Below are 56,509 nucleotides of genomic sequence, written 5' to 3' on the forward strand. Positions count from 1 at the left end.
GACGGCCGAGGACGGCGACACGTTCAGTGTCGGAGAAGCGACGGTCGAGACCGTGGCCACGCCGGGGCACACGACGGGCATGACGTCGTACCTACTCGACGAGAGCCTGCTGGCGACGGGCGACGGGTTGTTCATCGAGAGCGTCGCCCGCCCGGACCTCGAAGAGGGCGACGAGGGCGCGCCCGACGCCGCGCGACTGCTCTACGAGTCCCTCCAAGAGCGCGTGCTCTCCCTGCCCGACGACACGCTCGTCGGCGGCGCGCACTTCAGTGATGCCGCGGAACCAGCGGAAGACGGCACGTACACGGCCCCGATCGGCGACCTGAAAGCGGAGATGGACGCGCTGACGATGGAGGAATCGGAGTTCGTGGAGGTGATCCTCTCGGATATGCCGCCGCGGCCGGCGAACTACGAGGAGATCATCGCGACGAACCTCGGACAGAACGCCGTCGACGACGAGGAGGCGTTCACCCTGGAACTCGGCCCGAACAACTGCGCGGCCAGCCAGGAATCTCTCGCCGGAGACTGAGGCGAACGACTCTAAAATACACGACCCAATAACACACGAATGGTAACAGATCCACTTCCGCTGCAGATATTCGCCGAACTGTTCCCGAACGGGATCAGTCGCTACGCCGTCGGGGGGCTCCTCGTCGGTCTCGGCGTGATCGTTATTTACATCGGCACAGGCATCCCGGCCGGAGCGAGTACGTTCCTCGAGTCGACGCTGTCGTACGTTTCCGACCAGTCGCGGTTCCAGAAGTACGTCTCCTCGCGGGACTGGCGAGTCGTCTTCACGCTCGGCATCGTCCTCGGCGGTCTGGCGTTCGCTGCGACGGTACAGTCCGGCGTTGTCACGACGTCGCTCTACGAACCCGGAACGACGGGCGAACTGTACGAGGTCGCCGGCGTTACGCTCTGGACGACCGCCGTCCAGCCCTGGCGGCTGTTCTTCGGCGGCATCCTTGTCGGGATCGGAACCCGGATCGGTAAGGGATGTACCTCCGGCCACGGCGTCTGCGGCGTCGGCTCGGCGTCGAAGACCTCGCTCGTCGGCGTGGCGACGTTCCTACTCGTCGCTATCGTGACCGCGCAGGTCGTCGCCGCGCTGGGGGTGAGCCCATGAGCGAGGACCGCCATCCCCTGTTCATCCCGCTGATCCTCGTCGGCGGCGTGATCTTCGGGTTCGGACTGGGATTCAGTCATATGGCGCGGCCGGAGGTCGTGCTGGACTTCCTTCAGTTCGAAGACCTCGGACTGCCGTTCGTCATGTTCGGCGCGGCGATCGTCTCCGGGATCGCCTTCGCGGTACTGCCGCGGATCCGGGATCGTGCACCGCTGACCGGAAGCCGGTACGAACGCCGGCTGAAACCGTTCGATAGGAACGTCCTGATCGGCGGCGCGATCTTCGGCGTCGGCTGGGGGCTGTCGGGGATCTGTCCCGGCGCGGCCTACGCCAGCCTCGGTATCGGTAACGTCACCATCCTGTGGGCGCTCGCCGGGATGTTCGTCGGCGCGTACCTGCAGGGGTACTGGCGGAGTTGATCCCTTTTCGCTCCCGAGTCGTGCGGGGGCTGACACGGACGCAGTCTGCCGGTCGTCTGACGCGGTTTTAAGTGTGACACGGAAGAGCAAACGATCGGGCGCGCACTCCCAGGGACGGTCATTCCGTCCCGCTGCCGAGGGCTGTCGTACCCTCTCTCGGCGGTCGCTTCCCCATTCGACGCGACCGCCGGTGAGGGACCACAACAGCCTTTGACGGCCTCAGTTCCCATCCTCCCACCGCGCGCCCAACACGCGGACGTTGCACCCCGGTTCGACGGCGCGTCGTCGTCCCCCGCGACGACGCATCGGACGATTTCCGTTCGCTCTCGTAATCCCTCGATCGTATTGCGCTCCCCGACTACTCGCCGAGGAGCGTCGAACGCGCCCGTTCGAGTCCGTCGTCCTCGTCGTCGACCACCAGCGCGAGCTGGTCGCCGGCCTCGACGATCGTCCCGGGCAGGGGGATCGTCATCGCCTCGCGCTTTCGACCGTGGGCGTAGACCCGGCCGAAATCGTCGAGGTCGATGTCGTTGACCTTCCGTCCGATCACCGGTGCGCCCTCCGGAATCGTCACCGTCGTGAGCCGTAGCTGTTCGGTCAGCTCGCCGAGCGCGTTGAAACTCCCCCCGAGCAGCGCCGTCTTCGCCCCCGCCGCGCCGAGCCGCTCGGGGTAGATGACCTCGTCGACGTCCTCCTCGTAGCGGTCGTAGATCTCCTCTCGGAAGTCCTCGCTGATCCGCATCGCCACCCGACAGCCGAAGTCCTTGCCGATCATACAGGCAGCGAAATTTATGTTGGGATCACCGGTGAGTCCGCCGAGCGCGACGGCGTTCTCGACGCCCGCGCGCTTCAGGACCGACTCGTTGCTCCCGTCTCCTTCGACGACCTCGAAGCCGGCCTCGCGGGCGCGGTCGGCCCTGTCGGGGTCGTTGTCGACGACAACGACCGGGTACCCCTCTTCGTGGAGAATCCGGGCAGTCCGCCTGCCGACTCGTCCGTACCCGACGATGATGAACGACATATGCCAACGTAACACACTCCGGGTACAAAAGCGTAGACCCGTTGATTCGGGTGCGGCGGGCTGGTCGGGTGCTGGAACACCCGCCCGTCGAGTACATCGATCGCGGCTACTCGTCCAGTCGCTCCTGCCACTTCTGGACGGTCGCCATCAGTTCGATCGGCGAGGTCTCGTTCAGGTCCAGGTCGTCGAGTTGGGTTGCGATGTCCTCCAGTTCCGGCCGATGCTCGGTCGCCGCGGACTCGTCACCGGACGCCGTGCCCGTCGCCGACGCGCCCTCCGCTCGACCGCCGTCGGCCGCGCTCGCTTCGGCGGCCGCGCCGGTGCCGTCTCTCGTCTCCCCGCCGCCGGCGAACTCCCCCGCTGAGAGGTCGAACACGGCCTGCGTGGGTTCACTGCTGCCCGTTCCGCCGCCGCTCCCGCGAGCTTCGATCGCCTCGTCGGCGCGGAGGCGCGCGAGCACCTCGTCGGCGCGGGAGACGACCGGGTCGGGAACGCCCGCCAACTCCGCGACGTGGACGCCGTAGGAGCGGTCCGTCGGTCCGTCCTCGATCGTCCGGAGGAACGTCACGCTCTCCCCGCTGTCATCGACTGAGACGTGGACGTTCACGACGCGCTCTAAATGCTCCGCCAGCGACGTCAGCTCGTGGTAGTGCGTCGCGAACAGCGTCTTCGCGCGCACCTCGTTGTGCAGGTACTCCGTGGCGGCCCACGCGATCGAGATGCCGTCGTAGGTCGCCGTTCCCCTCCCCACCTCGTCGAGGATCACGAGCGAGTCCTCGGAGGCCGAGTGGAGGATGTTCGAGAGCTCCTGCATCTCGACCATGAAGGTCGATCGACCCTGCGCGAGTTCGTCGAGCGCGCCGACGCGGGTGTAGATGCCGTCGACGACGCCGACCGTCGCCGCCCGTGCCGGCACGAAACTCCCCATCTGGGCGAGCAGCGTGATGAGCGCGACCTGGCGCATATACGTCGACTTGCCGCTCATGTTCGGCCCGGTGACGAGCAGGAACCCCCGCTTTTCGTCCATTCGCAGTCCGTTCGGGACGAACTCGGTCGTCTGCTCGACGACGGGGTGTCGACCGGCGTCGATGTCGAGCGGCCCCGGCTCCGTCAGTTCGGGACGGACCCAGTCGTTGCCGGCGGCGTGGGTCGCCAGCGACGCCAGGGCGTCGACCTCGGCGAGCGCGCGGCCGACGTCCTGCAGCAGCGCCGCGTGGTCGGCGATCCGATCGCGGAGGTCACAGAACAACTCGTACTCCAGGTCGCCGCGGGCCTCCTCGAGTCTGAGGATGTCCCGCTCGCGCTCCTCCAGTTCGTCGGTGACGAACCGCTTTGAGTTCTTCAGCGTCTTGATTTCTTTATAATGCTCGGGCACCTCGTCGGCGACTGACTTCCCGACCTGGATGTAGTGGCCGTCGGTCTTGTTACGGTCGACGGTGACGTGGCTCAGGCCGTGCTGTCGCTTCTCGCGCTCGGCGAGGGTGTCGATCCACTCGCTGGCCTCCTCGTGGCGCGTCAGCAACTCGTCGAGTTCGTCGTCGTAGCCGCGGCGGAACAGGCCGCCCTGCGTGACCGTCTTCGGCGGGTCGTCGGCGAGCGCCGATTCGAGTTCCCCGCGTATCTCCCGGGCGGCGTCCCGGTCCGGACGGTCGACGATATCGGCGAGCGGCGAGGCGGCGAGCGGCGAGCCCTCGACGGCGTCGGCGAAGGCGGGGAGGACCGCGAGCGTGTCCCGGACGGCGAGGAGGTCCGTGGCGTCGGCGCTGCCGGACGTCGCGCGCGCTGCTAGGCGCTCCAGGTCGTAGCCGCCGTCGAGCGCGTCGCGGACGCGTTCGCGGGCGAGCGCGGCAGACGCGAGCGCGTCGACGCAGTCGAGCCGCCGGTCCAACTCTTTGCGGTCGCGTCGGGGGCGGGTCACCCACTCCCGGAGGAGCCGTCCCCCGGGGCTCGTCACGGTGTGATCGATCGTGTCCACGAGCGTTCCCGTCCGCTCGCCCTGCATCGTCTCGGTGAGTTCGAGGTTGCGCTGGGTCGTCGCGTCGAGTTCGAGGTGCTCGCTCGTCTCGAACGTCCGCAGCCGCGTCATCGACGGCAACACCCCCGCACCGGTCTCCTCGACGTAGCGGAGCACCGCTCCGGCGGCCCGGACCGCGGGCGCGTCGTCGAGGCCGACGCTCGAAAGCGTCTCCCGGCCGAACTGCTCGCCGAGCGCGTGTTTCGCCCGCCCGGGGGCGAACGCGTCGGCCTCGAACAGCGACACCGACGCGTCGGTCTCCTCGCGGAGGCGTCGCGTGAACTCGTCGTCGGCGCGGACGTCCGGTCCCGGGAGGATCTCGACCGGCGAGAAGCGATACAGCTCCGAGAGCGCGTCGTCGGCGTCGGCGGCGACGGTCACGAGGAACTGCCCGGTCGTCGCGTCCGCGAACGCCAGGCCGACCCCGGCGGAGCCGTCCGACCCGTCCGAACCGCCCGATCCGCTCCCGTCGCCCACGACGGCGGCGATGTAGCGCGCGTCGGCGTCGTCGGTTTCGAGGAGGGTCCCCGGCGTGACGACGCGCGTCACCTCCCGGTAGTGGTCGCCGCTCTCGTCCTCGAACTGGTCTGCGACGGCGACCCGGTAACCGCGCTCGACCAGCGCCTTCAGATACGGCGTGAGGTCGTCGACCGGGACGCCGGCCATCGGGTACGACGAGCCGTGGGAGGACTTCTGTGAGACCTTCAGATCCAACTCGTCGGCGACCAGTTCCGCGTCGTCGGCGAAGAACTCGTAAAAGTCGCCGCATTGCATCGTCAGCACGTCCGCGTCCGTCTCGGACTTCAGAGCGAGAAACTGCTCGACGATCCCCTGCGAGGTCATACCCGCACGTGGGCGTCTGGGTGATAAAACGCTACGGTCTGGGGGCTCTTCGGTCGTCTTCCACGTCGGTCGCCTCCGACGGAGATTTATATACGAACGGGCGGCCAGCACCGACGTGACGTAAGCGAGACCCCGCGTCGGGCCGCGGTTGCTCGGCACGTCGGCGCGGGATCCGGGAACGGTCGCCAGTCGGGGAGGACTGGTGAGTGTCCCGAGCGGGTGCCGACTGTTCGCCCCATCTCAGCCGAGCGCGCCGCGTCGTGACGGGTTCGGTGGTCGAGTAGGGCTGCCGGTGTCGTCCTCGGTGGCGTGAGAGAGCCGTCGGTGACGATTCGGCGGTCGAGGCGGGCCGTCGATGACGACAGCGATCGGCGATACCGCCCTCAACGATCCACCTCGCCCATAATCGTATCGAGGCTGCCGAGCGTCGCGATCAGGTCCGGGATGTACTCCCCGCGGGCCATCTCGGGGAGCGCCTGCAGGTGCGAGAACGAGGGGCCACGGATCTTGAACCGCGACGGCGAGTCGGTTCCGTCGGCGCGGATGTAGATACCGAGTTCGCCCTTCGCGGCCTCGACGGCGCGGTACACTTCCGTGTCGGGATCCGGCTTGATCGTCCGCGGGACGTTCGACTGGATCGTCCGCTCGTCGTCGGGCCACTCGGCCAGCAGATCCGCGCACTGCTCGACGATGCGCGCGGACTGTTCGATCTCCCGCAACCGGACCAGCAACCGCGCGAAGTTGTCGCCGTCGGGTTCGGTGACGACGTCCCATTCCAACTGGTCGTAGTAGCCGTAGGGATCGTCCCGGCGGAGGTCGTAGTCGACGCCGGAGCCGCGTGCGACCGGTCCCGTACAGCCGTAGGCTTTCGCCGTCTCCGCCGGGAGCACGCCGGTGTCGACGGTCCGCAGCTGGATGACCTCGTTTCCGGTGAGCAGGTCGTGGTACTCGGCCAGTCGCTCGGGCAGGTCGTCCACGAGGTCGTATATTTCCCCGAGGAACTCCTCGCGGGGTTCGGGGAGGTCCCAGACGACGCCGCCGAGCCGGAAGTAGTTGAACATCAGCCGCTGGCCGGTGAGGTCTTCCAGAACGTTCTGCACCCGTTCGCGGTCCTTGATCGCGTACATAAACGTGGCCGTGAAGTCGCCGATCACGTCGAGCGCGTACGCGCCGACCGCCAGGAAGTGCGAGAGCATCCGCGAGAGCTCCGCGGCCATCGTCCGGATCACCTGGGCGTACGTCGGCACGTCGATGCCAGCGAGTCGCTCTGCGGTCCGCGCGTAGGCCCACTCGTTCAACAGCCCCGCACCGCCCCAGTCCCAGCGGTCGGGGTACGGCATAATCTGGTGACGGTACGTCTTCGACTGGCACATCTGCTCCTCGCAGCGGTGGATGTAGCCGATGTCGGGGTCGACGTCGACCACCTGCTCGCCGTCGAGGACCACCTGCAGGTGGAGGACGCCGTGGGTCGCCGGATGATGCGGTCCGATGTTCAAAAGCAGCGTGTCGCCCGCGCGCTCGTCCTCCTCGATCGGGTTCACGTTCTCCGTGTACGGGACGATCTGCGGTCGATCCTCGTCGTACTCCAGCGAGAGCGGATGCCCCTGCCACGTCTCCGGAAGGAGGAGCCGACGCAGGTCCGGGTGGTCGGCGTACTCGATGCCGACGAGGTCGTAGGCCTCGCGTTCGTGCCACCCGGCGGTCGGAAAGACGGGCGCGGCCGACTCGCTGACAGGATCGTCACCCGGCGTCGGGACGACGACGCTCAGCTCCGTCCTCGGATCGTCGTACCGCTTCAGGTGATAGATCGTCTCGTAGCGGTCCGGATACTCCTGGGCGGTGGCACACGAGAGGTGGTCGAACCCCGCCTCGTCGCGGAGGTCCCGGAGGACCGCCTGTACCCCGTCGGGACGGACGACGACCGCGGGCGCGTGCTCGTGCGTCTCCCGACGGACTCGGAACTGCGCTTCGAGGGACTCGATTGCAGCGTCGACGGCCGATAGCTCTTGATCGCCAACCTCGGGCGTCGATGACTGCTCGGGCGGCGTCTGCATACGCGGATACTCGCGGGTGAGACCTCTGGAACTACTGCCTCACAGCTGAGGTGAATTTTTATTTCTCCGTCTACCACTCGATCTCGATGCGATCGGTCCAGCTCAGACTCGATCTGCCGTCGCCCTATGTCCACCCGATGCACGCGTTCGTCGCGGAGACGCCGGGGTTCCGAGCGACGCGGCTGCGCCACTGGAACCCCGCCGTCGGCCAGCGGAACACCCTCGTGTTCTTCGTCGACGGCGACGATATCGACGCGTACACCGCGGCCTTGGAGGACCAGGAGTCGATCCTGGAGTACGAGGTGGCACACGAGGAATCGCGTCGCGGCTTCCATCTCGTCGTCACCGAAGATCAGCGCAGCGCCGACGCCAGACTGACCGCGGCGTTTCTGGACACGGGCGTCGTCGTCGTGCCCCCGATCGTCTACCGCGACGACCGGTGTATCGACGTCTCGATCGTCGGCGCTCCCGACGAGGTCGAGACCGCGATCGACGGTCTCCCCTCAGACGTCGGGGTGACTGTCCGGAAGATCCGATCGTACGACGGTCGGTTCACGGACCCGACGGCGGCGCTCACGCCCCGGCAACGAGAGGCGCTTCGCGTCGCGGTCCGGCACGGTTACTACAACGAGACCCGCGAGGCGACGCTCGACGCCGTCGCCGCCGAACTCGGCTGTTCGACCGGCACCGCAGCCGAACACCTCAGGAAGGCGGAGGCGACGGTGTTGCGACGGGTCGTCGACGCGGTCCCCGGCGGTCGGGCGTGACGGTCCCGGAGACGGGTCCGGCGGCGATTCTTCCCCTTCACTCCGCGCCGATCGTACACGCGTCCGTGTACTCGACGTCGTCGATCGAGTCGATCGGACCGTCGCCGCAGACCGGGCACTCGGGGTTCTGCTGGTAGGGGACGGTCTCGAAGCTCATCTCCATCGCGTCGTAGAACAGCAGCCGACCGGTCAGCGTCTCGCCGGCGTCTAAGACGAGTTTCACCGCCTCCGTCGCCTGGATGCAGCCGACCGTCCCGGGGAGGACGCCGAGCACGCCCGTCGTCGCGCAGTCGGGAACCGTCCCCGGTTCGGGGGCTTCGGGGAACAGACACCGATAGCACGGGCCCTCGGGAGTGAGCGTCGTGATCTGGCCCTCGAACTTGTAGATCGCGCCGTGAGCGATGGGGATCTCCCGGAGGCGACAGAAGTCGTTCAGCAGATAGCGCGTGGGGAAGTTGTCGGAGGCGTCGACGACGACGTCGTGGCCCGGAACGACCGAGTCGACGTTCTCCTTCGTCAACCGCGTCTCGTAGGTCTCGACGTCGACGTCGGGGTTCAAGTTCTCGACGAACGCGGCGGCGCTGTCGACCTTCGGCCGCCCGACGTCGTCGTCGCCGTGGATGACCTGCCGTTGGAGGTTGCTCCGCTCGACGACGTCGTCGTCGACGACGCCGAGCGTGCCGACCCCCGCGGCGGCGAGGTACTGAATCACTGGCGCGCCGAGGCCGCCCGCGCCGACGACGAGGACCCGCGAATCGAGCAGGCTCGCCTGCCCCTCGGGGCCGACCTCGTCCATAATGATGTGTCTGGAGTACCGGTCCAACTGCGTCGAGTCGAGTGAGAGTGACATAGGTGTCCTCGGTCGGCGAGCGGGATAACTTCTCGTGGAACGATCGGCGAACCGTCTCTGTCGGTCACGGGTCGGACCCGGACGCGACTGTACCGCCGACCGCGCGACGTCCCGTTCGGAACGTCACTCCGCGCAGCAGGCTTCGGCCTCGTCGGCGTCGCCCTCGGCGGGGTGGGTCTCCGGCGCGTCGTCGGTGAGTTGATAGAGATTCTGCCGCGCGTCCGCGAAGTAGACGTCCTCGTCGACGACGTCGATGCCTTCGAGCCGTTCGAGCGCGTATCGGACCGTCCGAGCCGACAGCATCGACTCCTGGACGATCCCCTTCTGGGTCAGCGGTCCGTTGTATTCGAGTACCTTGAAGACCAGTTTCGCGCTCGGCGGGAGGTCGTCGAGACTCTCCTGTTCTGCCTCTGCCATTAGGTCGTATTCAGCGGCCGAACCGTCATAAACCTTCGCGAGTCCGGGCGGCGAGGAAGGCCGAATAACGGTCTGATAGCGGGTTACAGACGGGTAACCACCCCGGACGTCACGCTTTTGCGACAGCCGTGGCTATCTGCAGTCGATGCCGGAGGGCACGAAGATCGCGGACGTCGACGACGTCCCCGAATCGGGATCGTACCGCTTCACGGCGACGGACGCGTTCACCAACGAGACCGAAGTCATTCTGGTCCGATGCGAGGAGAATCCGGGAATCGAGGCGTGGCGCAACACCTGTACCCACGAGAGCCAGCGGTTCGACCGGGGCGACGGTGCGGCGATCCGCGACGGCGAGATCGTCTGCCCGCGGCACGGCTCGATGTTCGACGCCTGTTCGGGCGCGTGCGACAACGGACCCGCCGCCGGGACCGAACTCCCCGGCGTGGCGGTCGCCGTCGAGTCCGGTTCGGTGTTCCTGACCGACGACAACTACGCTTTCTTGCACGCGGGCGGGGCCGACGACGGGCCGGGGTCGACGTCGCACATCTCGCTCTGATCGGGCCCGAGCGTGTCACGGCGGACCCGGAGAGGAACCGCGTTACTCCGCTTCGAGTTCGATCGCCGGACGGAACGGTACGGCCCCCTTGCGCGCCTCGACGTCGTCGCCCTCTCGCTGGACGACGATCTCGGCCTCGAACTCCGACGCGAGGAAGTCCGCAGCACCGTCGTAGGCGTCGCTCTCGTCGATCTCGGCGAGCGTCGAGAGTTCGTCGTCGTCGCGACCGCGGGCGAACTCGATCAGTTCGCCCACGAGGTCGTTGACTGCGTTCCCGCGCTCGCGGAGGTCGGGATCCTGCATCACCTCGCCCATCACCGCGCCCTGGTCCGCGCCCAGATCCGCGACCGTCGCGAAGACGTCGTGCTTCCAGTCGGCGGCGACGGTGATCCGGATCCGGTCGGGATCGGCCTCGGGAACGTCCTCCTCGGCGTTCTGCAGCGACTGCTGGATCCCCTGGATGTCCTCGACGAGCCGTTCGACCTGCGTCTCCGCGGCCTCGATCCCGCGGTCCAGCAGGTCCTCGTCGACCTCGGGCCACGGGGCGTCCTCCGCGGGCGTGCCCGTCAGCCGCTCGTGGAGCTCGTTCGTGAGGAACGGGACGAACGGCGCGAGCAGGCGGAGGCGGGTCTCCAAGACCTCCCGCAGCGTCCACCGCGCGGCGGGCCGCGAGCCGTTCGTCCGGCGGCGGTACCACCGCAGGTCCTCCTCGAAGTCGTAGAAGGCGGCCTGACTCGCCGTTCGCGTCTCGGAGCCCTCCATCGCCTCGGTGACGGTCTCGACGGTGCGCTGCAGCCGCGACAGCAGCCATCGGTCCGCCGTCGCGAGTTCGGGACGTTCCTCGGGGCCCGGATCGTCGATGACGTCCTGCGCGCGGTTCCAGAAGCGTTCGAGCTGATTTCGCACCGAGGCGACCTGCTCGGCGCGCCAGTCGTAGTCCTGCCACGGCTCCGCCGAGTTCAGGAGGAAGAACCGAACCGTGTCCGCGCCGTACTCCTCGATGGCCTTGCCCGGGAGGACGACGTGACCTTTCGAGGAGGACATCTTCTCGCCTTCGAGCAGGCCCATTCCCATGATGACGATCCCCTCGGGCCACTGCGACTGGTCGAACAGTTCGGCGTGGTGGAACAGGTAGAACGTCAGGTGATTCGAGATGAGGTCGTTCGCGGAGAACCGGTAGGTGACCGGGTACCAGTAGAGCCACTCCGAGCGCAGTTCCAGCGCGCGCTCGTCGGGGTCGTCGACGGCGTCGGATCCATAAAAGAGCGCGTCGAAGAACTCTCTGTCGAGGTCCGCCGCGGGGATCTCATCGAGCCGGTGGGCGATCGTGTAGTACGCCATGTAGATCGTCGAGTCCGACAGCGGCTCGATGACGAACTCGTCGTCCCACGGCAGGCGGGTGCCCAGCCCGTAGTTCCGGATGCAGGGCCACTCGTTCAGCCAGTCGATCGTGTGATCGTACTCGCCGCGGGTGTTCTCCGGGATCGCCTCCATCCGCGAGACGACGTCGTGAGCCTTCTGCTTCCAGGCCTCGTCGTTGTAGCGGAGGAACCACGTGTCCTGCTCGGCGACGACGACGTCGCCGCCGCAGCGGCAGACGACCTCCTCGGAGAACTCCCGCATCGTCCCGAACGCGCCCTCGTCGCGGTAGGCGTCGCGGAATCTGCCTCTCACGTCCTCGACGACCTCGCCGGCGAACTCGCCGTACTCGTCGTTCAGTTCTCCTCGGTGGAACTCGCTGTTGTACAGTTCCTTGGTGGCCGCTTCGAGCGCGGGATCGGTGCTGGATTCGATCCCGGCCTCCTCGACCGCCGTCTTCGCGGGGATCTCGCCGTAGCCCTCGATCGAGAGGATCGGAATCGGTTCGATCGCCTCGACCTCGGCGGGATCGATCCCGTACTCGGCCATCCGCTCGTCGTCGGCCTTCGCTTCCTGGAGGGCGACGTAGTCGTCCGGCGAGTGCGCCGGCACCGACATCACGACGCCGGTGGCGTTCTCGGCGTCGACGAAGTCGGCGGGAAGAACGAGGACTTCGTCGCCGGTGATCGGGTTGGTGACGCGCTCGCCGACGAGGTGCTCGCCCGAGACCGTGCGCTTGGAGACGACCTCGTGGCCCTGCAACTGGAGCTTCTCGACCGCCGCGGCGGAGACGAACCACTCCTCGCCGTCGACGTCGGCGATCACGTAGTCGGCGTCGGGGTCGATGTAGGCGTTCGTGACGCCGCGGACGGTCTCCGGCCGGAGCGTCGCCATCGGCACGACCGTGTCGCCGTGACCGAAGCGGATCAGGGTGTACTCCTGGAACTCCGCCTCCTCGCCTTCGAGTAAGTCGTGGGTCGTGACCGGCTGTTTCTCGTTGGTGCAGTACTTGACGGGGTGGAGGCCCTTCTCCAGGAGGCCGCGGTCGCGCAGCGTCTCGTACTGCCAGGTGATGAACTTCGAGTACCGGTCGTCGTTGGTGGTGAACTCCCGCCGCCAGTCGACCGAGAGCCCGAGGTCCTTCATCCCCTTCTTGTAGTGCTCCTCGATGAAGTGCCGGGCGTAGCCCATCGGCGTCTCCAGGTCTTCGAGGGTGTCCTCGGCGACGTTGTAGGTGTCCCGGAGGACCGAGAGCTGTTCCTCCTCGCCCTTCTTCAGCCGCTCGACCGCGCCGATGATCGGCGTGCCGGTGACGTGCCAGGCGATCGGGAAGAGCACGTTGTCGCCCTGCTGCCGTCGGTAGCGGGCGTAGACGTCGGGGACGGTGTAGGTCCGAGCGTGCCCGATGTGCATCCCGCCGCTGGGGTACGGATAGGGGACCGTGATGAACGTGGGATCGTCGCTGTCGGCGTCAGTGGCGTCCGAGACGTCGGGGGCGTCATCGGAGGCATCAGCATCGACCGCGGCCGCCGCTTCGGCCTCGGCCGGATCGGCCTCGTAGCGACCCTCCTCGGCCCACCGCTCGCGCCAGCGCGCTTCGAGTTCCTGCGGGTCGTAGTCCATACCTACCCTCACTGAACGGGACGGTAAAATAGCTCCTAACTCGGACGGGCGGCGTCTTCTCGTGGAGGGACCCCGCGCGGAAGGGACAACGCTAAGGCCGCCGGCCGGCCGCGTTCTGGTATGCACGCAGACGCGGTCGTCCTCGACATCGACGGCGTCCTCCTCGACGTCGCCGACTCCTACCGGCGCGCCATCGTGGAGTCCGTCGAGCGACTGTGCGGCCGGACGATCGACCGCGAGGACGTCCAGCTGTTCAAGGACGCCGGCGGCTTCAACAACGACTGGGACGTGACGTACGCGGCGGCGCTGTACGTCCTCGTCGACGAGCGCGAAGCGATCGACCTCGCGACGTTCGCCGACGGGATCGAGGCGGCGGGCGGCGGTCTCGACGCCGCCGAGTCGGTCGCGGCCGACCACCTCGGCGACGACGCCTTCGCCGCAGTACGCGACGACTGGGACCGCGAGGGGCTTCGCGACGCGTTCCAGGCGCTGTACCTCGGCGCGGACCTGTACCGCGACCTCGAAGGCGGCGACCCGCCGTTCGAGACCGCCGGCTACATCCACGACGAACCGGTCCTCGTCGATCCCGAAACGCTCGACGCGCTCGCATCGAACGCCGCGGTGGGCGTCCTCACCGGTCGACCGGCCGCGGAGGCCGACATCGCGCTCGAACGCGTCGGCCTCGACCTCCCCGACGAGCACCGCTTCACGATGGACGACTGGGCGGAGGGCAAGCCGCACCCGAGCGCGCTCACGACGCTCGCAGAGCGCTTCGACGCCGACAGCGTGGCCTTCGCCGGCGATACCCTCGACGACGTGAAGACTGCCGTCAACGCCGCCGAGGTCGACCCCCATCGGACCTACCACGGCATCGGCGTCCTCACCGGCGGGCTGACCGGCGAGTCGGGACGAGTGGCTTACGAGTCAGTCGGCGCGGCGGCGGTCGTCGACTCCGTGAACGACCTCCCGGGGCTGCTGTTCGGGGAGTGATTGCCGGATGAACGCGCTCCGGATCGAACGACTGATCTGGGCCGTCGTGTTCGCCGCCCTCGTCGCGCTCGTCGTCGCGTTCGTGCTCGTCCCCGCGTTCGTGCCCGTCCCCGACCTGACCGGCGTCGTGCCGCTCGTCGTCGCGCTCGTCACGTTCGCCGCCGTGGCACCGATCGCCGCGCGCCTCTCGCTGGGGGCGATCTCGGCCGACGAGAAGCCCGGCGATCAGACCGTCCAGTACGTCGTCTTCTTTGTGGTCGCCGTCGTCGGGCAAGTCGCGCTCGGCTCGCTCGGCTACGAGGGAACCGGCCCGAGTCTGTTCGCCTTCGCCGCCGGTTGGCTCGCCGCGACGAAGGCCCGGCGGCTGAACCCGCGGCGCTGGAACCGGGAGGCGGCGGCGTGAGCGGACGCGGCCGCCGTGCCGGCGTCGAGGGGCCGATCGGCGATGAGTGACGACTCCCCACTCGGCGACGTGAAATCGAACCTCCTCCGGTTCGTCGCCGTGGTCCTGGTGGTCGACGTCCTCGGCCTCGGACTGTGGAGCCTGCTCCCGCCGGAGACGACGGTCCGAACGGGGATACTCTTCGGAACGCTTCTGGTCGCGCCCCTGCTGGGGTTCCTCGTCGTATACGCCCCCGCGGTCTCCGCGTCGAAGTAACGGAACGGCGGGCGCGCGGTCGTCTCACCGCTCGCGCACCGACTCGCCATTCTCCCCCTCGAACTCCGGCTCGCCATTCCCCTTCGAACTCCGGCTCGCCGCTTCTCACAATCCTTTACCCCCTCGGTTCCGCACGGACTCCTATGCGAATCGCACTGCTCGGCGGAACCGGGGACCTTGGCGAAGGGCTCGCGCTCCGCTGGGCGTTCCACACGAACCACGACGTCGTGATCGGTTCCTGCGACCCCGACGACGCGCACGCGGCGGCCGACGAGTACGCCGAAACCGTCGCGGCGCACGGTCGCGACGTCAAGATCACGGGCTTCGAGAACGGGATGGCGGCCGACCGCGCCGACGTCGTCGTCCTCGCGGTCCCGCCGTACAACGTCGCCGACACCGTCGAATCCGTTTCAGACGGTCTCGGGGCAGACGACGTCCTCGTCACGCCCGCGGCGGGGATGCAGCGCGACGAGGACGGCTTCCACGCGCACCCGCCGGGCGCGGGCAGCGTCGCGGCGCTCGTCGCCGACGCCGCCCCCGACGACGTCCCGGTCGTCGGCGCGCTTCACACTCTCCCCGCCGGCCGCCTCGCCGACCTGGACGCCGACCTCGGGATCGACGCGCTGCTCGTCGGCGACGACGATCGGGCGAAGGGCGCCGTCGCCGGACTGATCGAAGACATCGACGGCCTCCGGGCGCTCGACGCGGGCGGCCTCGCGAACGCCGCCGAAGTCGAGTCGTTGCCGCCGCTCCTGATCAACGTCGCGCGGGAGAACGACGGGCTGGCGGACCTCGGGGTGCGGTTCGAGTAGTTCGGTCCTTCCGTCGTCGCGTGTCGCGGGCGCGCTCTGCGCGTCTCTCACCGAGCGTCGTCCGACGCTCGCTCGCGCTCCTGATCCGACCGTCTCCGACTGCAGGACGACGCGGGAGGTGACCGATCGGCCGTGGCTGTCCGCGGGGGGAAGAGGCCGTCCCGGAGCGGCCGAGGAGACTGATCGATGCAGCGACCCGCTGATGCGACAGTCAACTATATCCGACGCACCCGAGAGCGTAGCAGTACGATGGATCCGTCAGGGGCGGCGAGAAACGAGCACACCTCGGTCCTCCCGGCGTCGTCGGTGCCGCTGCTCGTGCTCGCCGCGGGCGTCCTCGTCCTCGCCGTCGGCGTCTCCCAGGCCGTTTTGGCCCTTTTCAGCGACGGCCCGCTCGCCGTCGCGCTCTTCGACCTGCTGTTCGTCGGCGTCCCCGGAAGCATCCTGCTGTACACCGGGCGCTGGATGCCCCGATCGGACATCGTCCCTCGGTACTACCCGCGACTCATCGCCTGGGTCGTCGGGGCTATCGTCGTGATGTTCGGGTTCATCCTGCTACGCGACCTCCACCCGGGCGTCACCGCCGAGTGGTCGGTCGGGACGCAGGCCATCGCGCTGATGATCGGTTCGGTCGGCGGACTGGCTATCGGCATTCAGGAGACGCGCGCGACGGTGCGGACGGCACAACTCGAAGAGCGAACGCGCGAACTCGAGGCCCGAGAGCGGCAACTCACGCGGCAGAACGAGCGGCTCGAGGAGTTCGCAAACGTCGTCTCCCACGACCTTCGGAACCCGCTGAACGTGGCCGACGGACGGCTGGAACTGGCCCGCGAGGAGTGCGACAGCGAGCACCTCGATCGCGTCGCGCAGGCGCACGACCGGATGGAAGTTCTCATCGACGACCTGCTCACGCTGGCCCGGGAGGGTGCGGTCGTGACTGACCCCGAACCGGTCGACCTCGACGCGGTTCTGGAGGCGTGCTGGGCGAACGTCGCGACGAGCGAGGCGACGCTCCGAGCCGACCTCGACCGAACCGTCCGCGCCGACGAGAGCCGACTGAAACAGCTCTTCGAGAACCTCGTCCGCAACGCCGTCGAGCACGGTGGTACGGGCGTGACCGTCACCGTCGGCGAACTTCCGAACGGCTTCTACGTCGAGGACACCGGTCCGGGAATCCCCGCGGACGAACGTGAGGACGTCTTCGACACCGGGTATTCGACGAGTCAGGACGGGACCGGATTCGGGCTGAGCATCGTCGAGCAGGTGGCGAAGGCACACGGGTGGGACGTCCGCGCGACCGACGGGGCCGACGGCGGCGCGCGGTTCGAGATCTTCGGCGTCGAGTGCGTCGACGAATAGCGCCTCGGACGCATCGCTCGATGTCGACGCGCCGACGCCGGTCGCACACGGCGTTCAGAACCGGTCGCGAAGTTCCGTCCGCAGGTCCTCCAGCGTGACGTCCTCCATCGCGAGCAGAACCAGCAGGTGATACACGAGGTCGGCGCTCTCGGCCAGCAGTTCCTCCTCGTCGTCGTCCTTCGCGGCCAGGATCGTCTCGGTCGTCTCCTCGCCGAGTTTCTCCAGGACGGCGTTCTCTCCCTTCTCGTGGGTGAAGAGCGACGCGGTGTACGAGCCCTCCGGGAGCGTCTCCTTCCGGTCCTCGATCGTCGCGAACAGTTCGTCGAGGACCTCCGCCGGCGGCGTGTCCGACTCCATACGCCTAGGTGTCGCGGTCGGAAAAAGAATCGTCCGGTTCGCCGCTTCGCCGTTAGCTCTCGTCATCGCGCCGCGTCCCCGACTCCGAACCGGATTCGCCCTCCGCCTCCGAGGCGCGCTGCAACTGTATCGTCACGACGCTGCCGCGCGGTTCGTTCTCCTCGAAGGAGAGGTGTCCGTCGGCGCGGGTGACCAGCCAGTGGACCAGCCACAGCCCCAGCCCCGTCCCGTGCGACAGCGGGTTGATCTCGTGTTCGCCGGTCAGGATCTTCCACTCGGTCGGCGGGATCCCCGGGCCGGTGTCCGCGACGCGAATCCGCACGTCATCGGCGGTCGATTCGATGTTCAGGTCGACGTCCGGCGGCTCGCGGTCCGAGTGGATCACGGCGTTTTCGAGCAGTTCGCCGACGGCGCGTTCGACGCCCGGGATCGCGACGACGGCGACGTCTTCGGGGCAGTCGAACTCGACCTCGATCTCCGCGTCCGGATGAGCCTCTCGGAGTTCTCCCACTTCGTTTCGGACCCGATCCAAGAGCGGAATCCGGTGGTTCGACCCCGACGTCTCGATGATATCGAGGATCTCGCGGTACGTCTCGGCGAGATCCAACAGCCGTTCTCCGACCCGCCCGATCTGTGCCGCATCGGATGCGACCTCCCCCTCCGTCGACTCCTCGATGGCCTGTGCCTTCCCGAGTATCACGTTCATATCGTTTCGGAGGTTGTGTCGTAACACTCGAGAGAGCACGTTGAGTTGGCGTTCCCGCTCTTTCAGCGGCGTGATGTCCGTCTGGATCGCGACGAACTCTCGTACCGCCCCCGACTCGTCGATGACGGGTGCGACCGTCTGCTGTGCGTAATACAGCGAGCCGTCGCGACGCTCGTTGAGGATCTCCTCTTCCCACACGTCTCCCGACTGGACCGTCGCCCACAAGTCCGTGAAGTAATCGTCGGGCATCTGTCCGGAGTTGAGTAGCTCCGGGGTGCGGCCGACGGCGTCGTCGCGTGAGTAGCCCGTGATCTCCTCGAAGGCGGGATTGACGTACGTTATCGTGCCGCTGTCGCCGGTGATGTAGATGGCGTGACCGGCGGTCTCGATGGCGCGACGGAACCGCCGTAGCTTCTGTTCCCGTTCCTTCCGCTCGGTCACGTCGCGCGCGGTGAGAAGCACGTGTCGCACCTCCTCGTCGGGGTACTGAACGCACGCTGTCCGCGCCTCGTACCACTCCACTCCGTCGTCTCGCGCCATCGGGTATTCGGTCCGCTGGATCTCGCCGGTCTCGGCGGTCCGCTCGACCGCCGCCCGGACCGCCGCGGCAGTCTCGTCGGGCAGGACCTCCTCGACCGTCCTGCCGGGGAGGTCTTCCGGCGGGTGGATCGTGATCCCGTCCTCTCCGGAGAGGACTTCCCGGTAGCGACCCGATTCGTCGAAGAGAAAGATGTACTCCGGCGAGGCGTTCATCGCCGCCCGAAGCCGATTCCGACTCGCCTGCAGTTCTCGGTTCATCTCTCGTAACTGTGCCTTGGTCTCGCTCTCCTCTCGAACGTACTGCACCAAGTAGAACGCGAGACCCACCGTGAGGACGCTGACCAGGAAAGCGGGCACCTCCCGTATCGTCGACCCGACGTCGAACAGCGTGAGCCCCTGCCGCAGCGCCATCAGCGAGAGCAGCACCACCAGGAAGACGAACCGACGGTCGCGCTCTCGGTACAGCAGATACACCGAGAGGCCGACGCCGAGGATACGAAGCAGGAGCGACAGCAGGATCGGAGCGGTCACGAACACGAGCGCCGGCCCCCCGAACGAACCTTCGGCCGGACCCGACCCGTCCGTGTGCAACTACAGGGGGACCCGACCATTGCTACACTCGCTGGGTAGCGACGCCTGATTTCATAAAGCCACCGGGGCCGATTATCAGTTTTCGAACCGGGCCGTCCCTCGGTCCGACGGTTTTCGAGAACGTTCGGCGGTTTCGGACGCCCGGCGGTTCCGATCCGAACGGCGTGTCTCATAGCGGCGGTTGCCGCCTCTGACCGGCGCGCACGGCTCTCGGGGGCCGCCCTCTCCCCGTCACCGGGTACCTGCCGCGACTGTCCCGATCAGGCCGGATGGACGGTGATCCGCTGTTTCCGGTCGATCGCCTGCTCGAGTTCGTCGGCGATGGCGCTGCCTCTCGACACCTGGATGTCGCCGCCGCGGCCGACCGTCGCGGTGAAGAGGTACTCGCCGTCGGCGCGGATCTCGACGGTTTCGCCGACGTGTTCGTCCATCCGGACGACGACGTGCCGTGAGGTCACCTCGGGTGTGACCACGATGCCGTCGTCGGGGCCGCCGGACCCACCCGCTCCACCGCTCCCGCCGCTGCCGGCGGCGGACTCGCCGCTGGGTCGTCCGGGCTTCTCGTCGTGGGTGCGCACGTCGATGTCGATGCCGAGTCGGTCCTCGACGTCGGAGATGCGGCCGCCGCCCTTGCCGATGACGTAGGAGATGTCGTCCTCCTCGACGTAGACGACGGCGTCGTTCTGGCCCTTCAGTTCGACGTCGACGTGCCCGCGGGCGATCGATCGGATCTCGCGTTCGATCTCCTGGCGGGCGAGGCGACCGACGCCGGTCTCGTCGTCGCCGTCGCCGTCGCCGATCGGCACCGTGACCACCTGGCGGTTGAACGTGTAGATCTCGTACTCCGGCTTCCCGGTCTCGAAGTCCGCGACCTGGATGACCGGGCGGGCGAGGTCCTCGGCGGTGAGGCCCTCGGGGACCTTCACCTCCGTCGTGACGTCGTAGACGGTGTCGACGCGACCGTCTTCGATGTACACGACCGTATCGACGACCTGCGGGATCATCCCGAGCTCGACGCGGCCGACGAGTCGCTGCAGGGCGTCGATGGCGCGGGTGGCGTGGACGACGCCGACCATTCCGACGCCGGCGAGGCGCATGTCCGCGAAGACGCCGAAGTCCTTCGTCTTCCGCACCTCGTCGTAGATGGTGTAGTCCGGCCGGACCAAGAGTAGCGAGTCGGCCGTCTTCTCCATGTCGCCGCCGAGGGCGGTGTACTGGGTGATGTCGTCGCCGACCTGGAGGTCCCGGGGCTTCTCCATCGTCTTGACCGCGTAGTCCGAGTCGGTGAGGAACTCTGCGACCGCCTGCGCGAACGTCGACTTCCCCGCACCGGGCGACCCGGAGATGAGGACGCCGCGCTGGCGCTCTTTCAGCCGATCCTTGAGTTCGTCGGCGAACTCGTAGTCCTCCAGATCGGTCTTGACGATCGGTCTGACGGCGGTGATCTCGATGCCGTCGGAGAAGGGCGGACGGGCGACCGCGATCCGGTAATCGCGGAACTGGACGATGCTCATCCCCGGTTCCGAGAGTTCGAGAAAGCCCTCCGAACTGCTTCGGGCGGTCTCCTCGATGTCGTCGGCCCACTCCTTCATCGTCGCCTCGTCGGTCACCTCCTCGTCGATCGTCTGGTAACTCATCTCGCCGATGGCCCCGCGCTTGGCCTTCGGCTTCGTCCCCGTCTTCAGGTGGACGGACATCGTCTGCTCGTCGAAGAACTTCTCGATGACGAGTTCGCCGGAGCCGCGGACGCGCGGTTCGACGTACTCGACGTCGAGGCCCTTCGCCTTCGCGACCTCTGCCTGGACGACGTCGCTCGTGAGCAGCGTCGCGCCCTCCTCCTCGGCGACGTCGCGGATCAGCGCGTCGATGTCCCCCTCGTGGGCCCCGGTGGCCTCGCTGGGCTTCGTCCGGCGGCCGACGTATCGCACGTCGACGCGGCCCTCGTCTGCGAGTTCCGCGAGCCGCTGGAGCTCTTCGAGCCCCTCCCATCCCGTGTCGAAGCCGTCGTTGGCCTGCGATTCGAGTTCGCCGACGACCGCCTCCGGGACCAAAATCGGCCCCGCGTCGTCGTCGGACTCGACCCGCTCGGACACGCGACCGTCGATGACCGCGCTCGTGTCCGGCACTATCTTCATATTCTCCGGTTCGACCGGCGGACGGATAAGGCTATAGACTGACGCTCCGCCTCGCTCGCCGGGAGACGAACCTGTCGTCACGGACGAACCTCACCTCACAGACGGACCTGTCGAGAAACACAGGCGGAGTCGTCGTCAACTGACGGCATCGTCGTCAACTAATAGACCCGTCGTCACCGACGGACCGGCTCAGTCGTCGGAGGGAACGCCCGCCGGCGGGGGACTCGGTCCGGCGGGATCACTGTCCTCTCCGACCCGCCGTCCGTCCTCCCGCTCCTCGTCGGTGTCGAGTATCTCGAAGGAGTCGACCAGGTCGTCGAGGCCGCTCGCCTGCGCCGTGAGCGTGGCCGCCTGCGCTTCGAGCTCGCCGAGCGATTCGGACTGCTTCGTCGCGTCGTCGACGGCCGCGGTCGTCTGGGCGGTCGTCTCCTCGGAGATGTTCGCGACGTCGTCGACCCGCGCGGAGACGTCCTGGGCGGACGTGGCCTGCTGGTCGGTGGCGTCGCTCACCTCGCGGATGCTCCGGTCGATCCCCTCGACCTCGTCGACGATCGACTCGAACTCGTCGATGGCGGTCTCGACGGTGTCGACGCTGGATTTGACCTGCTCGTCGGTCTCGTGGACGATCGAGAGCGTCTCCTCGGAGCGCTCGGTCACGTCCTCGATGAGCCCGGACACCTCGTCGGCGGACTCGCGGGTCTCCTCCGCCAGCGCCTTCACCTCGCGGGCGACGACGCCGAACCCGTCCCCGGCGTCGCCGGCGTGGGCCGCCTCGATCGAGGCGTTGATCGCGAGGAGGTCGGTCTGCGACCCGATCTCGTCGATGAACTCCGCGACCTCGTCGATCTCGTCGATGTGCGTGGCGAGTTCCTCCATCGCGGCCGCCGCCTCGTCGATCTGCCGCTCGACGGCGTCGAGTTCCTCCATCGCCGTCGTCGCGACGTCGCGTCCCTCGCGCCCGCGCTCGGCGGCGCGCTCGGCCGTCCCGGCGACCTCGTCGGCGGAGGCGGCGATCTCCTCGACCGTCGCGGAGAGCGTCGACAGTTCCGAGGCGACGGTCTGGAGGTGTTCGGTCTGCTCGTCGGCCCCGTCCTCGATCTCGTCGACGGCGGCGGCGACCGCCTCGCTCGACTCGGTCGCGCGCTCGACGTGGGTCTGCGCCTCGTCGCTCATCTCCGCCACTCGGTCGGCGAACGTCTGCACCTCCCCGATCGTCGCCGAGAGCGTCCGGAGGAACTCGTTGTACGAGCGCGCCACCTCGCCGTACCGCTCGTCCTCTTCGGCGAGTTCTGCCGCCGGCATCAGCGCCGTCAGATCGCCCTCACGGGCGTGTTCGGTGGCCTCGCCGAAGGCGTCGACGAGTCGCTGCAGCGCCCGCGTGTGGGTCGTGAGATCCGTCGCCATCCGACCGAGCGAGTCCCCGAACTCTCCGGGCAGTCGCTCGTCCAGAACGGGATCGTCGAACTCCCTGTCGGCCATCGCGGTCGCCTGCGCCGAGACGAGTCGGAGGTGCTCGTGCATGTCGCCGAAGTCCTCGACGAGTTCCGCGATCTCGTCGTTGCCGTCGGTCGTCGGGGGAGACGTCGAGAGATCGCCCGCGGCGACGGCGGACGCCGACGTCGAGAGGCTGTCTATCGGGTCGACGACGTCGCGGCGGACGATCAGGACCGTGTTGAGGAAGGCGACGGCCGCGCCGACCAGCAGCAGCGCCGACAGCACGGTCGTCGTCTCGCCGCTCGTGACCCACGGGAGACCTGCCTGGGCGATCGAGATGGCGAACTGGATCCCGACCGCAGCGAGCACTTTCCGCGCGACGGAGTGGGAGACGCCCAGAACGTCCATCGTTCCCCAGAGGAGTCGTTCGTACGATTCGAGGAGGCTCATACGCTGGCTCACCCGACGCTCACTTATAAGTCTGCCATCGTGTTCTCACTCACTGATAACAGGAACCGGCACGAGAACGGACCGGTATCAAGGTTTGCGTCCGGGTATCAGATTCGATACGCAGTTCGGCGAGAGGACCGTCGATCTTCCACGTCGACTTCGTCGGATCGCTGCGTCGTCGAGGCGTCCTCGTCGCTACTGCGTCCGCTCCTGCAGCCACTCCGCGAACTTCGCGAAGGCTCGCCCCCGGTGGGAGACGGCGTTCTTCTCCTCGGGGCTCATCTCCGCGAACGTGGTCCCGTCGTGTTCGAAGACGGGGTCGTAGCCGAACCCGCCCTCGCCGCGCGGTTCGACGATCCGGCCGGGGGCCCGACCGTGAAACAGTTTCACCGGGAGCGCGTCGGAACCGTCGTTTTCCGCCGGCGTCGCATCCGCGGCGGCCGCGGCGCTCCGGTCCTCGCGGTCGATCGGGTCCGGACTCGCCTCGAAGTCGTCGCCGTCGCAGTACGCCAGGACGCACCGGAAGGACGCCCGGTGCGGTTCCGCCGTCTCGCGCTCGACGAGTCGCTGGACCGCCTCGACGCCCAGCGTATTCTCGACGTACGCCGAATAGGGACCGGGGAAGCCGTCGAACCCCTCGACGAACAGGCCGGCGTCGTCGACGAGGACGGGTTCGCCCGCGTGTCGGTACGCCTCCCGCGCGCCGCGGGCGGCGATCGGGGCCAGTTCCGCGGCCTGTACCTCGGTGTAATCGTAGTCCAACTGCTCGACGCCGTCGAGGTACTCGCGCGCCTCCCGCACTTTCCCCGCGTTCGTCGTGACGTAGCGAAGCATCTACCGGGACGTGCGTCCAGTCGAGAGAAAGTCCCGTCGGTTCCGCGCCGCCGACGCGGCGACGACGTCGGTGCGCGACGGTTTCGTGACCGCGTTGGCCGCGTCGACGACCGCCGCGGCCCTCGATCGGTCGGCCCGCGGGGCGCCGTCAGTCGACGATGACTTCGACGGGGCCGTCGTCGTCCTCGTCGGCTTCGAGGTCGTCGTCCCCGCTCCGGGACTTCTGCTCCTGCCAGAGGAGGCCGCCCACCACGAGCAGCGCGACCCACGAGCGCCAGTTCGCGAGATTGAGCGTGTAGCCGATGCCGAAGGGCTTCTTCACGAGCATCCCCTCGCCGGGCTTCCAGTACGACGCGAGCATCCGGCCGAACGAGGGGCGCTCGAAGTTGTACGGAATCCCGAGTATCTCTCCCTGCTTCGGTTTGTCTGCCATACGACAGCGTACGCCGGGCGGTAATAAATCGTTTTGGCATCGGCTCGCTGACAGTCGGATCGACGAGTCGCGGACGGCTGACCGTCCGGAGGTGCGGGCGTTTATATGCGAACGAGCGGCCAGGCCCCCCGTGACGTAAGCGTCATCCCGCGTCGGGCCGCGGTTGCTCGGCACGTCGATGCGGGACGAGCGACCGGACCAGTCGGGCGCGGACTGGTCCGGTCGGATCGAGCAGGTGCCGACTGTCAGCCCAGCAAACCCGCTCCAGCAGCGGCTTCACTGATACCGGCCGCGTCCCTCGATCGCCCGGAGTCGGTCCAAGACGGCATCGTCACCGACGGCGGCGTATCCTTCCTCGACGGCCGCGAGCAGCGGCTCCGCGTCCGAGGCGGTCCCGGCGACGCTCTGTTTGAACACGTGGACGTCCATCGCGTGGTCCTCGACGTGGCCGGTGTGGTAGCCGAGGCCGAAATCGATGAGGTACGTCCGCTGCCTATCGACGCGGACGTTCCGGGTGGTCGGATCGCCGTGCACGAAGCCGGCGTCGTGGACGACTGCGAGGTGTCGGCCGACCGCCCGACATCGTCCCTCCGAGAGCGCCGCGGCGAGGTCGTCGTCGCCGACGCGCTGGAAGATCAGCGTCCCCTCTGCGGGGTCGACGTCGTAGACGACGGGTGTGGGGACGCCGACGCGACGCGCGGCGCTCGTGAGCCGCGCCTCCGCCCGCGTGCGGTCGGCGCGGAGGCGGTCGTCGAGCGCCGGGTGTCGGTACGCCTTCGGGACGCGCCGCTTGATCACGCGGTCGTCCTCGATCGTCACGGTCGCCTCGGCGCCGCGGATCGTCCCCGACGCCGACGGATCCCGGACGACTGACTCGTCGCTGCCACGCCAAGTCACTGCAACCTCGTCGGGGCGGAAGTTCGGATCGACCGAGGACTCTGATACTTCGATCGTATCTCCCGCTCGGAACATCTTCGCCCCGAGGACGGCGATCATCCCCGCGTTGTCCCGCAGAAAACGCGGCTCGGGCGCGTAGAACTCCGCGCCGCGCTGCTCGCACATCGAGGCGAGCATCTCTCGCAGGCGCTCGTTCTGTCCGACGCCGCCGCCGAGGACGAGTTCGTCGGTACCCGTCAGCGACAGCGCCCGCTCTGCGACTTCTGTCAGCATCGCGAAAATCGTCTCCTGGAGGCCGGCACAGACGTCCTCGACCGGTACGCCGTCGTCGACGGCGTCCTTCGCGGCGGACATAATCCCCGAGAAGGAGAAGTCCATTCCCTTGACGACGTACGGGAGGTCGTGATACTTCCCCTCTTTCGCCCGCTTCTCGACCTTGGGGCCGCCCGGGTGCGACCAGTCGAGGTGCCGCGTGAACTTGTCTATTGCATTTCCGACGCCGGTGTCCATCGTCTCGCCGAGGATTCGGTACCGGCCGTCGTGGTAGCCCAGGAGGTGCGCGTTCGCGCCCGAGGCGTTCAGACAGACCGGCGACTCGAAGCCGGATCGATGACGGCCGATCTCGAGGTGGGCCACCATATGGTTGACGCCGACGAGCGGCACCGACAGGGTCTGCGCCAGCGCTCGCGCTGCCGTGCCGACGATGCGAAGACACGGACCGAGCCCTGGTCCGCGGGAGAACGCGACGGCGTCGATGTCGAGTCCGTCTCCGTACTCACTCGCGGTCGCCGCGGCGTGATCGAGGATCGTCGAGACGACTTCGGGGATCGCTGCTCCCATGTGTTCGGCCGCCTCGCGCGGGTGGATCCCGCCGCTGTCGGGTTCGTAGGGGTCAGATTCGATGACGACGTCGTCGGTTTCCGCGTCGTAGAGCGCAGCGCTGGCGGCCCAGGCGGTCCCTTCGATTCCGACGATTCGCATCGAAAAGTAGGTGTCTGCTGGCTGTGCGACCGATCAGGCCTCTTCGGCTTCCGCCTCGGCGCCCTCGTCGGCCTCGATCTTGTTCCGATCGAGCATGTAGTCCTGTTCGATGTCGCGGGCGAAGTCCGGCGACTCGTAGACCTTCGCGTAGCCGACGGTCTTTCGCATCCCGAACTTCGTGTCGAGTTTGTGGACCACGACCTCGGCAGAGTCCTTGTTCAGCTTCGCGGCGAGGCTGTCGCGGACGGAGAGCCGCGAGGGCGTCGCGTCGTCGTGAACGATCTCGAACCGGACGTCGGTCCGATGTAACATCGGGTTCCCGTCCTCGGAGATAATGTCGATTTCCATGGTTCAGTTGTCCTACCATCCTCCCGAAAGGAGTAAAAGGATTTCGAAGAGGAGAACGCGGTTCTCGATCTCGCTTCCGACGGCGTTCAGCGGGATTCGTCCGTTGCTTCGACGCCGAGAGCCGTCAGCGCGCCGGAGACGTCGCCGTCCATCCGCTCGATCAGCGACCGCATCTCCGCCTTCGTGTCGTCAGTCACGTCGACCCGCACCATTCCCTCCCCGGGCTGGCCGTACACGACCGTCGCGCCGTCGGGCGCGACGAGCACCGCCGGCAGCGTCGCGAGGTCCTCCTCGCCGTCGACGACGATCGTGATCGGCTCGTCGGATGCGACGGCCTCGGCGAGCGCGACGAGCAGCGACTCCGAGAGCGCCCCGGGCGGGTTCTCGACGTCGCGTCTGTGCTCGGGATCCGCGAGCGCCTCCCGGATCTCCGCGTCGACCGTCTCCCGCTTCGTCTTCCCGTCGACGATCGCCACCGCGGGGACGTGGCCCGCCCGCCGCAGGTGGTAGGTGACGACGTCGCCGACGGCGATCACGGGCCGGCCGGCATCGGAGAGTAGCGCCGCTGCGTCGGTGTACACCGGGCCGAACGGTTCCTTGAACGAGCCTCGGATGTCGTCGGGAAGCGTGAGCATCCGGTCAGCGGACCTTCAGCGCGTAGCCGCCCGGCTCGTTGACGTTCATCTCGTCGGCGATCTCCGACTGCTCGGGGTGCGTGATGACGACGTAGCCCGCCCAGTCCTCGGTGAGACTGCTGGAGCCGCAGTTCTCACACGCCTGCGCGTCGCCGTGGTTGATGTAGTGACACTCCCGGCAGGCGAGACGGGACTCGGCCATCTACTCGCCCTCCGCTCCGGTCGTCGCGGTGTTCGCCTGGCGGTCGGCTTCCAGCCAGCCGTGCTTGCCGAGCCCGGGCTGTTTGGCGGTGAGGCCGATCTTCGAGTCGCGCGGGTTGCGCTCGTCGATGCTCTTCGTCACGACGCGCACGCGAACGGAGTCGCCGACGCTCAGCGTCCGGTTCGACTCCGTCGACGCGAGCTGCTGGTTCTCCCCGTCGTAGGCGAGGTACTCGTCGGAGATCTGCGAGACGTGCAGCAGCCCGTCGACCGGTCCGATGCCGACGAAGGCACCGAACTCGACGACCTCGACGACCTCGCCGTCGACGACCTCCTGCATCGAGGGGTCGAACGTGATCGCGTCGAACTCCGCCTCGTAGTAGACGCCGGCGCGGCCGGGGAGCACCGTCCCCTCGCCGATGTCGTGGACGTCGACGACGCTGACGACGCTGCCGACGTCCTCGTCCATCCGTCCTTCCAGTTTGTCCTGCAGGAGCCGCTTGACCCGCTGTGGCGTCACGTCCGCGAGGTGCTTCGGCGGTACCTCGACTGTGTCCTTGAGTCGTACCCGTTTGTACATATGTTATGGTTCTGTTATCTCCAATGCGTTTCGACCCCTTAAACCGATTACGCGAACGCCGCGTTCGAGCAACCGGTCGCGGAGCGGCCTGTCGTTGGTGAGGACGTACCCGCCCTCCGTCTCTGCGAGTTCGACCACGGCGTCGTCGGCGTAGGAGACGCCGGTCTCGACGATCCGGCACCGGGAGACGAGGTCCCGCCCCACGCTCGCGGCGGTCGCCTCGACGCCGTTTCCCTCGCCGGCGAGCTTCTCCAACTCGGCGACGACGGCGCGAGGGGCGACCAGGTCGGCGTCGGCGCCGACGAGGCGGTCGAGTTCCTCGAAGACCCGCACGTCGAGTTCGACCGGCATCATCAGCGCGTTCGTATCGAGTATCACGGTCGTCATCCTCGTGTGTCGTCGTCTGGTTTCGGTTTGCTCGCCGTCGTGCATTCACGGCCGCCGTCGGATCACGGCGCCGCGATCGGCCGTCACTGCAGCGTCCCGATGCCGATGAGCCGCCACCGCGCGCCGACCCGGCGGTTGATGGCGATCTTCGCGCCCGATTCGGCGCAGACGGGGCGCTTCAGCGACACCTCGGCCTCGCCCGTCCGGGCGCTCGTGACCGCGCCGACCGTCGTCGCGGTTCCGACGGTGAGCATCAGCGGCTCGCCCGTGGAAATCTCCTCTACCGCGCCCTCGTCCTCGCCGACGATCCGATCGAGGAGTTCGACGTCCATCGTGAACTCCCCGCGCGTCGGCGGGAGGGTCCCGGGTTCGCCCGCGACCTGTCCGGCGAGGGCATCGCCCTTCGTGAGGCTCGGGTCGAGGCCCGTTCCGATGCCGCAGAGGCCGCCCGGTCGGACTTCCTCGACCGACTGACCGCCGGCCTGCAGCGATCGGATCTCCGTGGTGATCGGCTCCCACTCCGAGGAGCCGCCCTCCTCGACCTCGCGGCCGGGGCGGAGTTCGACCTCCTCGCCGGTGGTGAGTTTGCCCTGGACGACGGATCCGCCGACGACGCCGCCCTTCAGGTCCTCCCAAGTCGTTCCCGGCCGGTTGATGTCGAACGACCGCGCCGCGAACAGCCGCGGCGATTCGCTCTCGTCGCGCTCGGGCGTCGGGATCTCGCGTTCGATGGCGTCGATCAGGAGGTCGATGTTGACCTCCTGCTGGGCGCTGACGGGGACGATCGGCGCGTCCTCGGCGACGGTGCCCTCGACGAACTCCTCGATCTGCTCGTGGGATTCGACCGCGCGCTCGCGGTCGACCAGGTCGATCTTGTTCTGTGCGATGACGATGTTCTCGATGCCGATGATGTCCAGCGCCATCAGGTGCTCTTCGGTCTGGGCCTGCGGGACGTCCTCGGTCGCGCTCACGACGAGGACGGCGCCGTCCATGATGGCCGCGCCCGACAGCATCGTCGCCATCAGCGTCTCGTGGCCCGGGGCGTCGACGAAGGAGACCGTCCGCAGCACCTCGGTCTCCTCGCCGTCCGGCCCGGTCTCCTCGACCGTGTAGCACTCCGGCGGGTCGACGTCGGGGAGTTTCCGGAACGTGGCGTCAGCGTAGCCGAGTCGGATAGAGATTCCGCGCTTCATCTCCTCGGAGTGCTGATCCGTCCACGATCCGGACAGCGCCTGCACGAGCGTCGTCTTCCCGTGGTCGACGTGCCCGACGAGTCCGATGTTCACCTCCGGTTGTTGTATTTGTTGTGTCACTATTGACCTCCTAGAGAGTAATCTTGCGTGCAATTCGCCGCGAGCGACTGATAAAGTTGCTGTTCTCCGACCGACAGCGGTGTGGGAGGACCTTCCACGGCGTTCGACTCCGCCACTATGACTGGGTGCTATTCGGACAGCGCGCGTTCGAGACTCGTCGCCACCGCCCGCGCCTTCTCGGCCGCGGATTCGGAGACGTTTCCCGCCTCGACCGCCGCGTCGAGTTCGTCGTCGTCGACGCGCTCGACCGTCCCGTCGGGCCGCTTCACCACGTCGACGTGGAGGTCGACGTACCGGACCTCGTCGGGGAAGCACTCGACGGGCGTACAGACGTTGACGTAGGTCCCGCGGTGGTCGCCCTCTGCGCTCCGGTAGACGGTCGGGTACCACCAGCGTCCCTCTCGGAACTTCGTGAGGGCGGTATCGCCCGCTTCCCGGCGGGTCCCGAGTCCGTCGTAGGTGCCGCTGCCCGAGAGCGTCCGCGTCACGTCCAGGGAGCCGTCGACGTCCCAGTTGGTCACCTCGCCGCTGCCCAGCGAGAACGCGCGGCCGTCGGGCTTGCCGTGTTTGATCTCGACGGTGTCGCCCTCGACGGGGCCGAACTGCCGCGTCACGACGTCGAACGGGAAGGCGGGGGCGTCGCCCCCTCTGTCGACCGTTTCGCCCCTCTCGCCACCTGCTCCGGCGAACCCGCCCGCCCCGCAGAGCGCCTCCGCGAGATCCACCCCGGCGCTCGCCGACTCGCTGGCGGTCTTCGTGCGGTGGTGTCCCGGCATCGTCGCGGTCACTTCCCGCCGGGCGTCGTCGAGCGCGAACCGGGACTCGCGGCCGAACCACAGCCACCGTCCGGCCGCAGGGGTCGCGAGCGCGGTTGGCCTCTCCGAGACCGACTCCGCTTCGCCGTCGAGCGCTTCGCCGTCCAACGCTGCGGCGAGATCCTCCGCGCGCTCGACGGCCCGTTCGAGCGCGGCCTCCAGCGCGCTCATCTCTGCGTTCGTGGCGGCGTGGGACCACTCGACGCCCCACCCGTCGGGGACGTCGACGGAGAGCAGGTCGGTCATCCCCGCGAGTTCGCGGCCGGCGGCGTCGTCGCGGGTGTCGACTGTGACACCCTCTCGCCCGCGAACGAGGGTCGCGAGCCCGGCGTCCGCGCGGATCTCGGTGCCGAGTCGCGCGCGCCGGTCGGCCCACGGCGGCGCGCTCTCTCCGACCTGCACCCGGACGTCGTCGCCCGTTTCGAGGTGCTCCTCTGCGTCGCTGTAGGGGAGAAAGCCCTCGCTCTCCCCGAGGTCGCAGACCGCGCCGGAGCCGAGCGTCTCGCTCACGGTCGCCTCGAACACCGCGCCCGGCGGGGTCGGATCGCCCCACGCGAAGGTGTCGCGGCCGACGCCTCGGAGTTCGTCGGCGATGGCCGAGACCGTCTCAGGGTCGCCGTCGACCCCGACGCCCTGGCGGTCGCTCGTCGTCGCGACCGTGGCGTCGTGCGTCCCGTCGCCGAACTCGGCGTCGAAGCGCTCGCGGATCGGTTCGGAGGCCTGCACGACCTCGACACCCGCGTCGAGAAGCAGTCGGGTCACGGCCGTCGTGTAGATCCCTCTGACGCGGACGCGTGGTTCGACAGTCTCGACGTCTGGTGCGTCGATCTCTCCGTTTTCGTCGCTCTCGTCGCCGCCTCCATCGCCGCTCATCGCAGCGCGTCCTCGTCGCGGGCGAACCGCACGCGGTCGTGGACCGTGGGCCCGAGGGAGAGTTCGACGACGTCGTCCGAGAGGACGCGACCGCCCTCGACCGGGACGCCCCACGCGTCGAACCGGAGGTAGCCGCGGAGGTCGCTGCCGTGGGTGAACAGGTCGAGGTACTCGACGGCGTGTTCGTTGATCCCGCCGGCGCTGTGCGCCATCTCCATGTCCGAGTAGACGACGTCGCGGTCGAAGAACTCCCGGAGGCTGTCGGCGTCGCGGTCGACGGCCGCGGAGACGCGTTCGGAGGCCTCCCGGACCTCCTCGCGGGAGAGGCCGACGTCTCGGAGCGCGGCCTGCGTGCGTTGATCGAAGTGCATCGGTACGCGTCGGTACGGGCGGACGACTTTTGAATCCAGCCAGTCGCGGCCGTCGCCGTACGGCCCCGACCAGTCGCGGTCGGATTCGTACAGACCCGACCGGTCGCGGTCGACCGTCCGTCTCCGGCCGCGGCCGACGCGGCTGACACTGTTTCCGAACCGCTCGGGCCGAAGACCTTAGGTCGCCGCGTGAGAACCCGTCGTCGATGCGGGACAGAAAGGACCCGGTCGAGGAGGCCGCCGGTGACTCGATGGACCTCTACGACGTCGCGACGTGGGACGTTCGGACCCCGTTGGACAAGGTATCGGCGCTCATCTGGCGGGTCGTCGCCGGCTCCGCCAGACTCGCCGTGGTCGGGTTCGCTTTCCTCTTGCTCCTCGGGATCGGCGGCCTCGCGGCGCTGACGGACCCCCAGATCGGGTTGCTCACGCTCCTCTCTGCGATCCCGGCGATCGGGTTGGCCGCCTACGTCTACTCGACCGACGTGACCTCCAGCGAACCGCTGTCGCTTCTCGTCGCGACGTTCCTCCTCGGCGTCCTGACGGCGAACTTCGCGGCCGTCCTCAACACCGTACTGCGACCGTACTTCCAGGTGCTCGGATTCCTCGGGACGGCGCTGTTCTTTTACATCGTCGTCGGGCCGGTCGAGGAGGTGGTGAAACTCCTGGCCGTTCGGTTGTACGCCTACACCGACGACCGGTTCGACGCCGTCCTCGACGGGACGGTCTACGGCGCGATGGCCGGACTCGGCTTCGCCGTCATCGAGAACGCGCTCTACATCACCCGACAGCTACCGGATCAGGGACTCGATATGGGGCTCGGGCTCATCGGGGTCGGCGGCGGCATCACCGCGATCAGGGCCCTCGCCGGACCGGGTCACGTCATCTACTCGGCCATCGCGGGCTACTACCTCGGTCTCGCGAAGTTCAATCCCGGCAAACGCGGCCCGATCGTCGTGAAAGGTATCCTGCTCGCGGCGTTCGTCCACGCGACCTATAACACCACCGTCGGAGTCGGATCGGCGATCATCGCGGCCGTAACCGGGCTCTCGGGGCTCGCGCCGTTCCTGGTTTACGTCGTGCTCTACGACGGCGTCTTCGGGCTCTTTCTCCTCCGGAAGATCCAGCGGTACCGCGACAGTTACCGCGAGGCCCACGCGCCGCCCGCGACCGAATCGGACTTCGACTCGGAACTGACCGAGTTCGAGTGATTCGGCGGCCGTTCGAGCGCTCTCGGCGGGCTCCGTGTGGTTTTGCGGCCGTGCGTTCCGACGCCCGCTAGGCCCCCTCGATCGCGTCGCGGTAGCCGGCGACCATCTGCTCGACGTACTTCGCGACGACGTCGACTTCGAGGTGCACCGGGTCGCCGACCGACTTCTCCGAGAGCGTCGTCACGTCGTACGTCGTCGGGATGATCGCGACGGTGAACCGCTCGGTGCCGCGGTCGGCGACGGTGAGGCTGATCCCGTCGAGCGTGACCGACCCCTTTCCGACGACGTACTGCGCCACCGCCGGCGGCAGCGCGAACTCGAAGAACCAGTCGTCGCCGACGCGCTCGATCTCCGTCACCTCGGTCGTCGTGTCCACGTGCCCCTGCACGAGGTGGCCGTCGAACCGGCCGTCAGCGGCGAGCGCGCGTTCGAGGTTCACCCGATCGCCCGCCCCGATCTCTCCGAGGTAGGTCTTCTCGACGGTCTCGCTCGCGAGGAACACCTCGAACTGGGGTGATGGATCGGTCCGGAACGCCTCGACGGTCAGACAGACGCCGTTGACGGCGATCGACTGGCCGTGATGGAGGTCGTCGTACGCGACTTCCGCCTCGGGATCGGCGGCCGACGCGGAGTCGGCAACAGTGTCTGAGTCGGTGTCCGCGCCGGGCTCCGGTTCCGTCCCGGAGTCAGGTGCAGACTGTGCTCCCCCGGACGCGGCAGCCGCTGTGGATCCGGTTCCGTTGACCTCGATGCGGAGCCGTCGGCCCCCCTCGTCGTCGCTCGTCTCGACGACCGTTCCTGTCGTCTCGACGATTCCGGTGAACATACCCACGCATTCGTCTCAGTTCTGAAAAACGCCTCGAATCCGAGAATCGGCGCGGGGGGGTCGCGACCTCCGCTCTCGGGGTCGCATCCGGGCGGACGGGGTTTCCAAAGGTCTTTGCCGCTCCCGTCGCTAGGAAGTGTCGATGGACGACGCCGTGCGGGTCCGCGACGCTGCGCAGGAGGCAGTCGAAGACGTCGAACCCGACCGGCTCCGGGAGGTACTGTTCGAGCGCCTCTCCGACGCGCCGATGACGCCGGCCGTGTTGGCGCTTCTGAGCGCTCGCGCACCCGAAACCGGAGTTGACACCGATGCCGACGGCCTCGCGGAGCGAGCTGCCGGCGTACAGTTGATCTACGAGGGCCTGCGACTCACTCGCACGCTGGCCCACGAGGAACCCTGGACGCGGATCGCCGACGGCGACGCCACCGGGGACATCGCGGCAGACCTCGACGTGCTCGCCGCGGACGTGTTCGTCTCGCGCGGTTTCTACCTGCTCGCCCGGACCGACGCCGCCGGCCGCGCGGTCGACGTCGTCCGCGCGTTCGGGCGGGACCAGACGCTCAGACGCGGGGACGGGGCCGACGTCGACTCCCTCGATCGGAACCTCGAATCGGACGTCTTCGCGCTCGCCGTCGTCGCCGGAACCACGGCCGTCGGCGCGACGCCCTCGCCCGCCCTGCTGGAGTACGCGGCCGAACTGGGCCGCGACTGCGACGCCGACGGGGAGCTACAGCCGGCCGATGCGGCGTTCTCGGAGACGACCGCCGAGCGCCTCGCGTCGCTGTCGGCCGTCGGGAGCGGCCCCGACGACAGAGTGCCGTCGTCGGCGACGGACTCGTGACGACAGGCGGGCGAGTGGATCGCCGGACCCGACCATCAAATCGAAACTCCTAAAGACGAATCCGCGCTACGGAGAACTGCGCCTGGGTAGCTTAGCGGTAAAGCGCGTCCTTGGTAAGGACGAGACCCCGGGTTCAAATCCCGGCCTAGGCTTCTGCCTTTCTGTGTAACACTTAAGCACAGTAGGCACTGTAGGTCCCGTTGCAGAGAGATGTCCGCCTGCGTTAGACATCTCTTGCCGCTCGAACCTCACTCCGCGGACTCGTCGAGTCTCGGGAGCGTCGAGGGGCTCTGATCCGTTCCGATCCCGCTCGTGACGATGAGCCGCATCCCCTGGCGGACGCTCATATCGACCTCGTGGATCTGCTCGTCCGGGAGTAGCACCAACCGTCCGGCGGTCGGGTTCGGGCTGTGCGGCAGAAACACGTTGTACAGTTGGCAGCCAGCGACGTCCTCGGCGACGGGAGGGCTCTCGCCGGTCACGAGACCGATCGAGTAGACGTCTTTCCGCGGATACTCGACGAGGACGACGCTTTCGTACGCCGTGTCCCGGTCGACGAGGGAGTTGGCGACCTGCCGCACGCCCACGTAGATGGTGCTGACGAGGGGAATCACGTTCACGACCTGGCCGAGATTGCCGAACATCTCCCGTCCGACGCGTTGCTGGGCGAGATAACCCAAGACTGTGATCGACCCCAGGATCAGCACGACGGCGAGAACCTGGGCGACGACCTCGATGTTCGCCGTGTACTGCGTGAGGCGCGTCTCCCGGACGACCGGGTTGACGAACTGGAGCGACCAGTTGACGAGAAGCCGGAGGACGTAGAGCGTGACGACCAGGGGTGTGAGTAAAATCAATCCAGCGAGGAAGCTACTCTTGACCGCCGCCGATACGTTCATACGCTGAGTACACTCACCGGAATAAAAGTCGTTAAGGTCGTGCGGCCGGCCGGCGAAACGGGAGTCCGGCGGGGTATCGGGACGAAGTTACGGCCGACCGTCTCATTCTTCGACGTGCGTCTTCTCGATCGCGGATTCGCCGCCGATCGCCGTGTTCAGGTGCCGGGTGATCCAGTCGAAAAGCACCACGAGCGGGAGGAGCGCCCGTCCGACCAGCGCGATCGGCTGGGCCACTCTGAGCGCCCACTCCTCGGCGTGACCCAGTCCGTAGGACTTCGGCACGATCTCGCCGAATATCAGCACGACGGTGCTGGCGACGACGGTCGAGGCCGTCACGGCGACGCCGGCCGGCAGGTGCTCGGTGAAAAGCAGCGTGGTGATGCTCGCGATCGCGACGTTGACGACGTTGTTTCCCACCAGAAGCGTCACCAGCAGTCTGTGCGGATCGCCTCGGAGATTCCGCAGCGTCGTGAACCGACTGTCGGCCGCTGATTCCGACGACGTGAACCACGCTTCGGGAAGGGTGAAGATTGCCGTCTCGCTGCTCGAAAAGAACGCGCTCACTCCGATCAGGACGACGATCGCACCGACAGCGAGACCGATAGAAACCAGTACCATACGGGCCCTCACTCGCGCCGGCGGCAAAGGTCTCACCCCTGACTTCATAGCGGTCACTACCAATCTCTCGGGAGCGGTCACTCCTGCGAGGGCCACGGGAGCGAGCGACTGTCAACGGGGCCGTTCGCAGTTCACACAGAGTGCGCCTTCGACGGCCTCCTTCGGAACGACCGCACCACAGCGGCGGCACCGGAACCGACTGTGCGTGTACTGCGTGTGAGATTCGATCAGAGAACGTCCAGTATCTCCCGGCATATATTCCTATACAATATACTAATACAAAAAATCTCTGGACGAATATAGTTATATATCTAGCACCGTTCACCGCACGGGCACAACTGACCACCGCACGCGAGATCGATCGACGGATCGTCGAGATGGAACAGGGACTGTCGAGGCGGTTCAGGCACTTTCGAGGCGGTTCAGGCACTTTCGAGGCGGTTCAGGCACTGTCGCAGCAATGCTGTGGCTCGGTGCGACCGCTCCCGTCTATGGTCGATACCGGCGACGACTGACGGCGTCGTCCCGCGCTCACAGGCAGCCTACTGGAAATCTTCGACGAACCGGGCGGGCAGTCGGTCGACGAACTGCGGGGGAAGCGCGTCGACGATCTTCTGCGTGACGAGTACCATCGGCTTGCGCACGAGGACGTACAGCGTCGAGACGGCGACGGCGGCGAGGACTGCCGCCTGGGCGGGACCGTCGAGGACGTACACGGCCGGCGCGGCGAACGCGATCGCGACCAGGAGGTCTTCCGGCGCGCCGTCGTAGCGGACCCACCGTCGGGGACGGATCCAGCGGCGGTGGTAGTGGCTGTACACAGCCCGCTCGGAGGTGCCGAGCCACGGCTTCAGCTCCAGCCCGCCGCCGAGCGCGTCCATCGCGGAGTGCAGCGCCGCCGCCGCGAGAAAGAGCGCCGCGGCGACGGTGATCGTCGTCGGGGTGGCGACGGCCACGAGGGCGGCTCCGGCGGCCGCGACGCTGAAGTACACCGGAAAGTGCAACGTCCGGCGGTGGCCGGCGTAGAGGTCGAAGTCCGGAAACAGCCCGCCGAGCGCGGCCGCCGCGACGGGTATCACGGACGTTTCGGCGGCGCTCCCCGGAAAGACGACGCCGACGAGCACTGCGAGCACGACGCCGGCCAGCGCGTGCGTAGTTGCCATCATCACCGGGTCGTACGCCGATGAACGGTATGACCGTTGCGTGTGTCTCGGTACCACTGCTGTCGGTGGGGTCGACCGTGCTCAGTCGCATCCCACGACGCGCCCCCGATCGGGACTCAAACGTCGCGACCGACACTGCGGATTTTTCCTCTTCGCCGGTCTACCGCCCGGTATGCGGCGACTGATCCGGTCGGTGAACACCCACTCGATCGCCAGCGCGATGCGGATGAGCATCGCCGTCGTCCTCGGCTACGGGCTCGCGACGTTGAACGTGAGCGTCGTCGTCAACGCGGTGCTCGCACTCGGAGTCACGTATCTGCCCGCCGTGCTGCGTCGCGACTGGGACCTCCGGCTCTCGCCGGAACTGACCCTCGTCGTGACGCTCGCGGTGCTCCTGCACACGATCGGGATGCTCGGCCTCTACGAGCACCTCTGGTGGTACGACCACCTGACGCACACGCTCTCGGCTGCGATCGTCGCCGCCGTGGGGTATGCGGCCACTCGCGCGCTCGATCGTTACTCGGAGGCTGTGTCGTTCCCGCCGCGGTTTCTCTCGGCCTTCATTCTCCTGTTCACGCTCGCGCTCGGCGTCCTCTGGGAGGTGCTCGAGTTCCTCGCGCGTATCGCGGCGTCGGCGGTCGGCGTCGAGGCCGTCCTCGTCCAGTACGGCCTCGGAGACACGATCTTGGACCTCGTCTTCGATACGGTCGGAGCGATTCTGGTCGCCCTGTTCGGCACGCGCCGGCTCTCCGGACTCGTCGACACGTTCCACGATCGGTTCCCGTAGCGCCGGCGGTCGCTTCCGATCGCTGGGACCGGTAACGATTAGGCCCTGTCCGGTCCAGTTACACGCACACTCAATGTGTCTGAACGAGCGTGCGTCCCGTTCTCCGGACGCCGGTGCGGGCGGCGAGACACGCCGTAACCCGTCGATCCCCTCCCACCGAGTGCGGAACTCGGCCGCGCCCGATCGAGAGCCGCCGTCCACCCTGGGGGTGGGTCGATGACCGAAGATCACCTCCAGGCGACGATCAGCCTCCGCGGCGTGCTGTTCGCGCCCTGTGGCCGCGTGCTCGTCGTCCGACGCGCCAGCGACGGCGGCTGGGAGCTTCCCGGAGGGCGGCTCGGCACACACGAGGACGCGCCCGCCGGCGTCCGCCGGGAGATCGCCGAGGAGACCGGGATCGACGCTCGGATCGGTCGACCGATCCACGCGGTGTCGTGGCGAAACGAGGGCGACCGCGGGCGGTTCGCGGTCTACTACTGGTGTGAGGCGACTGGTGATCTCGACGTTCGTAACGGTGACGACCCGGTCACGCTCAGCCACGAGCACACCGATTACGCGTGGCTCCCGCCCGAATCGGCGACCGACCGCCTGAGCGACGCCCAGGAGCGGGCCGTCGACGTCGCGACCGAGGTGTACGAGCCGTGAGCGGAGACGGAGTGCCGCCGGACGCCGACCACCCGGAGGAAGCGCCGGCGGGCGAGGATCACGCGGAGGAAGCGCCGGCGGACGCCGACCGTGCGGGTGACACGCCGGAAAGCGAGGACCGACCGAGCGGAACGCCGACGATTCGCGAACTCGACGACCGGACGATCCGACAGATCGCGGCCGGCGAAGTGGTCGAACGCCCCGCCTCGGCCGTCAAGGAACTCGTCGAGAACAGCCTCGACGCCGACGCCGACCGGATCTCGGTCGCCGTCGACGCCGGCGGCACGCAGGGTATCCGAGTCCGGGACGACGGCGTCGGAATGGACCGCGAGTCGGCCGAACGCGCTATCGAAGAGCACACCACCAGCAAGATCGACGGCATCGACGACCTCGAGGCGGGCGTCGGCACGCTGGGCTTCCGCGGCGAGGCGCTGCACACCATCGGTGCGGTCTCCCGACTCACGATCCGGACGAAGCCCCGGGCGCGTTCGGCCGGCGACAGCGGCGAGAACCGCGAAACACGCGGCGGCGCCTCCGGCACCGAAATCCGGGTCGAGGGCGGCGACGTGACCGCCGTCGGGGCCGCGGGCTGCCCCGAGGGAACGGTCGTCGAAGTCGAGGACCTCTTTTTCAACACGCCAGCGCGCAAGAAGTTCCTGAAGACGACCGCGACGGAGTTCGACCACGTCAACACGGTCGTCACGCACTACGCCCTCGCGAACCCCGACGTCGCCATCTCGCTGGAACACGACGGCCGCGAGGTGTTCGCCACCGAGGGCCGCGGGAGCCTCCAGTCGGCGGTGCTGTCGGTGTACGGCCGCGAGGTGGCCGAGTCGATGATCGAGGTCGAGTACGACCCCGCGGATGAGGCCGATCCGCCGACCGAGACCGGCTCGGCGGTCGGGGCCGAATCCGACTCGACGGACGGGACGGGGACGGTCGAGGGCGTTCGGGGTCTGGTCAGCCACCCCGAAACCACCCGAAGCACCCGCGAGTACCTCTCGACGTTCGTCAACGGTCGGTACGTCACGGACGGCGTCCTCAGGGAGGCCGTCCTCGACGCCTACGGCGGGCAGTTGGCGGGCGACCGATACCCGTTCGCCGTGCTGTTCGTCGACGTTCCTGCCGACACTGTGGACGTGAACGCCCACCCGCGAAAGATGGAGATAAGATATGACAACGAATCGGGCGTCCGGGCCGCCGTCACCGACGCTGTCCGGACCGCGTTGCTCGACGAGGGGCTGATCCGGTCGACCGCGCCCCGGGGCCGTTCCGCGCCCGAGGAGACCGAGGTCCGACCAGAATCGCCCGATTCAGAGGTCCGGGGCGGCGCGGGACACACACCCCAACCGGGTGCCGGTTCTGACGCCGCGGGCGAGGCCGACGCCGCGGGATCCTCCCCTGGCTCGGAATTCGAACGCGCCGAACCCGGAACCGCGGCCGAAGTCGACCCGACCGACGACGACGCCTGGACCGTCGACGGACTCGGCCGCGGTACCGGTCGGGGCGGTTCGGCACCGACCGACCCGACCGACCGATCCGGCTCCGACTCGGACGTGTCTCCGGGCCTTGACTCGACTCGGGGCGCGGAGACGGCATCGAACCCGAACGACACGGGACGAGCGTCGGCGTCGACCGCTGACGACGTCCCGGAGTCGACGCCGACCGAGCGGACGCGGGCCTCCGAGCGGCGACCGAACGTCGAGCGGCGATCGAGATCCGAGCAGCGACCGGATCACGGCCGACAGCCGACGCTCGAACGCGACTCCGACGCCGAAGGAGCGAGCCGGCGAGATCGACGATCGGACGCCGACGGAGCGAACCGGCGAACTCAGTCCGGATCGCCTTCGGGAGACCGACCGGGAGAGACGGGTGGAGGCGACCGGGAGTCGCGGCCCACGGGGATCGTCGGTCCGACCGTCCAGCGCGACCTCCGCGGCGAGGCGGCGACGCTGGAACCGCGATTCGACGCGCTGCCGTCGATGCGGATCCTCGGGCAGTTACACGACACCTACGTCGTCGCCGAGGCCGACTCGGGGATGATCCTCGTCGATCAGCACGCCGCGGACGAGCGGGTGAACTACGAGCGCCTCAAAGCCGAACTCGACGGCGACGTCGTCACGCAGGCGTTGGCAGAGCCGGTCGAACTCGAACTCACCGCCCGCGAGGCGGCGTTATTCGCCGAGTACCAGGCGGCGCTCTCGGACCTCGGGTTCCGCTCCGAGCGGGTCGACGACCGGACCGTCGCGGTCGAGACGGTGCCGGCGGTCTTCGCCGAAGCGCTCGATCCGGAACTGGTCCGTGACGTCCTCTCGGCGTTCGTCGCCGAGGGCGACGGCGGGGCCGAGACGGTCGAGGCGGTCGCCGACGACCTGCTCGCCGACCTCGCGTGTTACCCCTCCGTCACCGGGAACACGTCGCTCACCGAGGGTTCGGTCGTGGAACTCCTCGAAGCGCTCGACGGTTGCGAGAACCCCTACGCCTGCCCGCACGGCCGCCCCGTGCTCATCCACGTCGACGGCGACGAGATCGGCGATCGGTTCGAGCGGGACTATCCGGGACATTGACCGGGAGATTCGTCGACCACCCTATGGCCGCACTGTTGCGCGTCATCGCCACCCACGTTTATTGATCTGGTCTCATACCGACAGGTATGCCCAACGGTGGAATCCCGCTGTCTCCCCTTGAGCCCCAGGCAGTCACAGTGATCGGGATCGGAGCAGGAGGCTGTCGAATGCTCGAAGCCGTGAACGACGCCGTCGACCGAGCCGATCCGGGCCCGGCGTTTTCTTCCGTCGCGATCGACTCTCGTGCCCAGGACCTCGAACGGCTCGCGCCGGCGGGGGCCACTTCGATCCACTTAGAACCCCCGACGACCCTGCTTGCGAAGGATCGAGCGGAAGCTGGCTACCTCGACGAATCGGTCGAACTGCCGCCCGGCGGTGGAACGGCCCGTCAGCGGGCTCTCGGTCGGTACTACGTCGACAACGCCGAAAACGTCGATTCGGTCGTCAACGGGCTCGCTGAGGTTCTCGACGAGGCATCCGAACAGCTTGCGGACCCCTCGGACACGCACCACGTCTGGCTCCTCAGCTCGCTCGGTGGGGGCACCGGAAGCGGGTTAGTTCCCCTGATCGCCGGCCTCGTCGACACGCTCTCGCCACAGGCGGACGTTTTCGGGATCGGATCCGTACCGCGGCTGGATATGTTGGCAGACGACCCCAGTCCCCCAGCGGGCGAGCCGTCGCTCTACTACAACGCTTACGCAGCCCTGCGCGAACTCCGCGCTCTGCTCGGCCTCGACGACGCGGATCCGTATCCCCTCGAACTCGAACTCCGGTCGCAACCCCGATCTCTGGTGTCGGATTCGATCACGCTCGAAGAGAGCCCGATCGGGGCCTACGGGGTCTTCGGGATGGACCAGGCGGAGGTCGCAAACGGATCCTATCGCGAGGCGATGAACCGAACCGTGGCCAACGTGATCGTCGATTCGACCGTCGAGACCGACCTCGTCGCCGGTCGGCCGGCGGGTGGGTGGACGAACGACGCCACGCTGTTCTCGTTCGACGGGGCGGGTTTCAGCGCCCCCATCGAGGAAGTCCGCGAGTTCTACGAGACGGCAGTGGAACTCGAAGGTGTCGACGCGGAGAGCGAGCGGATCGAAACGCGACTGCCCTCGGTCGAGGATGCCCTGGACGTCCTTCAGTCGGCCGAATCCCGACCTCTGGAGACGCTACTCGACGAGGCGGACGACCTCCCGATATCCCGAGACGTGATAAAGCGCGTTCGGAACGAGGTGGCGTCGCTCGAACTCCCGTCGCCCACCGACTCGGGAGTCGACGCCGCCATCGAGTCCGTGAAAAAGGAGATCAGCGTGGACGAATCCGTCGACGACGTCCTCGCTGCCTATCTCGTCACGCAGCGAGTGGAACGACGAGTCGACGAGGAGTTGCGCTCGCATCCGTTCTCCGAGGAGATCGAGGCCCTGACCGACGAGGTTCGGGACCGCCTCGACGACCCGATTCCGGGCGAGAACGCCGATCCCGAGACGCGGTGGGAGCGGACGCTCGAACCGCTCCTCCGGCAGCGCCAACGGCTGCTCGAGCGCACCATCGACGATACGCTGGCCGTGCGGCTGTTCCATCGTCGCGAACAGCAGTCGAAACTGGAGCGGCTGCGAGCGCGATACGACAGGCTCCGGGAGCTCCGGGCCGAGTACGAACGCCTCCGAGAGACCAGTTCGCTGATCTCCGAGCGGCACGAGGCGGCACGCGAGGACCGTTGGATCGAGCAAGAGCGTCTCGAGCAAGAGGTCGAGGAACTCCGAGAGAAGCGAACCGAACTCACCGACAGGCGAGCGCAACTCGAACAGCGACTCGATGCGCTCGACGAATCTCTCGCCGATCCATCGTCCGAGCGGTATTCGACGCTTCCGGTTGAGGCCCTGGAAAACGCCGATCCCGACCAGGTGCTGTCGGCCGACTCTCTCCGCGATCTCGTCAGCGCCGACGTCGTCGCGGCCGTCGCGGTCGCGGACGCGCTGGAGGAGACGGTGGCCCGGCTCGACGAGACGGTCTGTGACCGCCTCCGACCCGTGGTGGACCCGGTTCGGTACCCGCAACTCGCGCTGTCCGTCTCCGACTCCGACCGGGACCTGATCGGGATGACTGACAACGCGATAACCGTTGACGGCGCTGAACTGCCCGATCCAACGGTCCTCGAACGGTTCGACGACGCCTATGACGTCCGACACGCCGATTCCTTCTCGGTCCACGCGGTCGCGACGTACGCCTCGATCGCACTCGAGAACACCAGCGAGTTCGGAACGATCCACGAGTGGTACACCGATCCCGACCGCGACGTGGGCGACCTCTTCGATCGGACGGGCGCGGAGGATCGAATCCCACGGTGTTTCGCGTATCCAGAACTTCTCGCGGCGGGCGCGTCCGACGAGTAGGCCGACGTTCGTGTGGCTCCGCTCGGCCGATGACGGAGTTGAACGCCCCGGCGGTCCACCCCTCTCGGCCTTCCGACGATAATCGCAATTATGTACTCCCTGTCTCAAGAGAGAGTATGAGCGACATCGTGACCTTCGGCGAGACGATGCTCCGGCTCTCGCCGCCCAGAGGCGAGCGACTCGAACGGACCTCCGAGCTCGGCGTCCGAACGGGAGGCGCAGAGAGCAACGTCGCCGTGGCGGCTGCCCGCCTCGGCCGCGATGCGACCTGGATCTCGAAGCTGCCGGATTCGGCGCTCGGACGCCGGATCGTCTCGGAACTGCGGAGCCACGGCGTGCGCACGGACGTCGCGTGGGACGGCTCCGACGACGCGCGACTGGGGACGTACTACCTCGAACACGGCGGGGAGCCGCGCGGGACCGAGGTAATCTACGACCGGGCCGGCGCCTCGGTGACGACCGCGACCCCGGCGGAACTCCCGGTGGGCACACTCGACGACGCGAGTGTCTGCTACACGAGCGGCATCACGCCGGCGCTCTCGCCGACGCTCGCGGAGACGACCGACGCCCTCCTCCGGGCGGCTCGGGAGACGGGGACGACCACGGCGTTCGACCTGAACTACCGGGGGAAGCTCTGGTCGCCGATGAAAGCGGGCGAGTGTTACGAGTCGCTGTTCCCACACATCGATCTGCTCTTCGCCGCCGAGCGCGACGCGGCGACCTGCCTCGGTCGCGAGGGCGATCCGATAGAGGTGGCCAACGGCCTGCTTCGGGACTTCGACTTCGAGACAGTCGTCCTCACCCGCGGGGACAGCGGCTCCGTCGCGGTCCACGACGGCGAGGTGTACGAACAGGACGTTTACGACGCGGAGACGTTCGATCCGATCGGGACGGGCGACGCCTTCGTCGGCGGCTTCCTCGCGAAGCGACTCGACGGCGGCGACGTCCCCGACGCGCTGGCGTACGGCGCGGCGACCGCGTCGCTGAAGCGAACCGTCGACGGCGATCTGGCCGTCGTCACGCCCGCGGAGGTCGACGCCGTCGTCGAACGGAGCGCGGGCGGTATCTCGCGGTGACCCCACGATGACGATGACCCCGACGACGACCGGGCGGTACCGCGTCCTCGGACGGCCGCGCGACTCCGAGGAACTCCTGCTCGTCTCGGTTGCCGGGGTTGACTCGACCGTGGACGAGGCTGCTGCTGACTCGGCGGCCGACGAGATCGACGCCGACTCGACATTCGACCCGGCGTACGTCGGGACGGCGGGCTACGAGGGCGAACTCGCAGACGCCGTCGCCTCGGTCTCGGCCGGGCAACTGATCGACGCGACGCTCGTATGGGACGACGGCGACCCTCGTTTCGAGTCCGTCGACGTCGTCGCCGAGAGCGCCTTCGAGTTCTACGACGGCGTCACCGGCATCTTCGAGGCGGCCAAGCAGACGTGGATGGTCGCCGAGGCGGACAACGCGGCGATGAACGGCCGCGTGACGAAGAACACCGACGGCGAACCCAACGGCGCGCTGTACGTGTTCGCGAAGCAGTCGGGCGCGCGGGACCTCTTCGAGGAGTTCCGAACCGGCGTGACGCCGATCGATCCGCTCGTCAGGCGCGCCGACGACGCCGAGTCGGTACCACCGGAGACCGATCAACCCCGCGCAGTGTTCGTGTTGCGACCGGCCGACGAACCGTTCGTCGTCGTCTACGTGGTGTTTCGTCGCGACGGCGTGTTGGCGGAGACGCTTCGATCGACGTACGGTGGGCCGGACTGATTCCGTCGGACGTACCTCTGTCGAGGTTCTCGGCACCTTGCCGGAATACGTCGCGAACGGACTTTCGACAGTATGAGTTCGCGGATTCGGATGAACCGATACCGAATCGGCGAACGCAGAAGCAGATCGACGTTCAGTCCTTCCAGAATGCTGTGTACGCACGGGTGACTCGTCGGATGAGGTGGCTGTCTGTCGTCCGTAGGCGTCTGAATCCGTCCCCAACCGAGGTAACGAGCGTTCCGAACGTTAGCGCAACCACGTACACGACGAACAGCGCGAGGATCTGCCCGACGTCGTACGCGTGCTTCAGTGTCCCCCCCTGGCCGACCATTAGGGGCGTAAATCCAACTGAAATATAAAAAAACCACGCATCCAATTATCGACTGTGGTTTTCGGGTCGCCGTGGCCGCCGTTCTATTTCGGGGCTGACACAAAATACGGAACTGTTACTGTCGTCGAAATCGATCGATCTGACGACGATGCTACCCTGGGGTCACCTCGCACTGGGTTATCTCGTCTACACGCTGGGGACAAGACTTTGGAACCGACGCGCACCTGGTGGTGCGCCGACCCTGGTACTCGCGTTCGGAACACAATTTCCCGATCTTTTCGACAAGCCACTTAATTGGTGGTTTAACATCTTCGACGGCAGGGCCATCGGACACTCGGTGATTACGACAGTCGTCATTTGTGTGCTGTTGTTCGTCGCAGCACGAAAATACGGGCATCGTGACCTTGTCGGGGCGTTCTCGATTGGAGTCTTTACTCATCTTCTCGGAGACTCGTGGAACGTACTGCTGTCGGGGAGCTACGGTCGCGCATCGTTTCTGTTGTGGCCCCTGCTCTCGCCGCCGACGTATCCCAAAGACAGCCTGCTCGATCACCTCCGAGAGTGGCTCGGTTTTTTCCAAACGGTGCCCGGTAGTTCTCCACGTCTCCTGGTGGAGACCCAGTTCGGTCTGCAACTCGTTCTCTTCGCACTCCTTATTGGCGTGTGGGCGTTCGACGGGTTCCCCGGACCCAGGACGCTATGGAACCTGATCACGAGTCAGCGGTCCGTGACAGACTGAGCAGCTGCTCGACCCGAAGAGACCACCGATTGGCACGAGGATGCTTGGCTTGACAAGAGGACAGTTGCCCGAACACGAGAGAAGGTCCGTCCACCTGCAGGCGACTCCGACGTAGCCTGGTCGTCACCGCAACCTCTTTTCCATCTGCTTGACCATATCTGGTATGGACCTGACGGATCAACGCGTCGTCGTCACGGGCGGAGCCGGCCTCATCGGCTCCCACCTCGCCGATCGACTCCACGACGAGAACGACGTCGTCGTCGCCGACGACCTCTCGAAAGGGACTCAAGACCGGGTTCCCGACGGTGTCGAGTTCGTCGAAGCGGACCTGACCGATCCAGCGGACGTCGACACCGTCGTCACTGAGGATGTCGACGTTGTCTTTCATCTCGCGGCGTACACGGACACGAACTACGACCGGCCTCGACAGCTGTTCGAGGAGAACTCCGAGATGACGTATAACCTCCTCGAACGGATGGACGACGTCGGCGTCGACAACTTCGTGTTCACCTCGTCGTCGACGGTCTACGGCGAGGCCCCGCGCCCGACGCCGGAGGATTACGCCCCGCTCGAACCGATCTCGATCTACGGCGCCTCGAAACTGACCGACGAGGCGCTCCTGTCGACGTACGCGCACTCTTATGAGATGAGCGCCTGGTGCTTCCGGTTCGCCAACATCGTCGGGCCGAAGCAGCGGGGAAACGTCATCCCGGACTTCATCGAGAAGCTCCTCGACGATCCCGAGACGCTTGAGATCCTCGGCGATGGACGCCAGGAGAAGTCCTACCTTCACGTCTCCGAGTGCGTCGACGCGATGTGTCACGTCGTCGAACACGCGGACAAGGCGCTGAACACATACAATCTGGGGACGCGGACGACCACCTCGGTCAACCGCATCGCCGACATCGTCGCCGACGAACTGGGGCTCGACCCCGAGTACACCTACACCGGCGGCGACCGCGGGTGGACCGGCGACGTGCCGAAGATGCGACTTTCCATCGAGAAGCTCTCCGCGCTCGGGTGGGAACCGACCCAGTCCAGCGACGAGGCGGTCCGCCGCGCGACGAGGGAACTCGTCGAGGAGCTTCGGGCGGGCCACGACGGGTAACCGTTCCGTCTATCTTCGTTTCGCGATCGAACTCATAAAGAACGCGTTGAAGACGGTCTGTGCGCCGATGACTATCGCGGTGAACGCGATAACGTCACCGACGACCATCGGCAGCTGCTGGAAGCCCGTGGCCGCCCACTGGGTCACTAGCCACCCGGCGTACACCGCGCCCGCGGTGAAGACGAGGACTCCGAGCGTCGCCATCCGTTCGAGGGTCATGTGTTCGACGACGGCCGTGGTGACGGGATCGTCCGGTCGTTGGATCGCGTCGCCGGTGATCGTCGAAAAGACCCCCATACTCGCGACCTGATAGGCGAGAAGCGTGAACAGCGATCCCATGATGGCCGAGTGGATGCCGAGGGTGATACCGCCGACGGAGACGCCGCTGTAGGTCGCGACCATCACGCCGATGCCGAGCAGTCCCAGCACGGCGCCCGGGACCGAAAACAGGTAGATCGGCGCGTTCAACAGCATAAAACGGACGTGTCGCCACCCGTCCTGGAAGCTCTCGAGGGTCGCCTCTCCTTCGCGTTCGTGGTACGTGATCGGGATCTCCTCGATCGTCAGATCCTGCGTTCCGGCGACCATAATCATCTCTGAGGCGAACTCCATTCCGGTGGTCTCCAGTTCGAGCTCGTCGAGTATATCCGCACGGAAGGCTCTGAATCCCGAGTGCGCGTCGCTGACGCCCGCCCCGTAGAAGACGTTCAGGAATTTCGTCAGAAGGGGGTTACCGACATATTGGTGGAGGGCGGGCATCGCCCCGTCTTCGATCTCCCCTTCGAGACGGCTCCCCATCACTATATCCGCCTCGCCGCTGACTACCGGATCCAACAGCTCGGGGAACTGCCGGAAGTCGTAGGTCGTGTCGGCGTCGCCCATAACGATGTAGTCGCCCCGGCAGTGCTGGAACGCGTATCGGTACGCGTACCCGTACCCCGGTTCGTCGGGTTCGACGACGATGGCCCCCGCCTCGCGGGCAATCTCGGGCGTTCGATCGGTCGAATCGTCGCTTATGATGACTTCCGTCAGGTAGCCTGACTCCCGCACGGCGTTCTTGACGTAGTCGATACACGTTCCGACGCCCTCTTCCTCGTTCATTGTCGGCATCACGATGCTGACGAGCGGATCAACGTCGCTGTCCGGTCCGACGAGGACGTCGCTTCCCTCGTCGGGTATCCGTACGCTCGGTGACTGCTGTTCTCCCGCTGATGTCGTAGATGCCATAATATTAGGTGGGGACTGTCGATCGGTCGGTCGGCCGTTCCTCGAAGTCGCCGCGGGTCCCTTCTCCGGATGTCGCGTTGACGGTACCAGAGGCCGAGACGTCGCACTCGACCGCCTCGCGGGTTTTTTGCACCCTCCGACACCGAGACATTACGCCTATACAACACGATTGGGATCACAAAAGTGTTTTTACGTTAATTTGTTCTTAAATTTGATATAGTCGACCAAACCCGCCTCCATTCAGTGAATTCGACATCGGTTAACCGCGGATAAACGTCCACTAAAACCGACTATTCGGGATTATATTAGTCACCTCTTTCCAAACGTTTAGAAGTAAATTAACATACTGTATATGATATTATATCCAAATATCTAAATACTACTTTGACTGCAGAGCTTCTATCCCAAACACGTACCAATTTTTTGAACTTATTTTGGGAGGGGGAAAGGCGGCGGACTCGCCGCTTTCTCGATGGCGCGACCTACCGGGGGTCGATCGGCAGTTCGCGTTGTCGTTTGTCCATCTCCGAATTATCGGAGCGCGGTGTCGCGGGCGTACGCTACTGCAGAGAATTCCACTACTATTCGGTACTTTATTATCTAAAACAAACATATAATAAATTCTATCATAAATAACTTTATAGTACCTATGTTGTTCTAAGAACGTTTTAAAACACTGTTTAAACTATTCAAGCGACAAAGTTCAAACAAGATTGATATTATAAGATCTGACTAGTAACTCTATATGAAATTCATTTTTTAAATGCAGTTAAAAACACAGTCCTATTTTTCAATTTGTATCACGATGTCGAACGAGTCGTCGTGCACTTGATTGTCGATGGAAAGATTCCGGGCGGTCATAATCGACGACGGTATTACAAAACTAGCGTTGTAATGAGTACCGTTACGCCTCACGGCGAGGAACGGTTACAAACGCTCTATACCAGCTGACTCCCTGCTCGATGATTCGAACCGATGTTCCCGAGAACGAATTAGGCTTCGCGACCGTCGGTTCCCGCCGTTCTCGCCTCGCCGGTGTGCGACTTCTGTCTCGGCCCTCCGTGATCCGAATTCGTGTCCGTCAGTAATCGGTAGTACGCGTCGATCGAGCGGTCCGTTGTGAAATTCTCTTCGAATGCCTCGCGGGCGTTTTGTCCCTGCTGCTCAACCAAGTCTGGGTCGTCGTGCCAGGCCCTGATCGCGTCGGCCACCGCGTCGACGTCGCCCTGCGCCGCTTGGATCCCTGCGTCGGCCTGCCGAACGATGCGCGCCTCGTCGTCGTACGGCTGTGCGATACAGAGGATGGGCTCGCCCGCTGCCATCGACGTGTACAGTTTGCTCGAGACGCAGACGCCCTCGAAGCCCTCGCGGACCGTGACGAGTGAGACGTCGCCCGACGTCAGACTGTACGGGAGGTCGTCCCAGTCCTGATATGAGAGAAATCGCACAGCACCGCCCTTCACTCCCAGTCGAGCGGCCAGCTCGACGACGTTTTCTTTGTTGTCCCCCTCGCCGATGACGAGCAGTCGAACGTTCAGATCGTCGAGTCGCGCTACGGCTCTCACGACAGTTTCGAGGTCGTGGAAGTGGGCGATGTTCCCCGAGTAGAGGATCGTGAACGGTTCGACGAGGTCGTGTTCTCGACTGAACCAGTTGTCCTCCTTCTCGATCGGTTCGATGAACTCCTCGTCGGCCCAGTTGTGGATTATCTCTATCTTCTCGGGATCGAACTCCGGTCCCGCGTTGCGCGTGATCCGCTCTTTCATCACGGGGCCGAGAGCGACGACGTGCTCGGCGTCGCAGAACGTGTACCGCTGAAGCGCCGACCAGACGCGTTCTACGAGGCCTCCCCGTTTGATGTATCCAAGCTCAACCGGTTGATCCGGATAGAGGTCGTATACGATGTACGTGTACTCCCAGCCTCGGATCTTCGAGACGGCCCACATCGCTATCGGCAGCATCGGGGGATTCGATACGAAGACGAATTCCCGCTCGTTCTCCGAAGAACTCACGAGGAGTGCGAAGAACATCCAGACGGTGAAGGTTCCCCAATTGAACAGCCGCCGCGGCAGCGATGACTGTCGCAATTGCGGCGCGCGTATCCGTTTGACGAGCACGTTCCGATACGTCGAGATACGTGGCTGTCGTTCGTTTGCACCGCTGTGGTAGTTCGGCTGACCCGTGTAGACGGTCACGTCCAGCCCGCGCTCCTGCAACCCGACGGCGAGGTCGGTCAACAACTGACCGGTCGACGCCGTGTCGGGATGAAAGTACTCCGTCACGAGGACGTATTCTTTCTCGGAGTCGGTCACGGGTGTAAGTCACCGCTCGTGCAGCAGCGTTTCGAGGTTCTCCTCGACGTACGTTCGGTCGCGGTTGTTCACGTACCAGTCGAGCGTGTTGTCGATGCCTTCCTGAAGCGTGTATTCGGGCTCCCAGCCGAGGAGATCCTCGGCGCGCGATGTATCGGCCGCCCGGTGGCGAACGCCGACGGGTTTGTCGGTCAGGTGGTCGATCGAATCGGGTCGCCAGCCGAGTCGCTCGAAGATGGACTCGGCGACCTCGTTGATCGTGATATAGTCGCTGATACCCGCGTTAACCGGGGTCGCGTCGGCGATGTTCTCCGCGGCGAGTCGCAGTGCGCGCGTGATGTCCTTCACGTAGGTGAAGTTTCGCGTCTGCTCGCCATCGCCCCAGATCTGGAACGGATCCTGACGCGCGTACGCCTTGGCCATCAGCGCGACGATGGCGTGTGTCTCGTTCTCGCGGGGGCCGTACGCCGTGAAGATGCGGACGGAGCTGGCGTCGATGCCGTACTGTTCGTGGTACGCCTTCAATGACCGCTCGCCCATCAGCTTCGCCCAGCCGTACACCTCGTCCGCGTACGCACCGCCGCGTTCGTCGAAGCTGACCATGTCCTCGCGGAGCCGTCGTCGCTCCTGCTGGATGTCGGTCGGATACGTACAGGCGCTGGAGGCGAACGTGATCCGGTCGACGCCGTTCTTCGCGGCCGCCTCGAACACGATGTTGTCGAGCGCCATATTCGTCGCGCAGTTGGCCGGATAGTTCGAGATGTAGCCGCGCCCCCCGTGGTCGGCCGCGAGATGGAACACCGTGTCGACGTTCTCGGTCGCCCGGTCGGCGACCTCCCACCGTTTGAGGTTGCCTTCGATCAGTCCGATCTCGTCTCGAACCGCCGCGAGGTTCTCTGTTATGCCGCTCGATAGGTCGTCGACGACACGGACGTCCGCACCCGCCGCGACAAGGTCCTCTGTCAGGTGACTGCCGATGAACGACGCGCCGCCAGTGACGAGGACGCGTTCGCCGACCCACTCACTCATCGGGACCACCGCCGTCGGCGAGCGTCGATCGCTTGGTCGCGCCGAGTTCCGTTTCGGCCCACTCGTAGACCTGACGGAGGCCGTCGTCGAGCGACACCGCGGGTTCCCACTCGAGCGTCCGCTCCATCCTCGTGGTGTCCGCGGCGTACCGATCGGTTCCCGTGGGCTTCGAGAGGTCGTGTTCGATCGAGAGGTCCTTTCCGCTGATCTCGATGATCTTTTCGGCGAGCGTGTTTATGCTGACGACCTCTTCGGAGTTCCCGAGGTTGAGCGGTTCGCCGCCGGTGTCGGTCTCCATCATCCGAATCATCCCGTCGACGAGGTCCGTGACGTAAATGAAGCCGCGCTCCTGGCTGCCGTCACCGAACAGTTCGATCGAACCGCCGTTCGGCTCCTCGATCACTTTGCGACAGAGCGAGGGGATGACGTGACTACTCGCCGGATCCAGGCTCTCGCGGGGACCGTACGCGTTGAAGATACGCGCGCTTTCGGTCCTCAGGTCCGTGTCTCGCCGGTAGGCGTCACACGCCACTTCGCCGAGGACCTTCGCCCAGCCGTACGTGCTGTGCGGATCAGCGGGAATCGCCTGATCCTCGCTGAACAGGTTGAGCCCGTCGTGTTGCTGCCGATAAATACACGCGCTCGAGGCGAACAGGAACCGGTCGACGTCGTTGATCCTGGCGGCTTCGAGCATATGCTGGTTCATCAGGACGCTCGGCGTCAATCCGTCTACGTTCTCCCGCTGGATGTAGTGAATGCCGCCGACGCTGGCCGCGAGGTGGAAGACGTGGTCGACGCCCTCCGTCGCAGCGGTACTGCCCCTGTGCGTCGTGAGATCGACGCGACGGACCTCGATGTCGTCGAGCAGGTGCTTCAACTTCTCCGGACTTCCCCGCGAGAAGTTATCCGCCACGACGACCTCTGCTCCCTCGTCGACCAGTCTCTCGGTCAGGAAAGAGCCGATGAAGCCACCGCCCCCGGTCACGAGGACGGTACTCTCGTTCCAACTATCTGTCATAGCTAGTGTAGTCATCCCTGTCTGTATAACAATTCTCCCTGTATTCAATTATCTGTGAATAGTTAGTCGTAGAAAAATTCCGATATTGGTATTTTAACCCGGCTCGAAGTCGACTCTCGTCTTCGAGACGCACGAGAAGCGCAGATGCCTGGAAACGGGGAACTTTGCCGTCGAGCGGCATCGTCACGCTCGTGTCCCGTCGGGGTGTGGGCTCGCTTTCGCCCTGTGGAACGGAAACGATGGATCGAAGACGTGGGCATCGACCGAGACGGAGCGGTCGACTGGGACGTGGCGGTCGAGTGACGGCTGTACGACGGGGGGAGTAGCGAGATACCGCCTCCCGGCTGCGGCCTCGACGAGGACGGAGCGGTACCCGAACCGGCTGACACGCCGGCCGTTCCGGTTTTGGAGCTCCGGTGTCGGGGAGATGGGTCGCTTCAGCGAATCCAACGCTCCGCCGGTTCTCGTTTCGTTGGTTCGGTTCGTCGGGTGATTCAGAGTGGGCTGACACGTTCTCCTTATGCGCACGGTGTGGCAAAGTTAATATGTGGATATTCGATCGCGACTCCGTCGGCGAGGCAGTCCTCACGATACCGCGTCGAATCCGGCAGGTCGTCCCAAGAGTTTGTGAACGTATAACGGGAATTATTGCGTAGGGTTCGTTCAGCGGCCCGTACGGTTGGGGGCCAAAATTATGATGTATATTTAACACGCAGGGCCCCGATTCCCATTTTATGGGTTCGAAAGTGTACATCACCGGGATAGCGGGATTTCTCGGGAGCCACCTCGCAGACGCGTTTATTGAAGCGGGACACGAGGTGGCTGGAAACGATAACCTCTGCGGAGGATACGAGTCGAACGTTCCGGACGGGGCGGAGTTCCACCGCGTCGACTGCACGGACCTGGACGAACTGAAATCGGCGATGGGAGACGCCGACATCGTCTATCACACCGCGGCGCGAGCACACGAGGGACTGAGCGTGTTCTCGCCGGCGCAGATCAACGAGAGCATCTACCAGGCGACGACATGCACTCTCTCGGCCGCGGCGGACAACGGCGTCGACCGGTTCGTCTACTGTTCGAGTATGTCGCGGTACGGCGAACAGGAGACCCCGTTCACCGAAGCTATGGAACCGAAGCCGCAGGATCCGTACGCGATCAGCAAAGTCGCGAGCGAGGAGCTAGTGGCACTGATGTCCGACGTCCACGGTTTTGACTACGTCATCGCAGTCCCGCACAACATCATCGGACCTCGCCAGCGGTTCGACGACCCCTTCCGGAACGTGGCGTCGATCTTCATCAATCGGATGCTCCAGGGGAAACAACCCGTCATCTACGGCGACGGCGAACAGAAGCGGTGTTTCTCCTTCGTGCAGGACTGCGTCCGACCGCTGAAGAAGCTCGCCCATCAGGACGTGGTCGTAGGTGAGACGATCAACATCGGCCCCGACGACAACTTCATCACGATCAACACGCTCGCGGAGGTGATCGCCGACATCCTCAAGTTCGACCTCGACCCCATCTATATGAAGGACCGACCGCAGGAGGTCAAACTGGCGAACTGTTCGGCCGACAAGTCCCGTCGGCTGCTCGGGTACGAGACGCAGTACACGCTCCGCGACGGTCTCGAAGAGATGGTCGACTACATCCAACGCGAGGGCCCCCGGGAGTTCGACTACGACCACCTCGAACTCGAGATCGTCAACGACAAGACGCCGGAGACGTGGACGGAACAGCTGATCTGAACGCGGATCCACGAGCGGTGTGCGCCTACCGGTAGCCAAGGTCTTCGAGCCGGGCTTCGACATCGGCTGTCAGTTCGCCCTCGTCGCTCGCTTCGCCCGCTTCGCTGACGCGTCGGAGCCGGTTCTCCGCCGCCTGTTTGACCATCGTCGCCTCGTCGTCGTCCGTGCCGTCGACACGCCGACCCGACTGGAGGTCGAACAGTCTCCTTTCGTTCTCGATCTCGTCGATCTCGTACAGCCATCGCTCGGAGCGGACGCCGACGATCGGATCGCCGTCGACCTCGTGTTCGGCGGTTACGTACCGCCTGTCTGCGTCCGGAACGCGGCCCTCGTACGCCGTGGGAACGTCCTCGTCGACAGTGGCGTGGAACAGGGGTGGAAGATCGAGGAGACTCACGAGGCCCTCCGTCGGCAGGTCGATCGACGGCGGTGTGTTCACGACGACGAGCGGAACGCGCAGCAGTTCGTCGTACATCCGCTCGGGCTTCCCGTACCGGCCGTACTCGCCGAACAGTTCGCCGTGATCGGACGTCAACACGACGAGCGTCTCCTCGAACACGCCGTTTCGACGGAGTGCATCGAGGAGTCGTCCCACCTGTCGGTCGACGTAACTGATCGCCGCCCGGTAGAGTGCGAGCATCTCGTCGATGTCCGAGTCCGTGAGGGAGTCGGGGTCGCGGATGAGCGAGGAGTACATCTCCGACACCGTCGCGGTGTCGACGTGTTCGACGCCGAACGCTTCGCGGTCCTTCCGGGGCGGATGACACGGGTGGTGAACGTCCATGTAGTGAGTCCACCCGAAGAACGGCTCCCGTGTTTCCTCCAGCCACGCGACCGTGTCGTCGGTGATCACCTCCGCGCTGACGTAGGGGCGGGCCTTGCCGCTGACGCGCTGGTAGGCCGACTTGAGCAGCCCCGTGAGGTTGACGACGTCGTCGAGTCGCCGGAGCTTCGGGTTGTTTATTTCGATGCCGCGGGGGAAGATCTGCGTTGCGACGCCCATCAGCGGGTTCTGGTAGTCCTCGAACGAGTCGAACCCCTCGTCGTAGTGAAAGTACGACGATAGATATGGGTTGCTGTGGAAGCCGCCGGTTTCGAACCCCCGGTCGCGTAGCTCCGAGGCGATCCGCGGACGCGAGGGAGCCAGCGGACCGAGACCGCCGTGAGAGAGCGGAAGCGTCCCGGTCAGGATCCCCGGAAACGACGTCGTCGTCCCGGGGCCCGTGGCGAATGCGTGACTACAGCTTCTCCCCTCCGATTCGAGGTCTGCGATGGACGGAAGCGACGGTTGCATCTCCTGGTACGTGTCGTAGCGCAACGAATCGATCGTTATCAGCAGGACGTTCTCGACCATCTCAGGGGATAGGCCAGGGTTCGGTGAGCCGGGACGGTTCGGGTCCTACGGTGTCGACGGGGAAGCCGTCGGCGACCGCTCGTCGGGACGGTGAACGCGTTCTCATAAATCTATCACACCAGACCGTACGCCGGATAATATTTTTTTCGTCGGTAACTGAAAGTAGTATCTCACTACCGA

51 protein-coding genes, 1 tRNA gene and 1 pseudogene are annotated in these 56,509 nt (G+C 66.3%); 22 read left to right on the forward strand and 31 right to left on the reverse strand.

Annotation, left to right across the window (positions count from 1 at the left end; all coding sequences use genetic code 11):
* The 3 genes from NO876_RS08280 to NO876_RS08290 form a co-directional block, all read left to right on the forward strand.
* On the forward strand, positions 1 to 529 hold a 529-nt coding region (locus tag NO876_RS08280), incomplete at its 5' end, for an MBL fold metallo-hydrolase (protein WP_486606389.1).
* A gap of 39 nt (positions 530 to 568) precedes the next feature.
* Positions 569 to 1,126 carry a YeeE/YedE family protein gene (locus NO876_RS08285; protein WP_256421224.1) on the forward strand — a complete coding sequence of 186 codons (558 nt, stop codon included), beginning with the start codon at positions 569 to 571 and terminating at the stop codon, positions 1,124 to 1,126.
* Positions 1,123 to 1,545 (forward strand): YeeE/YedE family protein, encoded by a 423-nt coding sequence (locus NO876_RS08290; RefSeq protein WP_256421225.1) that lies wholly within the window; start codon positions 1,123 to 1,125, stop codon positions 1,543 to 1,545. Before NO876_RS08285 ends, NO876_RS08290 begins: the two co-directional genes overlap by 4 nt.
* A gap of 358 nt (positions 1,546 to 1,903) precedes the next feature.
* On the opposite strand, the gene NO876_RS08295 is transcribed toward NO876_RS08290, so the two are convergent.
* The 3 genes from NO876_RS08295 to NO876_RS08305 form a co-directional block, all read right to left on the reverse strand.
* Positions 1,904 to 2,566: a potassium channel family protein gene (locus NO876_RS08295; RefSeq protein WP_256421226.1), complete on the reverse strand. Its 663-nt coding sequence runs from the start codon at positions 2,564 to 2,566 to the stop codon at positions 1,904 to 1,906.
* Between the two features lie 106 nt (positions 2,567 to 2,672).
* Positions 2,673 to 5,423 carry a DNA mismatch repair protein MutS gene (gene mutS / locus NO876_RS08300; RefSeq protein ID WP_256421227.1) on the reverse strand — a complete coding sequence of 917 codons (2,751 nt, stop codon included), beginning with the start codon at positions 5,421 to 5,423 and terminating at the stop codon, positions 2,673 to 2,675.
* Between the two features lie 383 nt (positions 5,424 to 5,806).
* Positions 5,807 to 7,477 carry an NADH-quinone oxidoreductase subunit D gene (locus NO876_RS08305; RefSeq protein WP_256421228.1) on the reverse strand — a complete coding sequence of 557 codons (1,671 nt, stop codon included), beginning with the start codon at positions 7,475 to 7,477 and terminating at the stop codon, positions 5,807 to 5,809.
* 86 nt (positions 7,478 to 7,563) lie between these two features.
* Between NO876_RS08305 and NO876_RS08310 the strand changes: the two genes are divergently transcribed.
* Complete coding sequence (locus tag NO876_RS08310) at positions 7,564 to 8,244, forward strand: helix-turn-helix domain-containing protein (protein ID WP_256421229.1); 681 nt, start codon at positions 7,564 to 7,566, stop codon at positions 8,242 to 8,244.
* Between the two features lie 37 nt (positions 8,245 to 8,281).
* On the opposite strand, the gene ubaA is transcribed toward NO876_RS08310, so the two are convergent.
* Both ubaA and NO876_RS08320 read right to left on the reverse strand, forming a co-directional pair.
* Positions 8,282 to 9,094 carry an SAMP-activating enzyme E1 gene (gene ubaA, locus NO876_RS08315; RefSeq protein WP_256421230.1) on the reverse strand — a complete coding sequence of 271 codons (813 nt, stop codon included), beginning with the start codon at positions 9,092 to 9,094 and terminating at the stop codon, positions 8,282 to 8,284.
* Positions 9,095 to 9,217: 123 nt separating this feature from the next.
* The gene (locus NO876_RS08320; protein WP_103992892.1) at positions 9,218 to 9,511 is read right to left on the reverse strand and encodes a MarR family transcriptional regulator; all 294 of its coding nucleotides are present in this window, start codon (positions 9,509 to 9,511) and stop codon (positions 9,218 to 9,220) included.
* A 145-nt stretch (positions 9,512 to 9,656) separates the two neighbouring features.
* Here NO876_RS08320 and NO876_RS08325 point away from each other — a divergent pair, with 145 nt between their 5' ends.
* Positions 9,657 to 10,067 carry a Rieske (2Fe-2S) protein gene (locus NO876_RS08325; protein ID WP_256421231.1) on the forward strand — a complete coding sequence of 137 codons (411 nt, stop codon included), beginning with the start codon at positions 9,657 to 9,659 and terminating at the stop codon, positions 10,065 to 10,067.
* Positions 10,068 to 10,109: 42 nt separating this feature from the next.
* Here the strand turns inward: NO876_RS08325 and leuS are convergent, their stop codons facing one another.
* Positions 10,110 to 13,049: a leucine--tRNA ligase gene (leuS, locus tag NO876_RS08330; RefSeq protein WP_256421232.1), complete on the reverse strand. Its 2,940-nt coding sequence runs from the start codon at positions 13,047 to 13,049 to the stop codon at positions 10,110 to 10,112.
* 120 nt (positions 13,050 to 13,169) lie between these two features.
* Between leuS and NO876_RS08335 the strand changes: the two genes are divergently transcribed.
* The 5 genes and pseudogenes from NO876_RS08335 to NO876_RS08355 all read left to right on the forward strand — a co-directional run.
* Complete coding sequence (locus tag NO876_RS08335; RefSeq protein ID WP_256421233.1) at positions 13,170 to 14,039, forward strand: TIGR01548 family HAD-type hydrolase; 870 nt, start codon at positions 13,170 to 13,172, stop codon at positions 14,037 to 14,039.
* Positions 14,040 to 14,046: 7 nt separating this feature from the next.
* A complete protein-coding gene (locus tag NO876_RS08340) occupies positions 14,047 to 14,442 on the forward strand; it encodes a hypothetical protein (RefSeq protein WP_256421234.1) in 396 nt (131 codons plus the stop codon).
* A 42-nt stretch (positions 14,443 to 14,484) separates the two neighbouring features.
* Positions 14,485 to 14,697, forward strand: coding sequence for a hypothetical protein (locus NO876_RS08345; RefSeq protein ID WP_256421235.1), 213 nt, complete (start codon positions 14,485 to 14,487; stop codon positions 14,695 to 14,697).
* 143 nt (positions 14,698 to 14,840) lie between these two features.
* Complete coding sequence (gene npdG / locus NO876_RS08350; RefSeq protein WP_256421236.1) at positions 14,841 to 15,509, forward strand: NADPH-dependent F420 reductase; 669 nt, start codon at positions 14,841 to 14,843, stop codon at positions 15,507 to 15,509.
* Between the two features lie 540 nt (positions 15,510 to 16,049).
* Positions 16,050 to 16,868, forward strand: a pseudogene (locus tag NO876_RS08355) (sensor histidine kinase); the annotation flags it as partial.
* Positions 16,869 to 16,922: 54 nt separating this feature from the next.
* Here the strand turns inward: NO876_RS08355 and hisE are convergent.
* The 15 genes from hisE to NO876_RS08430 all read right to left on the reverse strand — a co-directional run bounded on the left by hisE (position 16,923) and on the right by NO876_RS08430 (position 31,749).
* The gene (gene hisE / locus NO876_RS08360) at positions 16,923 to 17,225 is read right to left on the reverse strand and encodes a phosphoribosyl-ATP diphosphatase (protein WP_256421237.1); all 303 of its coding nucleotides are present in this window, start codon (positions 17,223 to 17,225) and stop codon (positions 16,923 to 16,925) included.
* Between the two features lie 52 nt (positions 17,226 to 17,277).
* The gene (locus NO876_RS08365) at positions 17,278 to 19,008 is read right to left on the reverse strand and encodes a PAS domain S-box protein (protein WP_256421238.1); all 1,731 of its coding nucleotides are present in this window, start codon (positions 19,006 to 19,008) and stop codon (positions 17,278 to 17,280) included.
* A 314-nt stretch (positions 19,009 to 19,322) separates the two neighbouring features.
* Positions 19,323 to 21,197 carry a PINc/VapC family ATPase gene (locus NO876_RS08370; RefSeq protein WP_256421239.1) on the reverse strand — a complete coding sequence of 625 codons (1,875 nt, stop codon included), beginning with the start codon at positions 21,195 to 21,197 and terminating at the stop codon, positions 19,323 to 19,325.
* Between the two features lie 189 nt (positions 21,198 to 21,386).
* Positions 21,387 to 23,081 (reverse strand): methyl-accepting chemotaxis protein, encoded by a 1,695-nt coding sequence (locus tag NO876_RS08375; RefSeq protein ID WP_256421240.1) that lies wholly within the window; start codon positions 23,079 to 23,081, stop codon positions 21,387 to 21,389.
* Positions 23,082 to 23,276: 195 nt separating this feature from the next.
* Complete coding sequence (locus tag NO876_RS08380) at positions 23,277 to 23,915, reverse strand: non-canonical purine NTP pyrophosphatase (protein WP_256421241.1); 639 nt, start codon at positions 23,913 to 23,915, stop codon at positions 23,277 to 23,279.
* 148 nt (positions 23,916 to 24,063) lie between these two features.
* A complete protein-coding gene (locus NO876_RS08385) occupies positions 24,064 to 24,348 on the reverse strand; it encodes a DUF5808 domain-containing protein (protein WP_256421242.1) in 285 nt (94 codons plus the stop codon).
* 276 nt (positions 24,349 to 24,624) lie between these two features.
* Positions 24,625 to 26,226, reverse strand: a complete 1,602-nt coding sequence (locus tag NO876_RS08390; RefSeq protein WP_256421243.1) for a bifunctional N(6)-L-threonylcarbamoyladenine synthase/serine/threonine protein kinase — start codon at positions 26,224 to 26,226, stop codon at positions 24,625 to 24,627.
* Positions 26,227 to 26,259: 33 nt separating this feature from the next.
* Positions 26,260 to 26,574, reverse strand: coding sequence for a 30S ribosomal protein S24e (locus NO876_RS08395; RefSeq protein WP_256421244.1), 315 nt, complete (start codon positions 26,572 to 26,574; stop codon positions 26,260 to 26,262).
* A gap of 86 nt (positions 26,575 to 26,660) precedes the next feature.
* Positions 26,661 to 27,209, reverse strand: coding sequence for a GTP-dependent dephospho-CoA kinase family protein (locus NO876_RS08400; protein WP_256421245.1), 549 nt, complete (start codon positions 27,207 to 27,209; stop codon positions 26,661 to 26,663).
* 4 nt (positions 27,210 to 27,213) lie between these two features.
* A complete protein-coding gene (gene spt4 / locus NO876_RS08405; protein ID WP_103992873.1) occupies positions 27,214 to 27,411 on the reverse strand; it encodes a transcription elongation factor subunit Spt4 in 198 nt (65 codons plus the stop codon).
* A complete protein-coding gene (locus tag NO876_RS08410) occupies positions 27,412 to 27,990 on the reverse strand; it encodes a DNA-directed RNA polymerase (RefSeq protein WP_103992872.1) in 579 nt (192 codons plus the stop codon).
* Positions 27,991 to 27,993: 3 nt separating this feature from the next.
* On the reverse strand, positions 27,994 to 28,377 hold the full coding sequence (locus tag NO876_RS08415; RefSeq protein ID WP_256421246.1) for a type II toxin-antitoxin system VapC family toxin: 384 nt from the start codon (positions 28,375 to 28,377) through the stop codon (positions 27,994 to 27,996).
* An 83-nt stretch (positions 28,378 to 28,460) separates the two neighbouring features.
* Positions 28,461 to 29,690: a translation initiation factor IF-2 subunit gamma gene (locus NO876_RS08420; protein ID WP_256421247.1), complete on the reverse strand. Its 1,230-nt coding sequence runs from the start codon at positions 29,688 to 29,690 to the stop codon at positions 28,461 to 28,463.
* A gap of 128 nt (positions 29,691 to 29,818) precedes the next feature.
* Positions 29,819 to 31,378, reverse strand: coding sequence for a ribonuclease FAU-1 family protein (locus NO876_RS08425; protein WP_256421248.1), 1,560 nt, complete (start codon positions 31,376 to 31,378; stop codon positions 29,819 to 29,821).
* Positions 31,375 to 31,749: a DUF7532 family protein gene (locus NO876_RS08430; RefSeq protein ID WP_256421249.1), complete on the reverse strand. Its 375-nt coding sequence runs from the start codon at positions 31,747 to 31,749 to the stop codon at positions 31,375 to 31,377. The genes NO876_RS08425 and NO876_RS08430 overlap by 4 nt, the downstream gene beginning before the upstream one ends.
* Before the next feature lie 206 nt (positions 31,750 to 31,955).
* Here NO876_RS08430 and NO876_RS08435 point away from each other — a divergent pair, with 206 nt between their 5' ends.
* Positions 31,956 to 32,960, forward strand: a complete 1,005-nt coding sequence (locus NO876_RS08435) for a PrsW family intramembrane metalloprotease (protein WP_256421250.1) — start codon at positions 31,956 to 31,958, stop codon at positions 32,958 to 32,960.
* Between the two features lie 67 nt (positions 32,961 to 33,027).
* Here the strand turns inward: NO876_RS08435 and NO876_RS08440 are convergent, their stop codons facing one another.
* On the reverse strand, positions 33,028 to 33,786 hold the full coding sequence (locus NO876_RS08440; RefSeq protein ID WP_256421251.1) for a riboflavin synthase: 759 nt from the start codon (positions 33,784 to 33,786) through the stop codon (positions 33,028 to 33,030).
* Positions 33,787 to 33,928: 142 nt separating this feature from the next.
* Here NO876_RS08440 and NO876_RS08445 point away from each other — a divergent pair, with 142 nt between their 5' ends.
* Positions 33,929 to 34,627 carry a DUF7114 family protein gene (locus NO876_RS08445; protein ID WP_256421252.1) on the forward strand — a complete coding sequence of 233 codons (699 nt, stop codon included), beginning with the start codon at positions 33,929 to 33,931 and terminating at the stop codon, positions 34,625 to 34,627.
* 80 nt (positions 34,628 to 34,707) lie between these two features.
* A tRNA-Thr gene (locus NO876_RS08450) sits at positions 34,708 to 34,779 on the forward strand.
* A gap of 96 nt (positions 34,780 to 34,875) precedes the next feature.
* On the opposite strand, the gene NO876_RS08455 is transcribed toward NO876_RS08450, so the two are convergent.
* From NO876_RS08455 to NO876_RS08465, 3 genes are all read right to left on the reverse strand, one after another.
* Positions 34,876 to 35,526 (reverse strand): DUF502 domain-containing protein, encoded by a 651-nt coding sequence (locus NO876_RS08455; protein WP_256421253.1) that lies wholly within the window; start codon positions 35,524 to 35,526, stop codon positions 34,876 to 34,878.
* A gap of 102 nt (positions 35,527 to 35,628) precedes the next feature.
* Positions 35,629 to 36,144, reverse strand: a complete 516-nt coding sequence (locus NO876_RS08460; RefSeq protein ID WP_256421254.1) for a DUF21 domain-containing protein — start codon at positions 36,142 to 36,144, stop codon at positions 35,629 to 35,631.
* 542 nt (positions 36,145 to 36,686) lie between these two features.
* Entirely contained in the window at positions 36,687 to 37,310 is a 624-nt protein-coding gene (locus NO876_RS08465; RefSeq protein WP_256421255.1) for a metal-dependent hydrolase, read from the reverse strand.
* 217 nt (positions 37,311 to 37,527) lie between these two features.
* Here NO876_RS08465 and NO876_RS08470 point away from each other — a divergent pair, with 217 nt between their 5' ends.
* From NO876_RS08470 to NO876_RS08495, 6 genes are all read left to right on the forward strand, one after another.
* Positions 37,528 to 38,094, forward strand: a complete 567-nt coding sequence (locus NO876_RS08470; RefSeq protein WP_390276791.1) for a DUF2238 domain-containing protein — start codon at positions 37,528 to 37,530, stop codon at positions 38,092 to 38,094.
* A 216-nt stretch (positions 38,095 to 38,310) separates the two neighbouring features.
* Positions 38,311 to 38,739 (forward strand): NUDIX hydrolase, encoded by a 429-nt coding sequence (locus NO876_RS08475; protein ID WP_256421257.1) that lies wholly within the window; start codon positions 38,311 to 38,313, stop codon positions 38,737 to 38,739.
* A gap of 140 nt (positions 38,740 to 38,879) precedes the next feature.
* A complete protein-coding gene (mutL, locus tag NO876_RS08480) occupies positions 38,880 to 41,306 on the forward strand; it encodes a DNA mismatch repair endonuclease MutL (RefSeq protein WP_256421496.1) in 2,427 nt (808 codons plus the stop codon).
* Positions 41,307 to 41,392: 86 nt separating this feature from the next.
* Positions 41,393 to 43,696, forward strand: a complete 2,304-nt coding sequence (locus NO876_RS08485) for a tubulin-like doman-containing protein (RefSeq protein WP_256421258.1) — start codon at positions 41,393 to 41,395, stop codon at positions 43,694 to 43,696.
* Positions 43,697 to 43,812: 116 nt separating this feature from the next.
* Positions 43,813 to 44,772, forward strand: coding sequence for a bifunctional 2-dehydro-3-deoxygluconokinase/2-dehydro-3-deoxygalactonokinase (kdgK1, locus tag NO876_RS08490; RefSeq protein WP_256421259.1), 960 nt, complete (start codon positions 43,813 to 43,815; stop codon positions 44,770 to 44,772).
* Positions 44,773 to 44,785: 13 nt separating this feature from the next.
* Positions 44,786 to 45,466 carry a DUF6663 family protein gene (locus tag NO876_RS08495; RefSeq protein WP_256421497.1) on the forward strand — a complete coding sequence of 227 codons (681 nt, stop codon included), beginning with the start codon at positions 44,786 to 44,788 and terminating at the stop codon, positions 45,464 to 45,466.
* A gap of 133 nt (positions 45,467 to 45,599) precedes the next feature.
* Here NO876_RS08495 and NO876_RS08500 read toward each other — a convergent pair whose 3' ends face one another.
* On the reverse strand, positions 45,600 to 45,797 hold the full coding sequence (locus tag NO876_RS08500) for a hypothetical protein (RefSeq protein WP_256421260.1): 198 nt from the start codon (positions 45,795 to 45,797) through the stop codon (positions 45,600 to 45,602).
* Positions 45,798 to 45,945: 148 nt separating this feature from the next.
* Between NO876_RS08500 and NO876_RS08505 the strand changes: the two genes are divergently transcribed.
* Positions 45,946 to 46,536 carry a metal-dependent hydrolase gene (locus tag NO876_RS08505; RefSeq protein WP_256421261.1) on the forward strand — a complete coding sequence of 197 codons (591 nt, stop codon included), beginning with the start codon at positions 45,946 to 45,948 and terminating at the stop codon, positions 46,534 to 46,536.
* Between the two features lie 163 nt (positions 46,537 to 46,699).
* Entirely contained in the window at positions 46,700 to 47,644 is a 945-nt protein-coding gene (locus NO876_RS08510) for an NAD-dependent epimerase/dehydratase family protein (protein ID WP_256421262.1), read from the forward strand.
* A 9-nt stretch (positions 47,645 to 47,653) separates the two neighbouring features.
* On the opposite strand, the gene NO876_RS08515 is transcribed toward NO876_RS08510, so the two are convergent.
* The 4 genes from NO876_RS08515 to NO876_RS08530 form a co-directional block, all read right to left on the reverse strand.
* Positions 47,654 to 48,871, reverse strand: a complete 1,218-nt coding sequence (locus tag NO876_RS08515) for a glycosyltransferase family 2 protein (RefSeq protein WP_256421263.1) — start codon at positions 48,869 to 48,871, stop codon at positions 47,654 to 47,656.
* A 992-nt stretch (positions 48,872 to 49,863) separates the two neighbouring features.
* Positions 49,864 to 51,183: a glycosyltransferase family 4 protein gene (locus NO876_RS08520; protein WP_256421264.1), complete on the reverse strand. Its 1,320-nt coding sequence runs from the start codon at positions 51,181 to 51,183 to the stop codon at positions 49,864 to 49,866.
* Between the two features lie 9 nt (positions 51,184 to 51,192).
* Positions 51,193 to 52,212 (reverse strand): NAD-dependent epimerase/dehydratase family protein, encoded by a 1,020-nt coding sequence (locus NO876_RS08525; RefSeq protein WP_256421265.1) that lies wholly within the window; start codon positions 52,210 to 52,212, stop codon positions 51,193 to 51,195.
* Positions 52,205 to 53,230: an NAD-dependent epimerase/dehydratase family protein gene (locus NO876_RS08530; RefSeq protein WP_256421266.1), complete on the reverse strand. Its 1,026-nt coding sequence runs from the start codon at positions 53,228 to 53,230 to the stop codon at positions 52,205 to 52,207. The genes NO876_RS08525 and NO876_RS08530 overlap by 8 nt, the downstream gene beginning before the upstream one ends.
* 734 nt (positions 53,231 to 53,964) lie before the next feature.
* On the opposite strand from NO876_RS08530, the gene NO876_RS08535 reads away from it, so the two are divergent.
* Positions 53,965 to 54,975: an NAD-dependent epimerase/dehydratase family protein gene (locus NO876_RS08535; RefSeq protein ID WP_256421267.1), complete on the forward strand. Its 1,011-nt coding sequence runs from the start codon at positions 53,965 to 53,967 to the stop codon at positions 54,973 to 54,975.
* Positions 54,976 to 55,000: 25 nt separating this feature from the next.
* On the opposite strand, the gene NO876_RS08540 is transcribed toward NO876_RS08535, so the two are convergent.
* Positions 55,001 to 56,329, reverse strand: coding sequence for a sulfatase (locus tag NO876_RS08540; RefSeq protein WP_256421268.1), 1,329 nt, complete (start codon positions 56,327 to 56,329; stop codon positions 55,001 to 55,003).
* Positions 56,330 to 56,509: the final 180 nt, after the last annotated feature.

It is taken from the genome of Halobellus rarus (genome assembly GCF_024494595.1).
Taxonomy (GTDB): domain Archaea; phylum Halobacteriota; class Halobacteria; order Halobacteriales; family Haloferacaceae; genus Haloquadratum; species Haloquadratum rarum.

What these genes read in the sequence shown, in the direction of transcription:
- NO876_RS08510 (WP_256421262.1), top strand. Translation starts at nt 46,700, where the DNA reads ATGGACCTGACGGATCAACGCGTCGTCGTCACGGGCGGAGCCGGCCTC.
- NO876_RS08425 (WP_256421248.1), bottom strand. Translation starts at nt 31,378, where the DNA reads ATGAGCGGCGATGGAGGCGGCGACGAGAGCGACGAAAACGGAGAGATC.
- NO876_RS08485 (WP_256421258.1), top strand. Translation starts at nt 41,393, where the DNA reads ATGCCCAACGGTGGAATCCCGCTGTCTCCCCTTGAGCCCCAGGCAGTC.
- NO876_RS08325 (WP_256421231.1), top strand. Translation starts at nt 9,657, where the DNA reads ATGCCGGAGGGCACGAAGATCGCGGACGTCGACGACGTCCCCGAATCG.
- NO876_RS08390 (WP_256421243.1), bottom strand. Translation starts at nt 26,226, where the DNA reads ATGCGAATCGTCGGAATCGAAGGGACCGCCTGGGCCGCCAGCGCTGCG.
- NO876_RS08320 (WP_103992892.1), bottom strand. Translation starts at nt 9,511, where the DNA reads ATGGCAGAGGCAGAACAGGAGAGTCTCGACGACCTCCCGCCGAGCGCG.
- NO876_RS08435 (WP_256421250.1), top strand. Translation starts at nt 31,956, where the DNA reads ATGCGGGACAGAAAGGACCCGGTCGAGGAGGCCGCCGGTGACTCGATG.
- NO876_RS08345 (WP_256421235.1), top strand. Translation starts at nt 14,485, where the DNA reads ATGAGTGACGACTCCCCACTCGGCGACGTGAAATCGAACCTCCTCCGG.
- NO876_RS08335 (WP_256421233.1), top strand. Translation starts at nt 13,170, where the DNA reads ATGCACGCAGACGCGGTCGTCCTCGACATCGACGGCGTCCTCCTCGAC.
- NO876_RS08380 (WP_256421241.1), bottom strand. Translation starts at nt 23,915, where the DNA reads ATGCTTCGCTACGTCACGACGAACGCGGGGAAAGTGCGGGAGGCGCGC.
- NO876_RS08285 (WP_256421224.1), top strand. Translation starts at nt 569, where the DNA reads ATGGTAACAGATCCACTTCCGCTGCAGATATTCGCCGAACTGTTCCCG.
- spt4 (WP_103992873.1), bottom strand. Translation starts at nt 27,411, where the DNA reads ATGGCCGAGTCCCGTCTCGCCTGCCGGGAGTGTCACTACATCAACCAC.
- NO876_RS08460 (WP_256421254.1), bottom strand. Translation starts at nt 36,144, where the DNA reads ATGGTACTGGTTTCTATCGGTCTCGCTGTCGGTGCGATCGTCGTCCTG.
- ubaA (WP_256421230.1), bottom strand. Translation starts at nt 9,094, where the DNA reads ATGTCACTCTCACTCGACTCGACGCAGTTGGACCGGTACTCCAGACAC.
- hisE (WP_256421237.1), bottom strand. Translation starts at nt 17,225, where the DNA reads ATGGAGTCGGACACGCCGCCGGCGGAGGTCCTCGACGAACTGTTCGCG.
- NO876_RS08470 (WP_390276791.1), top strand. Translation starts at nt 37,528, where the DNA reads ATGCGGATGAGCATCGCCGTCGTCCTCGGCTACGGGCTCGCGACGTTG.
- NO876_RS08445 (WP_256421252.1), top strand. Translation starts at nt 33,929, where the DNA reads ATGGACGACGCCGTGCGGGTCCGCGACGCTGCGCAGGAGGCAGTCGAA.
- NO876_RS08395 (WP_256421244.1), bottom strand. Translation starts at nt 26,574, where the DNA reads ATGGAAATCGACATTATCTCCGAGGACGGGAACCCGATGTTACATCGG.
- NO876_RS08465 (WP_256421255.1), bottom strand. Translation starts at nt 37,310, where the DNA reads ATGATGGCAACTACGCACGCGCTGGCCGGCGTCGTGCTCGCAGTGCTC.
- NO876_RS08305 (WP_256421228.1), bottom strand. Translation starts at nt 7,477, where the DNA reads ATGCAGACGCCGCCCGAGCAGTCATCGACGCCCGAGGTTGGCGATCAA.
- NO876_RS08430 (WP_256421249.1), bottom strand. Translation starts at nt 31,749, where the DNA reads ATGCACTTCGATCAACGCACGCAGGCCGCGCTCCGAGACGTCGGCCTC.
- NO876_RS08400 (WP_256421245.1), bottom strand. Translation starts at nt 27,209, where the DNA reads ATGCTCACGCTTCCCGACGACATCCGAGGCTCGTTCAAGGAACCGTTC.
- NO876_RS08455 (WP_256421253.1), bottom strand. Translation starts at nt 35,526, where the DNA reads ATGAACGTATCGGCGGCGGTCAAGAGTAGCTTCCTCGCTGGATTGATT.
- NO876_RS08540 (WP_256421268.1), bottom strand. Translation starts at nt 56,329, where the DNA reads ATGGTCGAGAACGTCCTGCTGATAACGATCGATTCGTTGCGCTACGAC.
- mutS (WP_256421227.1), bottom strand. Translation starts at nt 5,423, where the DNA reads ATGACCTCGCAGGGGATCGTCGAGCAGTTTCTCGCTCTGAAGTCCGAG.
- NO876_RS08530 (WP_256421266.1), bottom strand. Translation starts at nt 53,230, where the DNA reads ATGACAGATAGTTGGAACGAGAGTACCGTCCTCGTGACCGGGGGCGGT.
- NO876_RS08375 (WP_256421240.1), bottom strand. Translation starts at nt 23,081, where the DNA reads ATGAGCCTCCTCGAATCGTACGAACGACTCCTCTGGGGAACGATGGAC.
- NO876_RS08410 (WP_103992872.1), bottom strand. Translation starts at nt 27,990, where the DNA reads ATGTACAAACGGGTACGACTCAAGGACACAGTCGAGGTACCGCCGAAG.
- NO876_RS08475 (WP_256421257.1), top strand. Translation starts at nt 38,311, where the DNA reads ATGACCGAAGATCACCTCCAGGCGACGATCAGCCTCCGCGGCGTGCTG.
- leuS (WP_256421232.1), bottom strand. Translation starts at nt 13,049, where the DNA reads ATGGACTACGACCCGCAGGAACTCGAAGCGCGCTGGCGCGAGCGGTGG.
- NO876_RS08535 (WP_256421267.1), top strand. Translation starts at nt 53,965, where the DNA reads ATGGGTTCGAAAGTGTACATCACCGGGATAGCGGGATTTCTCGGGAGC.
- npdG (WP_256421236.1), top strand. Translation starts at nt 14,841, where the DNA reads ATGCGAATCGCACTGCTCGGCGGAACCGGGGACCTTGGCGAAGGGCTC.
- NO876_RS08500 (WP_256421260.1), bottom strand. Translation starts at nt 45,797, where the DNA reads ATGGTCGGCCAGGGGGGGACACTGAAGCACGCGTACGACGTCGGGCAG.
- NO876_RS08370 (WP_256421239.1), bottom strand. Translation starts at nt 21,197, where the DNA reads ATGAAGATAGTGCCGGACACGAGCGCGGTCATCGACGGTCGCGTGTCC.
- NO876_RS08295 (WP_256421226.1), bottom strand. Translation starts at nt 2,566, where the DNA reads ATGTCGTTCATCATCGTCGGGTACGGACGAGTCGGCAGGCGGACTGCC.
- kdgK1 (WP_256421259.1), top strand. Translation starts at nt 43,813, where the DNA reads ATGAGCGACATCGTGACCTTCGGCGAGACGATGCTCCGGCTCTCGCCG.
- NO876_RS08495 (WP_256421497.1), top strand. Translation starts at nt 44,786, where the DNA reads ATGACCCCGACGACGACCGGGCGGTACCGCGTCCTCGGACGGCCGCGC.
- NO876_RS08505 (WP_256421261.1), top strand. Translation starts at nt 45,946, where the DNA reads ATGCTACCCTGGGGTCACCTCGCACTGGGTTATCTCGTCTACACGCTG.
- NO876_RS08290 (WP_256421225.1), top strand. Translation starts at nt 1,123, where the DNA reads ATGAGCGAGGACCGCCATCCCCTGTTCATCCCGCTGATCCTCGTCGGC.
- NO876_RS08415 (WP_256421246.1), bottom strand. Translation starts at nt 28,377, where the DNA reads ATGACGACCGTGATACTCGATACGAACGCGCTGATGATGCCGGTCGAA.
- NO876_RS08340 (WP_256421234.1), top strand. Translation starts at nt 14,047, where the DNA reads ATGAACGCGCTCCGGATCGAACGACTGATCTGGGCCGTCGTGTTCGCC.
- NO876_RS08525 (WP_256421265.1), bottom strand. Translation starts at nt 52,212, where the DNA reads ATGAGTGAGTGGGTCGGCGAACGCGTCCTCGTCACTGGCGGCGCGTCG.
- NO876_RS08440 (WP_256421251.1), bottom strand. Translation starts at nt 33,786, where the DNA reads ATGTTCACCGGAATCGTCGAGACGACAGGAACGGTCGTCGAGACGAGC.
- NO876_RS08515 (WP_256421263.1), bottom strand. Translation starts at nt 48,871, where the DNA reads ATGGCATCTACGACATCAGCGGGAGAACAGCAGTCACCGAGCGTACGG.
- NO876_RS08310 (WP_256421229.1), top strand. Translation starts at nt 7,564, where the DNA reads ATGCGATCGGTCCAGCTCAGACTCGATCTGCCGTCGCCCTATGTCCAC.
- NO876_RS08385 (WP_256421242.1), bottom strand. Translation starts at nt 24,348, where the DNA reads ATGGCAGACAAACCGAAGCAGGGAGAGATACTCGGGATTCCGTACAAC.